This is a genomic window from Natroniella acetigena, from assembly GCF_023227745.1.
GTDB classification, from domain to species: domain Bacteria; phylum Bacillota; class Halanaerobiia; order Halobacteroidales; family Halobacteroidaceae; genus Natroniella; species Natroniella acetigena.
The window spans coordinates 1-57,671 of sequence record NZ_JALKBX010000005.1; the positions used below are offsets into that span (position 1 = coordinate 1).

Below are 57,671 nucleotides of genomic sequence, written 5' to 3' on the forward strand. Positions count from 1 at the left end.
GAGTTCTAGCAGAATTCAAATGCTCCTGAATTATTTTGAATTTTAAGCTAATAATTAAGTAGGATAAGCCTAATTTTTAAATTTACATTATTATCAATTATAGATAACTATAGTCTATAAGACATTTATCAAGTTTCACTAGGAAAACAATCAATGTTTTATTATTAATTATTATCCATAATTTTCATATAGGTTGATATTAGGTATGTCAGCTAATTTATTTTTCACAAAAATCGAGGAAGAACCTTAATTTTTAAAATTAGATATAGAAAAACTCCAGCAAAAATGTTACCCTATCTATGGAAACACCCAGAATCCAAGATAGGAGGAATAACATATGCTGGAGTCTAGAGACTATTTTACCACAAAAATTGAAGATTTAAAAGACCTTATTACAGTATCTTTTGTGATAATTGATGATACTTACAAAGAAGTAACCCCAACATATATTAAAAATCGTCGTAATGTTGATAAAGCAATAAATACTGATAGTGAAATAATTACTATTAGCATCGTAGGTGAATTATTAACTATCAATTCAGAAAAATCTTGGCTAGAATTTGTTAAAAAGAACCTGAAAGACTTATTTCCTGATATTTGTCACAGAACAAGATTTAATAGAACTCGTAGAAATCTCCATGATGTAATTGAACAAATACGTGAGAAATTATTTAAAATCTTAGGTTATCATTTAGATGAATATAGAATTATTGACAGTATGCCTATTCCTGTCTGCAATTTTGGCAGAGCACATTTTCATAAGGTTTTTCATAGGGCTGATTATGGATATTGTGCTTCTAAAAAAGAAACTTACTTTGGTTTTAAATTACATACACTTATTACTCTTAATGGCTATATTACTGACTTTGTTATAACCCCAGCAAATATAGATGATAGAGCTGCTATTTGGGATTTAATTTCACCCTATAATTCAATAAAAATTTTGGGTGATAAAGGATATGTCGATAAAGACATAAAATCTGATTTAAAACAGGAAAAGAATATCGATTTATTTCCTCTTAAACGTAGTAATAGTAAAGATCCATACCCTAAATCATTTAGAAATTTAATTTCTAAAGTAAGGAGAAGAATTGAAACTTCCTTTTCGCAACTTACTGAACAATTAAACATATCAAAAGCAAATGCAAAATCATTTTGGGGATTAATAACTAGAATTAAAACTAAATTATTAGCCCATAATTTATGTTACTTTATCAATAAACATTTGGGTAAAACTGTAAATATTGGGCATATAAAAGAACTAGTATTCTAACTAAGCTATAGAAAAAATCATACGATTAAATCAGAAGGTATCTTTGATTTATCTATGATAAATTTCAACTTATTTGTTAATTTGTTTCTATTAGCACAATGCGTTATACACAGATTTTACTCTTTACGACAACTATCCTAACACATAGGGGTATTAATATTATGAAAAGAAAAATTTCAAAAACTGTTGATATTTCAGGATTAATTATTTTCATTATTTTAGGTTAATATTAATAATTCTTCACATTTTTCCCACCACGCTTATCTATTTTTATGGATTCTAATACAGGAACATATAGGATAGAATAGAGAATTGAGAATTATAGAGCTAAGAGGGGGTTTGGATAAGATAAAAAGATGGCAGAGTTTGAAGAGTTATTACAATCCCTTACAGTAGTGTGTTAGTTGTTTTCAAATTTAAAAAAATTACGGTTGTGGATAATATTACAGCAATGAGGTATTTTTGGAGGGGAAAATATCTTATGTGGAAATAGAAAAGTTGAAAAATGGAATCTGTAGGATTCTTAGCTCTTGTGACGTTTGTTTTTGCTTTAGCGGCTATCTTGTAAGTATATTCCCTCAAAAAAGGGATAGAGCAGTTAAAGGAAGAAGTAAATGAATTAAAGGAGTAGAAGTTTTGTAAACAGGTAAAAAACAGACAATGAATATTACTAAAGTTTAAAAGATTGCTTCCTAAATAAAAAGGAGGAGATGATACTGATAGAAGCAATTCGCCTAATGCGAGAGGAAGAAGAAGCTAAGATAAAAAGCCTTGCTAAAAGCTCTTTTGGTTTTTTACATGGTAGCTTAGCTAAAACGACTGAACATACCTATGTGTATGAACTTTCAGAAGAGATTATAGGAGTTGTTGTGCTTGAAACTTTTACTTTCAAGAGAAATCGGCTTGGTGGTGTCGTAAAGTGGCTATTTACCGAGCAGAAAGCACGTGGTCGTGGCGTAGCTAGTGCATTAATTGAACATTCGGTTAGAAAATTACAAGAACTCGGTTGTGACGAGATGTTTACAACAGTTGAGGGTTATAATACTGATTCGAGTAATCGTTTTGCTGATCAAGGTTTTATGCCGCTTAGTGTTATGCAGCAGATACGCCGATATGGTCTTAGTTTACTAAAAATAGGGCCAAAAACATTTCATACAATAGATATTGGCCATTTTCTTTGGGCTAGATCTGGGGGTATGTCCCAGAGTCCAAAAGAGTCTGTAAGTTTAGAAGATACTCGGCAGGTTGTAGGTGGAGGTGTATTAGCTTGGTGGGCTAATGTGTTGATTATGTCAGTTATTCTAATGCTTCAACATTTTCGTGTCGGAGCATCAACTGAACTTATGTGGCAGCTACCGATTGCAGTTGCCTTGGTATTTGGAATACGTTCGTTGGCAATGAAGTTAGTTGCGAAACGGCTTGGGTGTGAACTTCAGTATAGAATCTGGGAAACTGGACTTACGCTCTCAGTAATTATTACTATTTTATTTGGGGGAATTTTTCCGTCTCCGGGGTCATATTATCCTAAGCTGGTTCGGTGGAGCTATCGCAAAAAATTATCACAGCTTGCAATTGTATCGTTTTTTGGTGCACTTTCGGTGCTTATTCTTGCTTGGCTTCTTTTGGTCTATAAAGCGTTAGCAATTGCTAGTATTGCACCTGCAGTGATAAGTGACCTATTTCGCATTTCATTCTTTCTGGCGTATTCGTTGCTGATATATGAGGTGCTTCTTCCTTTTTTTCCTTTCGAGTCTTACAACGGAAGGCGAATATGGGATCAACACCGCACTCTGTGGGGTATTTTGGCAGCTGGAACTATTGCTCTTTTGTTAATTTCTTAGAATTAACAATAGCTATGCAAAAGTAATGAGTAAAATTATAGATTATATATAAGGTGTTATATGTAGGATAGACCACTGTCGCATAAATCAAGTTATACGCCCATTCTTAGTATAATGGTATTAGGTTAATTAAGTAGATTAGTTTTGGGGTGAATTTATTCCCTATAGTGAAAATTATTTAAAGGGAGATGGATATAAGGTTCCTCTGCTTTAGTTGAATAGATTTTTTGGTTTTAATATAAATGAATATCGAGATTTTATAGATGACTTTTTTGAGCAAAACTATGAGCAGGATTATTTAATTATTGACTTACGACAAAATGGTGGTGGTAATGCTGAATTGGGACATTATGTACTTATGTACTGAGTTATCTTACTGATGAGCCATATACAACTTATTATCAATTTCAATATAAGATTAGTAATACCTTGTTAAATAAATATCGTAGCGAAAATTTGACTGATAAAAAATATTAATTACTTTATTAGCTCTTAGTTATCCAATCATAATCGGTGATGCTATGCATTTGATGTATAATTTAGCTGACACCTTTTGGGTAGGAAGGTTAGGAGCAGAGTATTTAGCAGCAATTTCTTTATCTTTTCTACTAATATTTTTAATTTTTGGTTGGTTTTTGTTTCCGAAGTTAGGTATTAAGGGTGCTGCTATAGCAACGATATTTTCTCGTTTTATCGAAGCAATTATAGGAATGTATCTATTCTTTACTGGAAGAAAGGGATTAAGCTCAAGTTAGATTATCTTAAACCTGATAAAGAGATGGTTAAGCAAATAATTAAGGTTGGTTTTCCAGCTGCGATTGGGATGTCAGCTTTGTCTTTAGCAATAGCAGTTATGACTTCAATTGTAACTGCTTTTAGTACATATACTCTTGCTGCTTGGGGAATAGCTAATAGAATTACTTCAGTAATTAGAATGCCTGCTCAAGGTATGGGGGGTAATAGGTCAATTTTTGGGTACTGACAAGCCTGATGAGGCTGGAAATACAGTAGAGCAGATGTTATTTCGGATATTAACTCTGTCCTTTATTTTTATCTTATTATATCCGAATATAAGGATATATATATTATCAAGTTAGTAAAGTAAAAGGTCAAAAGAAGGTTAGTCAATTAAAGTATTTTTGAAAATTAAATTAAAATTAAGCAGGGAAAATTTGATTTATGCTGAATAATTTATGTAGAATTAAGGATTTTTAAAATCGAATATGCTTGTGATTCGGTGTCTTTAGTTATATCTAAAGGAGAATAGGGAATCAGGTGAGAATCCTGAACGGGCCCGCCACTGTGACTAGCAGAAGAGCAATTAATAGTGAATAATGAATAGTTGAAGTTCACAAAAGCAAAACTATTACTTATTGATTGCAAAAGGACTTTAGTACCACTTGGATTAATTGGTAACTAGTAGCTAGTGATTGGTAATTGGTAACTAATTACTAATCACAAATTATTAATTACTAGCCTCCAGGGAAGGTAAAGTTCTTATAGCTGGAAGTCAGGAGACCTGCCTAATCATTGAGCCTACAGATCTTCGCTGGCAAGAAGAAGTAGGTAATTAGTATAACGGCTGATTATCCTCAATCTTTGTTACGAAGGTTGAGGAGTTTTAAATTAAGAGAGTGAAAAGGAGTACTCTCAGCTAAAAGGAAATATTGGAAGAGTGAACATCTAGTCTCAGGATGTTTTACAGATATTGAGGGTTTTAGTGTTTTGATTGTGTGAATTTGAATTCTAATTGTCAATTGTACATTGTAAATTGTAAATTGTACACTAAGACGGGGGGCAGAGAAATTTAGTTGTCTGCGAAGTATTGTAATGGCAGGCTTTAATTTAGCTGAGAGCTTTAAGTTATTAAGGGGGGATGGGGTAATGAAAAACATAAGAAGATTAATAGTATTAACATTTTTATTTGTTTTAATAACATCTTATTTTGTTGGGGGAAATATAGTTGTGGCAAGAAACTACCCTGTAAATATCATTGATGATTTAGGAAAAGAGGTTGTAGTTGAAGAGGAGCCAGCTAGGATTATCTCATTAGCTCCTAGCCATACTGAGATAGTATTTGCCTTAGGAGGAGAAGAGAAGCTAGTAGGGGTTACAGAGTATGGTGATTATCCTAAAGCTGCCCAAGAGATAACTAACATAGGTACAATCACAGAACCAAGTATGGAGAGGATAATTGGTTTACAGCCTGATTTAGTATTGGCTTCCGAACTTACTCCTAAGGAGACGATTCAAAGATTGGAGCAACTAGAAATTAATGTAGTGGCATTAGCACCGGAGAGTGTCGATGGAGTTATCGAGACGATTAGCTCAGTAGGAGAGTTAATAGGTCAACAGGAGGAAGCAGTCAGTCTAATAGCTGAGATGAATGATAAAATTACTGAAGTAAGAGAGATTGTTGAGAAGAATATGGCAGATGATGAAAGACCAAAGGTGTTTTATGAGGTCTGGAAGGAGCCCTTATATACGGCAAGTGCAGGTACCTTTATTGATGATTTGATTCATTTAGCTGGTGGGGTCAATATAGCTCATGATACTCAAGGGAAGTGGCCACAGTATAACTTTGAGGTTTTATTAGCACAGAATCCTGATATCTATTTGGTTTCTCATGAAAGTGAAGCTAGTAAAGAATCAGTTCAAGCTAGGGAGAAATTTCAATCTATTAAGGCTATTAAAGAAGGAAGGGTCTATCCTTTAGATGCTGATTTGTTGAATCGTGCCGGGCCAAAGTTGATACTTGCCTTAGAGGAGCTAGCTGAAGTAATTCATCCAGAATTATTTAATTAAAGGAAGAGGCTGTATGGAAGAGGTGTGTGATGATAGATAAAAAGCTAAAGTGGTATGGGATAATTATGGGATTAGTTATCTGTTTGACTGTAGTAGCAATTTTAGGGGTTAGTTTGGGTGCAACTGAAATTTCATTTTCAGAAGTAAGTAAGATACTAATTAATGAGATTCCTGTGTTAAGTGAGTTGATTGAGTTAGAGGATAATGAAATCAATCAAATGATTGTCTTTCAGCTTAGATTGCCTAGAGTATTATTGGCAGGTTTGGTAGGAGTGGCGCTGGCAACTTCTGGTACTGCTTTTCAGGCATTATTAAAAAATCCAATGGCCGATCCTTATATTATTGGAATTTCGTCTGGGGCTTCTTTAGGAGCTGCCTTAGGAATGGTCTTTAATCTGGATGTCAATATTTTAAGATTTAATACAATTCCTTTACTTGCCTTTATAGGTGCTTTGGGGACTACTTTTATAGTTTATAATTTAGCAAAGAGTGGTCGGAAGGTGGCTGTGGCTACATTATTATTAGCTGGGATTGCTGTTGGTTCATTTCTATCGGCTGTTGTTTCTTTATTAATGGTCTTTAATGATGATAGTATTCAACGAATTATATTTTGGACGATGGGAAGTTTAGCTGACAGTAGTTGGCAACGAGTAGGGATGATCTGGATTTATATTTTAATTGGCTATGTTATAATTCATTTATTGGCTAAGGATTTGAATATTATGTTATTAGGAGAGGAATCGGCACAAAGCTTAGGGATTGAAGTTGAAAAAATAAAGAAGGTGCTTTTGTTAGCTGGTGCTTTATTAGCAGGAGCTGCAGTAGCAGGAAGTGGAGTGATTGGGTTTGTTGGGTTGATTATTCCTCATATTGTGCGGTTAGTGGTTGGCCCAGATCATAGAATTTTAATTCCAAGTTCAGCTTTAGTTGGAGCAGCCTTTTTGATCCTGACCGATCTATTAGCAAGAACCTTGATTGCTCCTACTGAGATTCCAGTAGGAATTATAACTTCTTTATTTGGAGCACCTTTCTTTATTTATCTATTACATAAGAAGAAAAGAACAGGGTTTTAGGAGATGGTTGATAATGGCTGTTAAGCTTAAGGTTGATAAGTTAAGTTATAAATATAATGAGTTGACTAAGATTTTAAAGGGAGTCAGTTTTGCAATTGAGCAAGGGGAGTTTATAGCTTTGATTGGCCCTAATGGTTCTGGAAAGTCAACCTTGCTTAAGAATATAAACTCTATTCTTAAGCCGGATCAGGGAAAGGTCTATTTAGACGAGCTTGATCTGCAAAAGTTGGCTAAAAAAGAGATGGCTAAGAGGTTGGCTGTAGTTCCGCAAAATACGACGATAAACTTTGATTTTACAGTTGAAGAGATAGTATTGATGGGGAGAGCCCCTTATCTTTCTAGATTCAAAGGTGAGAGCAGTCAAGATTATCAGATTGTTAGAGAAGCGATGGAGCTGACCAATACTACTCAATTTGCTGATAGAAGGATTAATCAATTAAGTGGAGGGGAGAGGCAGAGGGTAATTTTGGCTAGGGCGTTGGCCCAACAGCCGGAAGTCCTATTATTAGATGAGCCTACCTCTAATCTTGATATTAATTACCAATTAGAGATGATGGAGTTATTAAGGAAACTCAATCGGGAGCAGGAGTTAACCATCTTGATTGTAATCCATGATCTAAACCTTGCTAGTCAGTATTGTGATAAGTTACTACTGCTTAATCAAGGTCAAATTTATGGCTTTGGAACTCCAGAGGAGATTATTACTGCCGAAAATATAGAAGAGGTTTATGGCTCGAAGGTGATTATTAGGAGAAATTATCCTAGCAATCGCCCCTATGTAACCTTAGTTGATAATTGCTATTTACCCAATCAACAATTAGACCACAAAGTGCATCTGATCTGTGGTGGTGGAAGTGGTCGGAAGTTGATGGAGAATTTAGTTGAGATGGGTTATCAGGTTAGTTGTGGGGTAGTCAATAAACAGGATTCTGATTGGGAAGTTGCCAAATCATATGGAGTTGAAATAATCAGTGAAGCTCCTTTTAGGTCAATCAGTAAAGAACAGCATCAAGCTAATTTGGCTAAGATTAAAGGGGTAGATACTGTAGTTTTAGCTGATATTCCTTTTGGCCCGGGGAATTTATTGAATTTGGAAGCTGCATTGTGGGCCATCAAGGAAGGTAAAGAGGTAATTATAATTGATCAAGTTGGGATAGAGGATAAAGATTATACTGCTGGGAAGGGTAGTAGTTTATTTAGAAAGTTATTGGATGAAGATCCATTGGTGGTTAAGGAAAAGTATGAAGTACTAGAGATGTTAAATCAGAAGATTAAGATGTAAGATATTAAGAAATTTATAGAAAAAAATGAAATTTATTTATTTTGGGGCAGGGGAAATTAGGTTTGTGGTGAATATTTTAAGTAAGAAGTATTAAAATTGAATAGTAAATAATTAGGTGCCTTTAGTTACGGCTAAAGGAGAATAGGGAATCAGGTGAGAATCCTGAACGGACCCGCCACTGTAACTGGTAGAAAAAAAGCAGTTAATAGTTAATAATGAATAGTGAATAGTTGAAGTTCAAAGGTAAAATCAAAAATTATTAATTATTGACTGTTAAAAGGACTTAATAAGACCACTTGGAGCAACTGGTAACTAGTAGCTAGTGATTGGTAATTGGTAACTAATCACTAATCACTAATTACTAGTTACTAGCCTCCAGGGAAGGTAAAGTCCTTACAGCCAGAAGTCAGGAGACCTACCTAATTATTTAACCTACTGATCTTCGATGGTAAAGGGGAGTAGGTGATTAGTATAATGCCTAATCATCCTCAATCTTTATTATGAAGATTGAGGATTTTTTAATATATTTTAAAATAATACTATAAAGAAAGGGGAAATTAGAAAATGAAGAAGAGTGGATTGATTTTATTTATGGTTTTGATGTTAAGTTTATTGATAGTACCAGTTGCATTAGCTGAAGAAGTTGAGGAGGAAATAAGTTTTGAAGGGTTTACCTTGGATGAGTTTGTGGTTATTGCTTCTAGACATCCGGAGTTGTTGTCTGAAACGCCAGTCAGTGTGGATGTAATTACTGAAGAGGATATTGAACAGAGTAATGCTCAGAATGTGGCTGATGTGTTGAGGGATGTAGGGGGAGTTAATATTACAGATTATGGTGGCTCGGCAGGAATGAAAGAAATTAATATTCGTGGTTCCTCTGCTGATGATGTTTTAGTGTTAATTGATGGCCAGCGAATGAATGATCCACAGAGTGGAGGTATTGATTTAGGACAATTGTCGATAGGACAGATTGAGAGTATTGAAGTATTGCGTGGGCCAGCTTCTGCTATCTATGGGGCAGATGCAGCAGCTGGTGTGGTCAGTATTACTACTAAAAGTGGAACTATTGAACCTGAAACTAGCTTGAATACTGTTTTTGGTTCTTTTGGGACTAAGAATTATAATTTAAGCCATAGGGGAAGTACAGGTGACTTGGGTTATAATGTAAATGCAACCTGGAAAGAGTCAGATGGTCATCGGGAGCAGAATAGTGATTTAGAACAGCAAATAGTCTTTACAAAATTTGATTATCGACTAAGTGATTACTCTGATCTGGCTCTATCACTGCAATATAATAATTCAGAGAAAGGAGCTCCTGGATCTGTTTATTGGCCAGATTATAATGCAAGAAATGATGATGAAGATAAAAATGTTAATCTACAGTGGAATCGGGAAAAAGATGGTGTAACTAGTAATGCAGTGGTTTATTATAACGATAGCCAGACGGATTACTATGATGATGGGTATTATACTGATCCTGATGATGATTGGGGAACTAAGTATTATTATGATGAAGAAGAGGAAGTTTATTATTATTCTGAAGGTGAAAAGATTAAAGAAGGAGATCCATTTTTTTCGGCAGATCCAAATGACTTGGAAGAAGATGAAAGAAGTAATACTCATGAAATAAATAGAATTGGTTTAGACTTCGATCAGGTCAGACGCTTCGATGACCATACCTTAACTTATGGTTTAGAGATTAGGCAATATGAAATTGATAGTGATATGGAGATATTGACGGTTGATTTAGAAAGGAAAGAAATAGGAAAAGAAAGTGCATTGAATTATGCTTTATTTGCTCAAAATGATTGGCAGGTGAGTGGTTCTCTTAAATTAACAATTGGTAGTCGCTATGATGAACATGAAGAATATGGGAGTGAGTTTAGTCCTCGAATAGGAAGTGTCTATAATTTGAATGATCATTTAAATTTATATACGTCAGCGGGAAGAGCTTATCAGGCTCCAACAGTCAATGATCTTACTGCTAATCCAGAGTTAGAGCCAGAGACAAGTAAAGCCTATGAGACAGGGATTAGGTATTTAGGTGAGAATACAAGGGGTGAATTTGGTTTATTCAGAAGAGATGTGGATGATATGATTAAATGGGAGCCAATTGATCATGAAAATGCTGATCCTTTTCTTGATTGGGCACCAGATAATCTTGATTCTGCTAAGATTACAGGTGGAGAATTAATTTTAAATAGGCATCTAAGTGATAGTTTGTCTGTTGATTTTAATTATACTTATTATGAAGAATTTGTAGAAAGCGAGGATGAAGATATATATGTTGAAGATGTATTTGGATATGTAGAAATGGATACTGAAGAGCTTGAACAGAGTCATATAGTTAATTTAGGACTTAATTATAATAAAAAAGATTTTAATGTAAATATAACTGGAAGATTTTTTGATAGTAAAACAGAAAAAGAGCATGAAAAGCATGAGGAGTATGATTTGGATTATACAGAAACAAATAGTTACTTTGTAACCGACTTAAGAGTAGCTCATGAACTTCCCAGAGATACAGAAGTAGCATTGGAAGTTAATAATCTCTTTGATAAAGAGTATGAAGTTAGAGATGGCTATCCGATGCCAGAACGTAACTACATGTTAAACTTAAGCAAGAAATTTTAACCTAAAGTAATAACGAAGATGGAGGATGGTAATGATGAAGTTAAAGAAAAAGCTTAATAGATTAATCACTCCCTTGCGGGTGGCTTTTATCTTAGCAGTTGCAGTTCATCTATTAGCTTTCAGTTTATTGTCTGATCATGTGTTAGGAGATGATGTAGGGCAAGCTGATTCTGACTTAGTACAACAGTTGAGGTTTCAGATGGCTGCTCAAGCTGAAGGGCCTCCATCTTCTCCAATTGAAACTGAAGAAGAAGTAACGGATAAGGAGGAAACGGAAGAACAAGACCAGAATAAAGAAAGTGAAGAAGAGGAGCCAGAACAAGAAGAAGTAGAGACTGAGGAAGAAGTGACAGAAGAGCCCGACAAGCAAGAAGAGGTAGAGGTTGAGGAAGAAGATATAGAAGAAAAAGAAGCAGAGACTGAAGAAAAAGCTGCAGAAGAAGTAGAAGAGGAAGCAGAGTTTGAAGAAGAGATTGAGGATGAAGAAATAGAAGCAGAAGAAGAGAAAGAAGTCGAGGAGGAAGTTGAACAAGAAGAAGTAGAAACTGAGCCAGAAACTAAAAAAGAGGAACCAAAAAAGGAAGTAATAGAGGCTGAAGAGGAAGAGACAGAGCAGGAGGAACTAGAAGAAGAAAAAAAGGAATTTGAAGATAAAGAAGAAGTGGATGAGGAGATTGAAGAGGAGCCAGAGATAGAGAATGATGGGTTTAAAATGGATGATGAAGATGACTTAATTAAGGAAGTAAAAGGAGATAAAGAAAGCCCTGCTGACTCTAGAGTGGATTTAACCCAGGGAAATCCTAGTTCAGGTATTCTACCTCCTTCTATAGCAGATTATAGAGAACCGGATTATCCGCAAGCAATGAGGCGAAGGGGTATTGAAGGAAAAGTGGTTTTAAAGGTTTTAATCAATTCGCAAGGGTCAGTTAAAGAAGTTGAAATTAAGAGATCTTCTGGATATGAACGCTTGGATCTAGCAGCAAAGGAGAGTGTTCAACAGTGGAGGTTTAATCCAACGAAGAAAGATGATGAAGTAGTTGAATCTTGGATATTAGTACCAGTAAAATTTGAATTAAGAAGGTAAAGAGGTGGTATTATGAATTATCTATTAGAGAGTGGCGGAATGGTCATCTATCCTTTATTAATCTGTTCGATAATTGCTTTAACAATTATTATTGAAAGGTTATATCACTTTTCTAGAACTCCTAAGGAGATTAATGATGAGGTAATGGCTGAGATTAAAGCGCAAATAAAAGCAGGAGAGGCTGAGGAAGCAATTAAGCTTTGTGAAGAGATTGAAGGGCCAATTGCTAAGATTTTAAAAAAAGGTATCTTTAACTTAGATAAAGAGGTTGAAGAGATTGAAAAACAGATGGAAGAGATTGAACTGAGTGAATTTCCCAAATTAGAAAAATACTTAGGTTTATTGAATTTTATTGGCAAGGTCAGCCCTTCCTTAGGTCTATTAGGGACTGTCACAGGAATGATAAGAACTTTTCAAATGTTTTAGCTATGAGTGGAGAACCTCAGCAGTTAGCAGGTGGTATTTCGGAAGCCTTACTGACTACTGCTACAGGATTAGTAATCTCTATTCCAGCACTCGGGGCTTATCAATATTTTATTAGCAAACTAGAACGTATAGTTAGAAACTCACAAAAGAGGCAGACCGAGTTGGTCAATTATATCAAAGAAGTAGGGATTAATGATGGGGTATGAGATTAATAAGCCTGATTTTGATCTTGACTTAGCTCCAATGATAGATGTTGTATTTTTGCTCTTAATCTTTTTTATAGTAGCTTCTACATTGAACTTAGAGGAGGTAAAGTCAGAGATTCAACTGCCGGATACTGAAGTTGTTGAAAGCACTCAAGAAACGAAGATAAATGTTGCAATTACCAAGGATGGAAGAGTATATCTAGGGGAGAGAAATGTCCAATTAGAAGAGTTAGGTTATCTATTAGAGGATGAATTGAGGGATACCCCACAAAATAGCCTTGCTATCTTTGCCGATCAAGAGGTGGAGTTTCAAAATGTGATTGAAGTAATGGATATAGCTAAGAAAGTAGGAATTAAAAACTTGAATTTTGCTTTACAGAATAGATAAAAAGGGGCTAACTGGGATTTTATTTCTTGAGGACTTAAAGAATTTAATTCATTAAATTCTTCTACCCAAAAGGGAAGAATCTTTACAAAAGTATAGACTAATCCCAAAAGATTAATATAGGTTTCTATACCTTGCTTTGTACGAACCATATAATTACCAAAAGACCAAAATGTTTTTAATTCATAAAAGATAACTTCTATACTCCAGCTTATTTCATAATCACTAAAAGAACCAATAGTAAAATTATTATCTTTTTTGTTAGTCTTTCTTTTTGGCTTTGAGAACTCTTCTAACTTGCATTCATCAGGATTAGTATTAATGAACATTCTAGGATTTTTAAATTCATCAACATCATTAACAGTAACCATAATTTCTACAGTCTTTTCCCTGAATAATTTGGTTCTAACTAATTTGGTAGTTTGATAGTAATCACCCACTTTTTTATAATCTAGATCTTCAATGCTTAATTTATCACCATAAATAGGAGCTCTTCCTTTTTTTCCATTTGGGGGGGGAGGCAGTTCATAAATAGAGGTATCACAACGAACAGCACTAATAAGTTCTAAATTATCATCTTCTTTAACACAATCAATTGTATCACCTTTTGTATACCATGCATCACAGAGAAAAGTAATATCTTTATCACTCAATAATTCTATAACGCTATCTATTAGCTCTTGAGCAATAGTCAGTTTACTTTTATCTTTTTATATAATCTAAATCCAATTGGGATTGTTTTATATTCAATACCATTCTCCGATTGAGAAACAGGTATAGATATAGCTAAACAAACGAAAGTATTACCTTTCAAGTAATTGCTATTATTACGCCTAACATGATCAAAAAAGCTATTATGACCAGCGAATTTATTACCAAATTTCTCTTGAAGAGTGTCATCAATAATTAGAAGTACTTTTTTATCTTTTAGTTCTTCTGGGATAATATCTAAAAGTAAACTTACTGTTCTTTTCATCATCTTCTCTAAGCTCCATTTGCTATATGAAAAGAAGTAGTATAAGGAATTTAGGCTACTATTCATATGCTTAGAGATAAAATTATTCCAGATGAATCTGAGAGAATGAATTTTATCAAAGCTTATAATGGAAATTATAACCCAAAAGAACATTTTAAAAGTCTTCTTTGTGAAAAGATCACGATAATAATTAGCAAATTTTTTGATTATAGAGTAGATACTATTTTGATTATTTGATATAATATTCATGCGACTGATTCTCCTTTCTTGATTCTTCTTGGTCGAAGATATTATATCAAAAAAGGAGATTGGTCGCATTTTTTATTTAGATTTCTTGTAAAGTGGTGTATTATAATGTAGGAGCATAATAATTTCCTCCAATAATAGTTTTTTGAGAATTAAATTTAAAAGAGTAATTCATCAATAGTCTTAAATTTATATCCTTCTTTTCGTAATAATTCGATTATTCCAGGCAATGCTTCAACAGTTTGTTTATGCATAACACCATTATGCAGTAGTATAATTCCTCCTGGGTGGTAATGTCTTTCTACTTGTCCTATGATTTCTTCATGGGTATCTTCAGCATAATGCCAGTCAAAACTATCAACTGACCAGTTAACTATCTTCCAACCTTGATATCCTAAGAATTCGATAGTTTCATCATTCATAGCACCAAATGGTGGTCTAATGATTGTAGGGTAAACCCCTGTAACTTTCTCAATCACTTCTGATGTTGGTATTATTTGCTCATGTAATACATCTTCATTGCTTAATTCTTTAAAATTATCATGATCCCAAGAGTGATTAGCAACTTGGTGTCCTTCTTCTACCATGCGCTGTGCAATTTCAGGGAATTGTTTTACATTGTCCCCTAAAAGAAAGAAGGTAGCTTTAATATCTTCTTCTCTAAAGAGGTCTAAAAGTTCCGGTGTATTTATATGTTCTGGGCCATCATCAAAGGTAAGGGCAATTACTTTCTCCTCTGTTGGTTTATTAAGAAAGAAAGTATCTGGATATTTTTCTGCTTGTCTCTCCATTATCTCTTGTAAATCATCTAATTCCTCATCTAATCCTTTCTCTGAGCTACTTTGATTTTCTGTAATATCACTCTTATCTTCTACATTGTTATTAGGAATTGTTATAACCCCTAACTGTTTCAAAGTAAAGCCAAAAAGAAGAACTACTAATAATAAAGTTATTCCTATAAAGTAATTTGATTTCATGTTTTCTCCTTTCAATAGAAAAAATTTTTAATACTTATTGTTTATTTTATCAGAAGGAAGCTATATTTATAGATGAAATTTATAGATAATAATTTTTAATTGATTTACCATTATCATTGATTTTATGGATTTTTTAAATATTGGACACTAACTTTACCATTGCTCTAAATTATAACTTATGTTAGCATAATGACCAGTGAAAAAAGAAAGGAGAAATTATAGTGAAAAAATTTCTATTTATTACTTTATTGGCTGCAATGATCACTGTACCAGTAGTCCAAGCAGAAGCTCAAGATGTCTATACTGTTCAAAATGGAGATACGTTATATGAAATTTCTGAAAAGGTAGATCTACCTGTTGAGATCATAATTGATCAAAATGATATCTCTAGTCCTACTAATATCTATATAGGACAAAGATTAGTAGTTACTATTGATTTCAATTATGGGGATAGTAGTGGTAGTTATATTTATCATACTATCATAACAGGGGAAAGCTTATGGAGTATTGCTCAACAATATGATGTAACTGTAGAAGAATTAATTGAGTTGAATGAGATTGAAAGTTCTTATGATTTATATGTTTGTCAGAAATTAATTCTTCCTAGTGAAGAGCAAGAAGATGAATCAACAGAGATTGCTCCTCAATATTTTGTTTATACAGTACAGGAAGATGAAGAGATCAATGATATTGCAAATACATTTGGGGTAAGCGTTTCTGAGATTTTAGATACAAATGATATTTCTGATTCTGAAGGAATTGAAGAAGGAATTGAATTAGTTATTCTTTTGGATAATTCAAATAAGTTTGCTTATTTAAGAAGAATGAATCAAAAACTTGATAATTATTATCAAGTTACTCAAAATGAAACTTTAACAGAGATTGCAGAAAAATTCGAGATTGCAGAAGATATCTTAAGAAGGATTAATCAATTAGAGGAAGATGAAGAGGTAATTGCAGTTCAAAAGATTTTGATGCCTGTTAATCCAGCTTTCTTTGCTGAGCATCAGATCTATGAAGTTGCAGAGGGTGGAGAGTATATCTTTGATCTTTCTTATGAAAATAGTATAACAAATCGCTCTATTCTTGAGGCAAATTATTTAGAAGATGCTAATGAAAAATTAGCGGAGGGAACTACTATTATAATTCCTTTAGATGAAGATAGTAAAACAAGATGGGTTACAACTGATTATAATTAATAGATTATTGAGATTATTGACCTCCTAATTTTAATTACCCCCTAGTATCAATACTAGGGGGATTTTTTATGAAAAGTTAATTGATTCTTGATATACCAACTTAAGCAGAAATTAACCTTATTATTAATGATTTAATTTATCTTTTAGTAAATTATTTTTTTGTAATGTGATAAAATAATGTATGTGTTGCTATAAATTTTCTTAGGAGGGAAGGAAAATTAATAAAAAAATATTAATCTTACTATTAATCGTTTTGACAATAGCATTAATAATAGGTGGATGTGCTCCTGGTGAAGGAGAACAAGAATCTCCTCCTCAGCAAGGGGAGCAAGAAGAGCAGGAAGAAGTAGAAGAGGTTAATTTAAAAGCTTATTTACCTATGCAAGAAGGAATGATCTATGATTTTAGTGGTGAGGGGCCAATTCATCCTTCTTTAGAACGAGAAATTATGTTCACTGAAGAGCCTTATGTTCAAATCTTAGATAAAGGTACTGGTACAAATATAGTTTTGGTTTATACAGTTCAAGAAGAGCAAATAGGAAAAATAATTGAAGAAGCTGAGTTCTATGAAGAAGATAATTTAATTGAAGAATTAGAGGAAGAGCCTGAGGTTCAAGAATTAATCTTACAACAACCACTTGAAGAAGGAGCTACTTGGGAAACAAATGATCAACAACGAGAAATTGTTGCTACTGATGAAATTATAACAGTTCCCGCTGGAACATTTTATGATGTAATTCAAGTAAGGGTTACTTCTCTTAATGAGGAAGATAATAATGAGACTTATCATTATTATGCTAAGAATGTAGGTTTGATTAAGCAAGAGACTATCGGGGAAGATTTTGAAAGAATACTTGAATTAGAAACCTATGGTAATAGAGAAATTGAGGAATGATAAATATTTTGATATGCCGGGCCAACCCAAACGCCCAGTTAGATCTTAAACAGATCTGGCTTTTTTATTTCGGGCCAACTTTGTACTAACCTTGGGAGTTGGCTGCTTTAAATATTGTTGCAGATGTTGGCCCGTGGAAAGAGTTTGGAACTACCTCAATGATCTTTTTAAAATATTTATTAATTGGTTTAGCTAGTGATCTATTTCCTAATGTTTTATTAAATAGTGAGGGGGTCAATAGAAAATAATAAGGGGGAGCTCTTTTAAAAATTGTAATAGGTTATAGATTTTGCACGTAAAACCCGATGGGCTTAGGATTCAGTTTGTAGAACAGAATTAAAGGTTTTAAATTCAGTACTATTAAAAAATTGAAGTAGTAGAAGAGAAGGACTCTAAGAAAGTTAAAATAACTAGCTTGTTTGTAGTGAAGTAGAATATACTATAAACAAAAGGTTATTGGGAGGATTATTATGTTAGTTACAAATACAGAAGAAATTGCAGGTGAAAAAATTAAGCAAATTTTAGGTTTAGTAAAAGGAAATACTATTAAAGCTAAACATATTGGAAATGATATTGGAGCTTCATTAAAGAATTTGATTGGTGGAGAAGTCAAAGGGTATACTGAAATGATTTCTGAAGCTAGAGAAGAAGCTATTGGCAGGATGATTAAAGAAGCTGAAAGGTTGGGAGCGGATGCGGTTGTTAATGTTCGTTTTTCTACTTCTCAGGTTATGCAAGGAGCTGCAGAGATTTTAGCTTATGGAACTGCTGTAAAATTAAATTAATTATTTGAACAGTGGATATTAACAAAATATATAATTATCAGCAGACCTCTTTTCATATTCAAAAGAAGTTGAAGTAAATATATTTACTTCAACTTCTTCTCTTTACTCTTTCTAACTTTATCGCATTAGAAAATATGGCAAAAAGGATGAAGTCTTTAAAATACGTTGGGCACTTCTTAAAAATATAGAAGATCTCACAGAAAAACAAATATCAAACTTAGTATTAGCCTGTGATAAGTATCCTCAATTAGCTAAACTACATTATTTAAAAGAAGAGTTCAGAAAATTTTTTGAGATTAAAACAAAAGAATATGCCCTTAGTTTTATTGACTATTTTAAAGATTTAGTAGCACAATATGATATCCCAGAATTAAATTCTTTCTGTGGAACTATTGATAATTGGCTACCATATATTTTGAATTATTATGATTATCCTATTTCTAATGGGCTAGTTGAAGGTAATAATCATAAAATCAAAAATATTAAACGTAGAGGATATAATTATCGTAATCAGGAAAATTTTAACCTACGAGTTCTAGCAGAATTCAAATGCTCCTGAATTATTTTGAATTTTAAGCTAATAATTAAGTAGGATAAGCCTAATTTTTAAATTCACATTATTATCAATTATAGATAACTATAGTCTATAAGACATTTATCAGGTTTTACTAGGAAAACAATCAATGTTTTATTATTAATTATTATCCATAATTTTCATATAGGTTGATATTAGGTATGTCAGCTAATTTATTTTTCACAAAAATCGAGGAAGAACCTTTAATTTTCTCTTCTTTCTTCATCGACCCTAGCCTCAAATTTTCTTAAATGTTCCTTATCCTCTTTTATCAGTTCCTGCACAATTTCTTGATTTATGGGATCTAAGTCGTCTATCCTTTTTTCATAAGCTTCAACATCCATGGATTCTCCTTATATAAGTATATATATTAGCTGTAGATCCCATTCTGGACACATCCTTTCTCTAATTTTACATTGTTTAACTAAATGTGTCCATACTTTTATACTAACACTATGTGTTAGTCCGGCTAAGTCATTTTTGAAGCAAAAACTATATTTTTAATACTTCTTCAAATGAGATATAATAGTAATAAAAAGAATTTAGATTTTAAATTTTCTATTAAGGAGAGATCATTAATGTTAATTTTTAATTGTACTAAGAAGCTAAGAGATGAGATAAATTTTCCTATTGAAGTAGTAGCAGAAGAAGATAGAGATGATTTTTATAATTGGCATGCTCACTTATTTAGAATTAATAGGAGGAAGTGCATTATGTTAATGAATGTAGCTACAAGGTATTCTATCTTTTTGTATGGGTTAAAGAAGAAAGACTTTGAAAATTTTACCGCTTTATGTCGAGCTGCGATTAAGAAAAATTTTAAGGCTGATAGAATAAATAAAGAGTATATAACAGAATATTTTGCTAAAGCAGGAGAAGTTAAATATACTAAGACCTATAATCGGAGTGTAATATCAACACTAAATAATATGAAGCGGGATACAGAATTTAGGATTGATGATTTTTTGCCTACAGAACGAATGAATTTAATTAGGCTCAATAAAGCCAACAATGATACTCCAATTTTAACTTTAGAAGATACCTTTCCTAGTGAAAGCCTCCAAAAGACCTTTCGAGAAAGAATGGGCCAACGCCGACAAGAGAATATCTATCGTTTTAAGCTAAGCTTAAAGGGGATTGAATCACTGATCTGGAGACGAATTGAGGTGCCAGAAAATTATACCTTTTGGGACTTGCATGTAGCAATTCAAGATGCTATGGGCTGGTTGGATTATCATTTGCATGAATTTAGAATAGCTGAGCCAGTAACAGGGGAAGAAATAGAGATAGGTTTTCCTAATCTAGAATTTGCTGATAATTTAAAGGTAAGTTGGGAAGAAAGAATAGAGGATTATTTTAATAATGAGAATAATAGTGCAACTTATATTTATGATTTTGGAGATTACTGGGGGCATGAATTAGAATTAGAAGAGATTGCTCCTGCTGAAAGGGATCAAGAATATCCATTTTGTTTAGCTGGGGAGAGGGCTTGTCCTCCAGAAGATTGTGGTGGAGTTGGTGGATATTATAGGTTGCTGGAGATATTGAAGGATCCTGAAGATAAGGAGTATGAAGCTATCTTAGATTGGGTAGGAAAGAAGTATAATCCAGAGGATTTTGATTCGGCGCAAGTAGAATTTGATGATCCAGATGAGAGATTGAGGAAGGGTTAATAGGTTTTTATTTTAAAGGTTATCAAATTATGGTATCATAAAGATAAGAGGTGATTTAGGTGATTGAGATTGAAGAAAAATTAGAGCATTTAAAAGGTTACTTCAAAGAAGAAGAGGATATAATAGCTGTCTATCTTTTTGGTTCTTATGGAACAGATCGTCAGACGGAGTTGAGCGATATAGATTTTGCAATTTTATTTAAAAAGGATAAAGAGATTAATTTAATGAGAGAGATGGAGATAATGGCTCAGATCTCTTTAATACTGAAAGTAGAAGATATAGATTTAGTTAACTTAAATAAAGTTCCAATCCATCTGCAGCATGAGATAATTAGAACAGGAGATCTAATCTATGAAAGGAATAAAGACAAGGTAAGTGATTTTATTCAATATGTATTGACTTATTATTACGATGAGCGAATTAGATTGAATAAATACTATGATGAGTATAAAAGAGCCTTAAAGGAGGAATATCTAAGTGACTGATAGGATAATTGATAAGATTAAGCTGTTAGAAGATAATTTAGATAAACTTAAGACTTTAAAAGAGATATCTAAGGATGAGTTTTTAAAGGATTTTAGAAATATAGAAGCAACTAAACATTTATTACAGACGTCAGTTGAGATAATGATTGATATAGCTAATAAAATTATTGCTAATGAAAGGTTAGCAAAGCCTGAAACAAGTGCAGATGGATTTAGAATTCTTGCTCAAAATGGAATGATTTCTGATGAAAGTAAGGAGAAATATATTGTAATGACTAAATTTAGGAATCGAGTAGTTCATATGTATAGCAAAGTTGACGAGACAGAAATTTATAGTATTTTACAAAATAATTTGATTGATTATAGACTATTTATCAAGGAAATTTGTAAGTTATATTAAATAAAGGAGACAATAGATGATTTTAGTTTAAGAAGAGGACATAATAGCTGTTTATCTTTTTGGTTCTTATGGGATAGATCATTAGAATTTTTACTTATAATGAAATAGGTATAGTTGGAGGGTGGGATATGAAGAAAAAATTACCGATAGGTATTAATGACTTTAAGGAGACCAGAGAAGATAATTACTATTATGTAGATAAAAGCCTTCTTATTAAAGAAGTAATTGATGAAGATGCAAAAGTAATTTTATTACCTCGTCCTAGAAGATTTGGTAAGAGCCTTAATATTTCAATGTTACATTACTTTTTTGAAAAAAGACAGAATAATTCTAATTTGTTTAAAGGATTAAAGATAGAGAAATTAAATAATAATTACTTAAAAAAGATGGGTAATCATCCTGTTATTAAGATTGACTTTAAAGGCTCAAAATCTAAAGATTGGAATCTAGCTTTAGAGAGAATAAAAAGGGCTATAGCAGGTGAATATCAACTGAACTTCCCCCTGTTTGCTAGACAGTAAGTTAAGATATATAATATAATTACTTCAAGGGGGATTTCAAATGGACGATGACAGAAGAACTTATAGTGAACAATTTAAGCGTGAAACTGTTGAATTAAGTTTCAATTCAGAAAAAACCTGCAAAGAAATTGCTGAAGATTTAGGGCTTAGCTACCATAACTTAATTAGATGGCGTAAAGAGTATAGAGATAACAAGGATCAAGCTTTTCCCGGTCAAGGTAAGCAAAAACTTTCACCTGAACAGGAAGAAATTAAACAATTAAAAGAGGAACTGCGTATTGCTAAACAAGAACGTGATATATTAAAAAAAGCAGTAGGCATATTCCCAAAGAAACCAAGATGAAATATGGTTTCATTCGGGAGCACCGCAATGAATTTCCTATAACGAGAATGTGTCAGGTACTAGGTGTCTCCCGATCTGGATATTACAGTTGGTTAAATCGTAAACCAAGTAAAAGAAAACAAGAAAACTATAAATTAAAATTAAGAATAGCTCAAATATACTCCGAAAGTAGAGGAAGCTATGGTAGTCCACGTATTTATAAACAACTCAAGAAAGAAGGATTCAAGTGCAATAAAAAGCGAATAGAACGATTAATGAGAGTACTGGGATTAAAAGCAATACAGAAGCGAAAATTCAGAGTTACTACTGATTCTAATCATAATTTGCCAATTAAAGAAAACCTTTTAGAGCGTAAGTTTGATGTAACTGAAAAAAATAAAGTCTGGGTTTCAGACATTACATATATATCAACCAAAGAAGGTTGGTTGTATTTAGCAGTCATGATAGACCTTTATTCTCGTAAAATAGTTGGCTGGTCAATGCAAAAGAGAATGACTAAGAATTTAGTCATATATGCTCTTAATATGGCCATAAAAAGGCGTAACCCTGAGAAAGGTCTTATAGTACATTCAGATCAGGGTAGCCAGTATGCAAGTCATGCTTTTCAAAAATTACTTTGGCAGAACAAGTTCAAATCATCAATGAGTCGTAAAGGTAATTGTTGGGATAATGCAGTAGCAGAAAGCTTTTTTGGTACACTAAAGACAGAACTAGTTTATCATAATAAATACCAAACTAGAAGTCAGGCGAAACAGGATATATTTAAATATATTGAGATTTTCTATAATAGAAATCGCTTACATTCAACCTTAGATTATAAAAGTCCAGAAGAGTACGAAAACGAGAGAAAAATGTCTAAACTATGTGTCTAATCTAATGGGGGAACCTCATTTTGATGTTGGAGGAGATACCCTCCTCCGAGTCTTAAAAAGCGAAGACTCTTCGTGGGATTGTAATTTTAGATGTCCTGAGAAGGTATATCATGCTTTTGTACTAGGTTTATTACTAAATTTACGTGATGATTATGAAGTAAATTCAAACCGTGAAAGTGGCTATGGTCGTTATGATGTAATGATTATTCCTAAAGATACTAATAAATTAGAGGTAGTAATAGAGTTTAAGAAAGTAAATAAACATAGAAATGAGGATTTAGAGGAAGCTGTTGAAGATGCTTTAGAGCAGATTGAAGATAGGCGGTATAGACAAGACCTTATAAGGAAAGGAATTAACAATGTTTTAGAGATAGGGATAGCTTTTTCAGGTAAAAGGGTAATGATTAAATCTATGTAATAATCTAAGCTAAATATCTGATTATAAATAAAATTTATCATATGAAATTATTGAAATGATCAAGTAAGCACCTGAGAGGGTGTTTTCTTTTTTTTGAAATATTAATCGTATACTTCTAGTTGATATAATCCATAATAAATAGTAATATCAAATTCTTCGAAAGCTATCTATTTGGATAGTCAATAAGTAAACAAGGTGTGGGAACCTTTATCCCTAGGGGAATTGATTGATAAATATTACATTTAGAATCCATTAGTAAGTTAATTTAATAGTTGGTTTAGATAGTTATCAGGTGATCTTACAGAGTAGCTTAATAGTTACTCTTTTTAATTTGCAAATTGGTAATTTATTTATATTTGTTTTTTTGAGGTTTAAAATAAAATATAGTATGATATAATATGTAATATAGTGGTTAAGCCTCTAGAAAGGGGTGAGCAGTATGGAAGCAATAAAAGAAGAGAAGATTACCCAAAAAGAGATAGACAAAGTGGTTAAAAGATTGGCCAAAACATATCAACCAGAGACTGAAATGATATATTTATTTGGTTCTTATGCCTGGGGTGAACCTAATGAAGATAGCGATCTAGATTTATTGATTATAGTTAATAGATCAGATAAAAAGAAATATAAAAGATCTATTAAGGGATATAGTTCTTTATGGGATATAGATATAGCAGTAGACATTATAGTTTACACTAAAAAAGAGTATGAGAAACTTTTAGATGATGAATATAGTTTTTGTAGCTATATCGTAAAAAATGGGAGGAAAGTTTATGAATCCTAGTATAGAAGCTTGGATTAAAAAAGCTGAAAATGATTTAAAAGCTGCTGAAGTATTGATGGAAGGTGATATATTAGATGCAGCAATTTATCATACCCAGCAGTGTGCTGAAAAATCCCTAAAAGCATTTATAATTTATAAAACTAAAAGTTTTAGTAAAACTCACAATTTAACTAAGCTAGTTAAGATTTGTAATAATATAGACAAGGAATTTAAGCAATTTAAAAATCAAGCTGAAAAACTAACTCCTTATGCAGTAGAATTTAGATATCCAGGGGATGAATTGACACCTGCTAAAAAGGAAGTAGAGGAAGCTATTAAAATGGCTGGAAAGATATTTAAGTTTGTTAGGTCTAAATTAAAATAAGTAGATATTATAAAATGACTAATCTCCTAGTGAGGTTGGTCTTTTTTATATGATTTTTTATATAATAATGTAATTGGTGCTACTTCACCACTATTTTCCAACTCCAAAAGATTATCTTCTTTGTAATAAGTAATTACTTAAATGGTTTAGGAAAATTTATAGTGGCTTGATTTTATATTAATAAGTGATAGATTTTCAAATTAAATACAATGTTTATTGAGCTTGTTTGTATTCTCGCTTACTTCGTGCTATTATAGTTAATCAATTTAGAATAAATGGTAGGAAATTTGGTGTGTTATGATGAATAATATGATTAATAGGTTGGGATTAAGTTAATTATTGCTGAAATGGTATTTTTTACAAATAACTGGGAATATTACATAGACAAAGGAAGGAGAAATTATGAAGTTAAATAATACTAAAATTATTACTTCCTTTAAAAGAATTAAACTTTTTGAAAATTGTGAACGACATTATGCTTTATACAGTTATTGGTGGCAAAATAAAGCTTTAGGAATTTCCGAAAAATTAAAGTGGGAATTATATAAAGCTAGAAAACTAAATACCCTATATACCTTAGCTGGTATAGTAGTACATAAAGATATACCTTAGCTGGTATAGTAGTACATAAAGTAATTACTGAGCGTATAAGAGTAGTTCGGAGGCAAAAGCAGTTACAAATGTTTTGGGATGTTGAAGGCTCTATTTTTAGTAAATATAATCAGTTAAAAAATACCGCAATAAAAAAGAGTAAAGAAGTGTTAAAAGGTAATGTGCTAAGAAAAGAGGATAAAATTTTGGAAGAAATCATTCTAAATGGTTGGAAGGAATCTTCCAGAGAATTTGTAAATAGAAATGAGGAAGTAAAATATAGACTTGCTGCTATAGCTAATAAATTAGAAAATAATACCATTTTCAAAGAAGCATTAAAAGTATCTTCAGAAATAATTTTGCTAGATAAGGATGAACCAATCAGTGTCGATTTATTTAATACCAAATTTTATGCTAATATTGATTTATTATTAAAACTTAAAGAAAGTGGAAAGTATATTTTAGTTGATTGGAAAACAGGCTCATCTAATATAAAAAGGGATAAAAAACAGCTCTTGTTATATGCTTTGTTTATATTAAATAAATTTCCAGAGGTAAAAATTGATGATATTTGTAATAGTGTATTTATAGCAGCTTATTTACAAAACCAAAAGAGGTTTAGTTATAATATTAAGAAAAAGGAGCTTAAGAAGTTTGAGCAAGAGATAAAAGAACAATTTAATCTTTTTCATAATAAGTTACAGAAGCTTGAAGAAAATATTCCTTTACCCATTGGAAAATTTAAAAGAAGAAGTAAGGATTCTTATTGTAACTACTGTAATATGAGAAAAGTTTGTTTTAAATTAGATAAGGAGATTTAAACTATGAATAATTCATTACTAGATTTGTTAGAAGAGTATTCAAATGCTTTAGTAAGGCTATTAGACGAAGAAGAAAGTATTAATTATTTTCAGATCAAAAATTACTGGTATTCAGTAACTAATAAACTTTATGTTTATACTATTAAAAATAAGTGTGATAATATTTTTCCACTAACTTTGGACAAGCAGCTTGAACTTATAACTACTCCTATTAATGATTGGGGAATAGAGTTAGTTGATGATTATTTAAATAAGCCTTTACTTGAAAAGAAGAATAATAATTATGAATTAACAGAGTTAGCAATTGATCTTTCTAAGAATTATAATTGTGAGGCAACTGAACCATTATCTGAATTACAGAGATTTATTTTAGAAAATAATTTAAACTCTAAGTTGTATACTGAAGTAAGAAAAAAATTGATTAAGTATCCAGTTATAAAAGATAATAGTAAACTTATTTGGGATATTAGAGAAGAGTTGTCTGCTTTGGTTGACGATAATATTGAAATGTTTTTAGAACTGAAATTTAATTCTCCTGAAATTATGTCTTTTTTTACAAGTTTTTATCAAGATGCTCCATTAGGATATAATGATTTTATGGATCAGAAAATATATAGATGTCCTTATTGTAATTATCCATTGAGAGTAATAAAACAAGATAGTAAAAGAGATTTTAAATGTTTACATAGAAAGTGTTTGAAAAGAGGTGGAGGAAGGGATGAAATTAGAGCAGAAAAAGTAAATAAGAAAGATTTATTTTATGTGCTTCAAGAAGAAGTAGCTTATTATGTAACAATTCCTGGAATCCCTGAATTGAAATTATACGATAAATTAAAGGGAATAAAAGATAATTATAAACTTGAAGTTGAGCTTTATCCTGAAGCTGATAAAGCTGATTTATTAATTGAATTTGAAGATCAAAACTGGGCCATCGATGTTAAAGATTGGGCTTATCCGTATAAATTGAGTGAAACTTTAAATAAAGAAGATGATTTTTTGAAGGGACTAGATTATGATCTAGGTTTTTTAGTAGTACCTAATGATGTTGAAGAGAAAGACTTAAACATCATTGAAGCCCAATGGAATCAATCTGCAGAATATGAAGTCTTAAGAGTAGAGGACGTAATAGAGTTGGTAAAAGCTGAAAGAGGTGGCGAGATAAATGAAGGCTAATTTCAATAGTCAATATAAAACAATAGTAGAGGAGTTAAAACAATATGTAAAAAAGGGTGATAGATCTAAAGGCAATAAAGTTCAAATTAAAGATGAAAACTGGTCAATAAATAGGGCTGTTGTTATGATTGCTAAAGTTGAAATGGCTAGTAGTTTTTTATTGGGTAGTTTAGAAGTTCCAAAGATAAAGGATGTCTGGGAAATTTTTAGCTATCCAACTAATGCAGATGTTCCTATTTTTAAAAAGTATGCTAAAGAAAAGGTGGCTAAATTGCAAGAAACATTCAATTGGCATTACAAAAATTCAATAAAAGATGCCTTTGATAACTATAAAAAACTTCCTCAGGAATGGAAAATACTAAAATTTGCAGAGGAAAAGATTATTTTGAAGCCAAATGCTCGTTCTAAAAAGATGTATCAACGTTATCTAGATGAATTAGAGAGAAAATTGGAGTATTCCCAATGGAAAAAGAGGACCTTCAAAGAGAATAAAACTTTAAAATACTTAGATAATGTTAAGAAAGTTTATTATAAAAGCAGCAAGGATATTGAGAAGGAAATACCATTAGATAAAGAAATTCGAGAATACTTACAAGAAAATTACCAGCCTATAACTATGGATATGTCACCTGTGGAGCAAGAAAAGGTTAAGATTATTATAGGTGAATTAAAAATTTGGGCTAAAGAAATGGATCAGCTAGAAAAAGAAAATTTAGAGAGTAAAGATTGGAATTACTGGAATGAGAGGGTTAAAGAATTAGTTTTTTCTATTCCTGAAGATGATAAGTTAGTTAACAAACCAGTTATCATAGATGGAATGTTAAATGCATTGGGGGCATTATCGGTTGGTAAATCTACTATAATTCAAGTAGTTTCTTATGGATTAGCGGTAAAACGGAACAAGCGTTGTAGTATCATGTTGAATTCTACCAATGAAGTATTTGAAATGGTAAATAAATTTAATAAATTAGGGATGAACGCTGTTCCTTTGATGAGTAATAATCGTATCTCTGATCATTTAAAAAGCTATCTTTCTATGTTAGAGAATAATAAAGAAGTGGTTAAGGATGCTAATAATTCCTTTAGGTATGTTAATTCAAATTGTTTACTAAAAAATATAAACATACATAAAGGATTGGAAATAGAAGATGATACTAACCCTTGTAATAGACTGTACATTAAGAATAAGGAAGGTAAAGAAGGCATAATTTGTCCTTTTGTTACTGACTGTCCTCGTTTTAATCGAATGAAAGATTTAAATCAGGCTCAGATAGTTATTACTACTGTTAATAGTGCAGTTCAATCTAAATTGCCAGCACCTTTTTTTACTGAAAAAATAACAATATTAGAATATTTATATCAAACTTGCAACATAACTTTTGTAGATGAAGCAGATAGAGCACAAAATACTCTAGATTCTACTTTTTGTAGTAAAGTCAATGTCTTAGGTGGGAAAGATTCACTTTATCATATACAGTCTAATGAACAGATTGAAGATGAATTTCAACGTAAGATAAACTTAATAAAAAATGATTCTATTGAAATTAAGGGAGCTTTAGAATCTGCTATTGATGAAAGAAAGTTGTTTGAACATAATATATATGGAGAGTTAATCCGAGGAAAGATTCTCTGGAAGGATTTATTTGATCAAATTATTGGTTACAGCAAATATGATAAGTATGCTCTAGATGAAAATGACAAATTAAATAAAGTATATAAAAAGTTAAGGAAGAGTTTTGTTCAAACGTTTAATAATTTCGCTACTAAGATGTATAATAAGAGAGGGTTTAATGATAGGCTTTATCAACTGTGGAGAAGTGTTTCAGGAGAGCATAAGCATGATGAAGATTTTAATAAATTTGTTGAGCAGGAAGTTAAAAATTTCTTTGAAACTGAAAATGTTAGTATATCACCAGAAGAAATCAGAGAATTTCCTAACTTGCATAAAAATTGGAATAAGCCATTAAAAAAGACCATAGAACAAATCAAGCCTAAAATAACCTTGATTACAAGGTTATTTATGATTAAGTTTCGTCTTAAATTCATCTTAAAAAATTGGCTAAGGATTAAATCTTTTATTAAGAAACCAATAAATAATCAACTTTGGCTATTGAACTCTTTAAAGAGAGAGTATGCAGCAGTAATGCCTAAAACTCATGGTTTGAACTATGGTTTTCAATTAAAAGAAAGAAAAGAAAATGAACCTTTTAAAATTGAGTATAGAAATTATGAGGGGGTAGGACGCTGGTTATTATTAAACCTCCATAAACTATATAGGGATATTAATGGAGTTCAAACTAATGTAGTGCTTTTGTCAGGAACATCTAAATTTGAAAAATCGACTAGGTACCATATTCAATTGCCAACTGATATGTTAATAACTTCTAAGGAAGAACAGGAAAGTGAATTATTGATGGAACTTCCTAAAAATATTCCAATTAAGGTTTCTGGTACTCCAAGAAAGAAAAGGGATAATAATTTTGCTCAATTAGTTAGCTTAATTCATGAGCAAACTCCTATCTATGATGGAGATAATTATATCCAAGCCCAATTAAACAATTCAAAATGCTTAGAAAGAAGAAGAGCAATTTTTGTGGTTGGTTCATATAAAGATAGTGATATTCTAGCTAAACATTTACTTGATTATCAAGAAGATACTAAAGCATTGGTGTGTCCAGAGGAAAAAGAAAAAGATTATCATCTTCCTCGAAATAAGATTGAAAAGGCAGCAAAGTTAGGAGTTAAGTACTTATCTATGCCTCTTGGAGTTGGCAGAGGTTATAATATTATGATAGAAACTGACGATGGATTTGTAGCAGGTTTTAATACTATTTTTTTTGCAAAACGTCCTTATTATATTCCTTATGATATCACTACAATGGTTTCTTGGGTTAATTATTCTTATATAAAAACTATAAACAAATATAAATCAGGTGAAATTTCAGATATTAACTCTTTAAAAAAAGAATTAATTAAGCAGACCAATAAATCTCAAAGAGATTTTGAAAATATGTATGGTTATGCCTCATTATCTGATGGGCAACGAGAAAAGTTATTAGCTGATACTTTAGTTGAAATTTATCAGTTTGCTTGCCGTGCAATTAGAGGAAATAGTAAAGCTAGAATAATTTTTACAGATAGTAGTTTTGCTCCCAAAACCATGAAGGGTGAATGTGATGATGAAAGAACAAGTATGATAATTGGTTGGCGAGAATTGCTGAAGGAATTAATTAATCAATCAAAACCAACTGAAAAGAAGATTTATTGTGAATTATATCAAATTTTGCTGAATGGGTTGAAAATGATTCGTTTAAATGAAAAATAAAGTGGGGGGAATAGCTATGAGTTATTGGGGTAACAGATTTTATTCTATTCCATTAAAAAGTACTGATGAAAAAATTAAGCTGCAAGGAGTATCGATTGTTAAGGTATCGGCAAGTTTATGTACTAAATTGAGTCTTCTTATGGATAATCAAAGAAAGAATTATCAAAAGCAAAGAGGTAATTTTTCTATTAAAAGGTTCAGTCGACTCTTACAAGGTTTAAACTATCCAGTTATTTATGCAAAAAATGATTTCTATAAAGGAAAGTATAAAGAGAATGGTTGGAGTGAATGGCTGTATTTAGATGGGGGATATGAGAAAGAAGATTTTGATATTTTTAAAAAGAAATTTAAGTATTGGCTTGAAAATAACTTATCAAAAAGAGAGTTTAGATTAATTTCGAATGTAGTTGATGAAATTGAACTTGAAAGCTTAGCAACTATTACTTTTTCTAGTAATCCGTTTAAACTGAGCCAAAATAAAAGTCATTACTTATATAGAGTTTATCCTAAGTATTTAGCCCATAAGTTAAGTGGAGAGATAAATCTAGAATTGAAATCTTATAAAAAGGATCAAACTGGAATTTCTAAATTAAAGTTTTATAAGTTAATGAATGGGTATGATCAAGCTGAAATGATCAATTTACCATTTAAGTTTATTGGAGAAGAGAGGAAACTTTGGAGTTATAGTTTAGATTTTTCAATAAGAACCATTCCTGATATCAAATATCCATTTTTATTTTTAAACTTGAGGAGTACATTGTTGTTAAAGGAAATTCCTAATTATGTAAGGGGGAGTAAGAACATAAATGCTATTATATATAATAAAAATAGTAGAAAGTATAATGCTGCCAAGGTTCCTCTGCAAGTAATTAATAATTGGGAAAAGTGGGCTTGGAAATATGATTTTCAGTCAGGGTTTATTAATAAGAGTAATTGGATTAACAACCTTAGTTTAGAAGGTGAATATCAAAAGGAAGATATCATTTTATCTCCTGAGAAAACAAAAGGTGTAGGGATTATCTATGGAAGTCATATAAGTATGAAACATCTAATTGATCAGGGAAGTAGTGAATTTGATGAAGAAGAAGTCTATAGTGAAGTTCTTAGATCATTGAAAAATCAAGAACATAATACTAATATTATTTATGATGATTTTTTAGAATTAAAGAATATTAAAGAAAAAGTTAAAATTAGAGGACGTAGAAGTAATAAGTTTAGGATAAAAGAATTACTTGATTCTACTGATTTGGTTATTAATGCTTATTATATTAACGAAGAGTGGCGAAAGATTATAAAAGAGCAATTTTTAGAATTGATCGATTCTTCTACTAAGAATACAAATAGGAAAGTGGTTAAAATTAATATATCGAAAGAAGAAAGAACTGAATTTATGAAAAACGAGAGGTTAATATTAGATTCAAATAAGAAAATTAAGTTTAATTTTATAAAATTTAGTGAAGACAGAGAAAAATTTATGATTGAAGAGTCGCAAAGAAGCTTAGAAAAGTTTGAGGAGCTTTTTAATAACAAGATTAATGGAGTTAAAGAGTGTGAGTTTGCTTTATTTGAACTACAATCTAAAGATGAATTTAATAATTATGTTGATCCTAAGTTCTTGATTCGTCATTTATTAACTAAAAATAATTACTTATCTCAATTTATAACTACATTTAATCCAGAAGGTGAGAATAATCTCTTTAAATATAAAAGCGGGCTTCGTGATTTATTAAGGCAGACTGGTTTTATGGGAAGGTCAGTTAATAGAATTGTAAGTCAAAAGCTCAACATATCTGGCAAAGAGGGTTGTCAATTAATTGGCTTATGGTATTATTCTAAAAATAAAAGTGGTTTTGAATATGGAAAGAGCGATAAGGAATTATCCTCTAGAATTAGTTTCCCGATTCTTGTTGCTATTGTAGATGATGAAATTAAAATTCCTGTATTTAATGATGATATTTTAAAGGAGTATAGATGGAAAAATAGACTACCAAGGATAAGTTGGGTTTCCTATTCAGAAGGATTATTAAAGATTCATGAGATGGTTGAGCAGTTGGATAAGGTATTTGTCGATAAAAATGATAATATTAAATCTGAAATAAAAAAGGCATATATTACTCAAGCTTTAGATATTTTACGCGAGCGAAATGAGAAGCAAATAATATTTACTAATGCTCAAAATTCTCGTCAGTATATACATGCTTTTCAAAATTCAAATCTTTCCAAGATTCAAGGAATAGAAATGGACTTTAAATTACCTAAAAATTCAGTACTTATCAGAGTAGTCACTAATGAAAGAGGAGAAACGCCAAATTGGAATCATTTAATTGAAACTGAATTATCAGAAAAAAGAAAGGTTAAGTTTGGTTCCTTAAAAGAAGGGGTCTTTAAAGTTAGTGATAGGATTTATTATTTAATTAATCCTAAAACTGATGCACAAAGTTGTAGTAGTGACTTAAAAGAGTTTGTAAGCAGAGATAAAAGAGGAAAAATTGGGAGGAGAATGTCTGTTTTGGAGGTAGATGTATTTAATACAGCTAAGGAAGAGGTAAAAGAATATATTGCGTTGACTAAGGTATTAAGGCATCGTTCATTTCCAGTGAGTTTTGGACAACCAATCAGATTACCTTTTCCCCTTCATTTAGCTAAAGCAGCTGAAGAGTATCTAGATGCTTATTATGAACAATATTTTTTAAAGAAGTACTTAAAAAAATAATCTTGGAGTGAATAAGCAAGAAAAGGTGCCTGTGATCTATAATGAAAGACTACCATAAATTTGGGCCAATCTAATGGAAAATTTTAGATAATAATCGCAATTTAGATTACTGGAATTTAGCTCAAAGAAGAAGATTAGGTGATTTATTTTAAAGGGAAACCTGGTGCTCCTTTATCTACAAAAGCGAGTAGTGACCCTTTAGAAGAGCTATTTTTTATTCCAATTTTTTATATCATGATGTTCCCGGAGCTACTGCACCTACCATAAAGAGCGGATCGGCAGTGTTAGCAAAAGAGACTAATCGCTCTCCTTCAACCTGAGTACATAGCTTTTCTCGCCTTAACCGCCCAGTGATTTTGGCCCCGATCGGATAGCCGGAGGCTAGGCCCATAGCTACTGCAAAAGCTCCAATCCCTGGAACCTTAAAAATTGGTCTCATTAGTGGTTCTAGTAAGGCACCCATAAAGTGAACTACACCTAAACCCATCAAGATCTCAGCAATAATGAAAAAAGGTAATAGGGCAGGGAAGACGATCTCCCACCAAGTATGTAAGCCATTAACTGCTGCTTCAAATGCTTGCTCGGAGTAAATGATCAATGCGATAGTGATAAAGATTGCAATTAAGGCTTTAAGATTTATGATTTTTTTATTGAGCTTCGTTTCCAAAAGATTCCCTCCCTTGTAATAAGTACTTACCTAATAATATTTTATCGTTGTTAATAATATTACTCAAATAGTTTGATTGAATCTGAGTAAAGTCTTTTGGATGAAATTAGTTCAACTTATTATTGGAATTTAGGGTTTTTTATGTTTATGAAATTGTGTGATTATGGATAACTCTTTAGCTTTAAAGTTTTTAATTGGACAGCTTAATCTTAAATTTAACCTTAAACTATTTGGTTTAACAACGACTTTTGTGATTTAATAAAAATAACATAAATTAACAGTAAAAAAGATACAAAAAAACCGATATATCCTCTATCATTAAATATGCCAGATCAAATGAAAGGAGAATATATCGGATGCAAATCAACAATAATTTTATAAAAAAACTACTTGATTTACAAGGGCTAGATATTGACCTTGCCCCTAATATTTTGGACAAGAAAAGACTATGCTTTTCTAACAGAAAATTGCTCTAATTTACTCATTGATTCTTATGCTATTACTTTAACACCATCGATTAAGTCATTAACCAATTGCTTTTGATAATAAGCTGGTGGAACACTTGCTATACTTGAATGTGGACGATTATGGTTGTATTCATTAATAAATTCTTTTATAGAACCTTTACAATGTAAAATATTATGATAGTGCTTTTGATAGACTTCTTCTCGTTTTAAGGTGTCATGAAAGCTTTCAATATGAGAGTTTTCTTCAGGAGTATTAACAACAATTCTTTCATGATCAATACCTAACTCTGCAATGTATTTTTGAAACTCTCTACTCCTAAACTGTGTACCATTATCAGTTTTTAAAATTAAGTTATCAATATCGAGTGAATTTACTGTTTCTTTTAAAGCTTTAAGTGCTTCCTTAATACGACATCTAAGACTTACATGATGACCTACTATTTCTCTAGTATAAACATCGATAATATCAAACATATAAACCCAGTGTCCACTCTCATCTATATACATCTGAACCATATCCATCTCCCATAATTGATATGGTTTTTATGGTTTTCACGGACAGTCTTTCTTTTAAGACTGGTAGGGGTCTGGTCCAGTTAATTCATGCTTTTGCTTTAATTTATAATTATTTGGTTTAGGAGTAATTCTATCTTGCAACAAATCAAGAACATCCATCATGCGATAAATACGCTTATAGTTAACCTTTAGACCCTCGCTAAACCTTAAATGATCTGTTATCATTCTGTAGCCTGCAAAAGAATATTTATCACAGTATTCTTTTACAAGCTCAACAATTTCTTTTTCAGGTACTTTATTGCCCTTTCTATCATAAGCTGGATAGCCTGAATAAAGCGATTTATTTTGAGACCTTTTATCTTCAATTTTATTATTTTGTCTGTAATAATAAGTGCTCCTAGATAAATTAAAAGTCTTACAGAGTTCTGTAATTTTATATTCACTCTTTAAGTGATTAACGAGCTTTATTTTATCTGTAATATTTAATCCTGCCAAGGCTTTTTTGGGCTTGCCATAACCAGTTTTTTCAAAGCTGGGTAGTGAGGATTTCTAGTTGAACTTTTTGTTCACCAATAATCTTTTTCATCTCATCAATTTGTTGCTCTTTTTCTCGAAGCTTAACATCTTTTTGAGATTCAATTTGCTTTTTATTACCAAGGTTTTTAAGTCCACCATCAAGAAATTGGTTTTTCCAAGCATAAATTGAATTACGACTTACACCATATTTCTCAGCAACATCAGAAGGCTTATTACCTTTTAGCACTTCAAGTACTACTTCCATTTTGAATTCATTATCATAAATAGAACCTTTAGGCATAATTATCTCCCCCTATTAATTATTATAAGTGTTAAATAACTTCTTGTCCAAAAGCAATAGGGGGCGTAACATTGATTATTATGAGAGTCTTGCTTAGAACCCCAATCTGGAGTATTAGGACTATCTTTATTGACTTTTTTTCTAGGTTTAGCTCGTTCGTAAGTCTTTAAAGCACTAGCATCAATAGCTATTTTTGTTGTGTCTATTAGCCCTATTTCAATAGCTTTGATTACTAGTTTATAATAGAATTTTTTCTAAAGAATTTGCTTCATGAATTTTAGAAAATAACGACTAAAAGTAGCTTCACTTGGAATTGAACCAAAGATATTAAAACCACAAATATACCTAAATTTCAAGTCAGTTTTTAGTCTTTTTATTAATTTAACTCTTGATGGAATTTGTTCGATCTGTTGTGCTAAGAAAGCATGAAATATAGCTTCAATTTGATTTCTATATCCTTTTGGACTTATTATTAAACTGACTTTTAACATCATTAATTATATCTTTAAAATCAAAATACTCAAAAATTTCTTCTATCTTAGCTTTTGGTGATAAGTTTATTACTTCTTTGAAGGAAAGCTCTTCTATTTGTCGAATAGTATTCATAGTGACTTCACCCTGTTATTTTAATTAGTTTGGTCACTAATTATATTCGATAAAAAAGGGTGAAGTCATTTTTATATTCTTAAACTTTGGCTATTTTTTAAGAATATCTAAAAGTGACCATTTCGTATATTTATTAGTTATGAAATTTGCTTAATTTAAAGAATTACTTCAAAGAAGATGATGATATAATAGCTGTTTATCTTTTTGGCTCTTATGGAACAGATCGTTAGAATGATAATGATATTAATCAATTTATTAATTCTTAAAATAGAGGTGAAGCTGATGAGTCAAATGTCTTTAGAAAAGCGATTAGAAAATCTTAATGAAGAAGAATTATTTGATTTAATTTTGAGTTTAAGGGAGAAAAATTTTGACTTGGATGAATTAATCTTAGAATGGTTGAAGAAAAATAAGGAAGAAGAAATGCTTGATGATGATTTATTATTGGAATATTGGAATAAAGCTCAAGGAATAATATCAGAGTTTAATTTCTATGGTGGCGGTTCAAGAGATAAGGAAGATGAAGCATATGGATATCTTTATAAGATTTTTGACTTGATTGAAGAAGAGAATATAATTACTGAGATGAAAATTAAGGTGATAGATGGGGCTATTAAAGAGTATAAGATAGGAAATTCTGGTTTTGTTGATATATTAATAGAGCTTTGTTTTGGACTCTGTGAATCCGAAAAAGAGAGGAGGCTAAAGAGAAGAATCTTAAAGAGTATTTAAGAATTTCTATGGCAGAAGATAATAAAAAGCTTGTGATTGATGAACTTTTGAATCTAACTCCAAAGATTAGCTTTCGATTTTTTGCTACTAATGAATTTGATGAATTAGCTGCTAAGTTAAGAAAAGATTTTCCTGAACAAGTAATTGAATATTATTGGAAGCAGTCTAGAGCATATGGGGTGATTTTAAAAATTAAAGCTTTGGCTGTTGAGTTTAAAATTAGAGAATTAGAGTTTAAGATTGATCAAAATTGGCCAAGTTTCCAACACCTAAGTGCTCCCGAGACAGTTCATTGGGCAATTACATACGATTGTAGCAAAGATTGTCTAGATTGTTATGCTAAAGAACATAAGGCTGAATTTGAAAATTTAGAAACTGAGGATGCTTTAAAAGTAGTGGATAAGCTTGCAGATTGGGGCGTTTTTCAGTTGGCAATTGGTGGTGGAGAAGCATTAGAGCGTGATGATTTAACAGAGATAACTCAATATGCTCATAAAAAGGGGCTGGTAGTTCACATTACTATTGGAGTTGATGAGATTGATGCTGATTTATTAAAAGAGCTTACAAAGAGTATAACTTCATTACAATTAGGACTTAATCATCATAAGTTACTTGTAGAAGGAAAAGAAGAGTTTGCTAGATTAAATAGCCTTGTAGCTAAGATTAAAAGTTTTGACTTAGAAACAGGAGTTAATTTAATTATATCTAAAAGTGTAATTAAAAATTTCAAAAGAATAATTCGTTATTTGAGCAAACTTGATATCACTAGGGTAGTTTTACTCCGTTATAAACCACCAATGGATATTAAGCAATGGCTTAAAGAAAAGCCAAGTGATTATGATTTAATTGAGTTTGAAAAGATGTTAGTTGAAGTTAGCAGGGAGTATGATTTGGATTTAAGGCTTGATTGTGGATTAAGCTTTTTACAACGAAGGCTTAAACCTAGTCAAGCTAAAACCAAAGGTCTTCGAGGTTGTGTCGCAGGAGAGAGAATTTTAGCTTTAGCTCCAGATAGTTCTATTTTTCCTTGCTCTCAATTAATTAGCTCAGATTTTAAAGCAGGCAATATCTTAAATGATGATTTGGATAGAGTTTGGAAAGAGGAAAGAATAATTAAGCATTATCGCTTTTTTAAGCATAAAGGGTTTTTCAAAAAGAGTATTTGTAATTCTTGTGATGCTGTAGAATTTTGTGGGGGCTGTCCTGTTTTTAGTGAAAGCGGGAGAAAAGCTGACCTTGCTTGTCCTCAGCCTATAGTATCGCATTTAAAACAACTGAATAAAAATGAGAGAAAAGCTGAGTTTAAAAGATATTTTGAAAATCAATATTCTGTTAGCGTTAAAGAGTATATGGAGCGTTATGGAGTTGGTCAAAAGTGTGCAGTTAAAGAGCTAAGAAACATTCCTTATTTAACAAAGGTTGATAAGAGTGCTACAGGTAAGAAACAAAAAGATAGATATCATTCAATAGAAGAAGATGAGATAGAAGTTGTACAGAATGTTATTGGCTATACAAGTGGAGGTGTTCCTTTCGCAAGACAAGATGAGATAAGAGGTTGGATCAGTGAAGATGATGATCATTCTTATCCTTTATGGAAAAGATAACAAAAAATAAATAATAAGGGGAGATAATAATGCAAATAATTAGTATTAGAAAAGGATTTACTGCTGATCATAGTTCTACTTCTTATGAGTTTTTGGCTGTTGATACGCCATTAGAGCAAGAGGCAAGAGATGCGGTGTCATCGCTATCAAGTCGAGCCCATCCTAGTAGAAGAAGAGTAGATTTTACTTATAATGTTGATGGTTATGATATCCCTGGTGGTTGGGAGCCATTGTTAAAAGATTATTTTGATGTGATGTATTCTGAAAGTTATGATTGGTGGACTTTAGGAATTGCTTTTGATATTTCTTCAAAAGAACAAGAAGAGGAGTTAGTAGAATATAATTTTAGAGGAACAGAGGATTTAGGAGTTGATATTGAGATTGAAGATGGACGAGCAATTATAAGTATTTATGCTTGTTTAGATTATTCTTATCTAGCAGAGCCAAATCAGGATTGGAGTGTTTTTGGTAATCAGGATCTAGATTATGAAAGTGAAGATTATTTATTGACTTTATTAACTGCTGCTAGAAAGCAGATTATGAATGGAAATTATGATCTTTTCTATGCTATTTGGAAGGTATATGGTATTGAAGATTATCCTTTAGATAAGCCAGATGATTATGATAAGTCTGATTTTGTGATTAAGGCTTTTGCTAGTATCTTAGATTGTCCTTTTTAGGAATCGAGTAGTTCATAAATAATTCTAAGCTTAAAAGGAAATGATTAAAGAAGGGTTGCCAGGTGAGCTTAGGAAGGAGTAGGGTAGTGAAGATAAATTACATAGATTATTTGTCGGATTGGGTGATTGTATGAATGAAGCGAGTAGTGGCTTAGCTGATAGATTAAAAAAGACTGCGGCTGTTTCTCATCTGGGCCAAGGGATGGATGTAGGTGCTTTAAATGATTATGCCCATCAGGTGGCTCTTTATTTATTATTAAAGGTTTTTTACCGGGAGATAAATGACAATTATCAACGCAGGAAGGTAGATTTAATTGAGATGGTCGGACAAATTGTTAAGGAAATGAATTTGACTGCTTCTCAAGAAGAGATCAGACGGTTGGTCGATGGAGTCTTATATTCTGGAGATCCTAGACAACAGGCAAATTTTTCGGTGATGCTTTATGATGAAATAGAGCGTGATTTTAAAGAGTATAAGTTCAGGTATTTAATTCCTGATCGGGAAGCTTCAAACTGGGATCAGGGTGGTACTACGGTTTATATGCTGACAGAAGTAGCCCAGGAGATTATTTTTATTACTAGAGAGATCTTGCAGGAATTTGGCTTTGATTTAGAGCAGTTTTATACTCTACAGTTGATTAAGAATGGTAATTTTTCTAATGCCCAAGAGAGTGTCAGTAATTTAATTGCTCGAGTCAAGAATTTAATTAAACAGGAAAAGGACTGGCGGGAGGATATTTTGCGTAATCCGACCTTGATTTTTTCTGCTCGCAAAGAAGGAAAGAAGATGACGAAGGGAGAATTAAAGGAACAATTTGCTGAAGAGAAAAGGGTCTTTGCTGATATGTTCAGTTGGCGAAGACGGTTAGATAGTTTTCCAACCCAAAAGAAGAAAGAAGGAGAGCTACTTTTTGAAGAGTTGGAGAGAGCTCGAGGCTTGCATAATCGACTGGCGGAGCTGGCTATTTCAAATTTATCACTAGAGCTGGAGATACGAAAAAATAACCCTGATGTTTTCTGGAAGATAGCTCAAGTTACTTTTAAAAAAGATTTTTGGCAAGATACAATTGTTAATTCGGGCTTACCAAAGATGGAGCTGTTGAGTGAATTGCTTAATCCACTCTTTTCTCCGACAGAGGATTTTATTTTTCCTCTGGATTGGGCTTGGGCCAAACAGCAATCTTATAATTATACAGTTACTGAAAAAGATGAGCAAGAGGAGCTAGAGGAAGAAGAGCCCCCTCCTAAAGAGATTGACTGGGAGCAGATTTTAGATTTATGGAAAGCTGTATTTGTTGAACTACTGGAGAAGGGAGAGTATTCATTAAGTAGTTTAAATCAGATTTCTCCGTTAGAAGAGCAGAGATGGTTGGCCCAAGAGAAAAATTTAGAATTATTTATGATGTTTATTATTACAGAGATTAAGTTAATAGCTGTAGAGGAGGAGTATCCGGGGCTGGATGAACGGCTTTTATTATTTAAACGGCTAGTTGAGAAGAATGAAAAGTTTAAAGAATTAATTGGCAAGAAAATAAGTGCAACCCTTGATTTAGCTAAGTCTAGGGTTAAGTTAGGAACTGAATTTGAAATAGCTCCCTATATTTTATATCTAAAGGAGGAATAAAGTGGCTTTTAATAGAGAACAATTAGAAGAAGGGGCTGCTCTATTTTTTAGATTATTGAAGGAGCAGATTATTCCCGTTTCTGAAGAATTAGCGGAGAAGTATTGTCGAGATGGGGAATTACGCAGTATTGTTAATAATATTGCTGCTCAAGGGGGACTTAGGGTCTTTCATACTCCGCAGAATATACATCTGGTTAGCAAGGCCCGAGGTTCTGATTTTGCTAACTCTTATACACAGATGAAGGAAAAATATAGTGGATTACAGCGGAAGCGTTACTTTTATTTGGCTAATATAATTATTACTATCTTTCTGGCAGAAATAGATAAGGAAAGCTATGTTCGAGTGCGCTGGGAGGAAGAAGGGATCAGTTACTATCGACTGGCTGATTTAGTAACTGCCACTCTTAAAGCTTGGCAGGAGAGAAGCCAAAAGGAAGATTCCTTTACCCAACAGTGGTCACTGGCTGTAGATGAGATGGCTGAATTATGGTTGACTGAGTTTAGTGAATATAAACTGAGTCAAGTTGATGATAGTATCGATGTGGTTAGAACTAAGAATAATCGACTCAGTTTTATTAATACAGCTTTAAGACCATTGGTTGAGCAGGAGTTGATTATAGATAATAGTGATGAATTAAAGGTTATTCCTCGACCTGTCTTATATGAAAGGCTGGATGAAATTTATAAAGATCAGGAGCGTTATCAGCAGTTTAAAAAATTAATTGAAGAAAGTAAAGAGAAGATGGAGGAGCAAGATGCCTAAATTAAGTAGAATCAGAATTAGTGGAAATAAATATGATGGTTTTCAAAAAAGACATAAAGATTCAATCTTTGAGCTAGGAGCTAAAGCTAAAGGGGATCATACTCTGTTTACCTTACAAAATGGAAGTGGTAAGGGAGTTATGTTGCAGTTGATTTCGCAGATTATGTTGCCTGGTACATCTTGGGGTAGAAATAACGGCAATAAAGTGGAAGGAATGTTTTATGATCGTCATAATAATTTTAAACCTTATACCTTCCATGTAGCTTTGGAATGGAATTTAGATTATAGTTCAGATAAAAGGCTGCTAATTGCTATCTGTGTTTCAGCCCATATGTTAAATGAAAGTGAAGGGAAAGTGGGGCTTAAATACTTTCTTTATACCCATGAGTATAGTAGGGATAGTAAATTCAGTCTGATAAATATGCCTTTGCATCTTAAATCAGATGATAGAGTACTTTCTTATGATGAATTGGAGTCTTTGATTGATGATAAGCAACATATCTTTACTAAGTATTCTAAAACTGCTGTCAGCAATCTTAATTCTGATTATTATCAATATCTGGCCAGCCATGGAATTTATCGTTCTGAATGGGAGATTATGAAGACTATAAATCGTTCTGAAGGTGGGTTGGAAAGGTATTTTTCGCAGGCTAAGGATAATCAGGCCCTTTTTGATAAATTGATTATTCCTGCTGTCAGTGAAAGTATTAATTCTGATAGTGGTACTTCTTTGCTCAATATGTTTGTTGAAAATATTAAGATAGCTGAAAGTTTACCTGAGCTTATTTCTCGGAGTGCAGATATTAATCAGCTGTTAAAGATGGTTGAGCCTCTGTTGTCTGATAGTAAGCGGGGAGTTAAATTGGATAAAATAACAGATATGATCAGAGAGCGGGGGAATAATTGTCTGCGAGCTTTAGAAAGTAGAAAGACTTATCTTCAGAATGAACTGCAGGATACCCAGCAGAATAAAGAAGAGGTAGCAGCTAAGATTGAGGAGCTGGAATTTGAGCAGTGGAATTTGAAATATGCAGTTAAGTTGAGGAAGTTAAAAGAATTAGAAAAGAAGCAGACAGAATTTGAAGAGAAGATAGCTACTTTGGAGACTGAGCTGGCTCAATTACAGGGAGAAAAGAAGAAACTAAGGTTAAATAGGCATTATCTTTCTTGGCAACGACAAAAAAGAGAGTATCAGCGGTTGAAAAAAAGGATTGAGAGATTGGAATCTGCAACCGATCTAACTAATTTGCAAGAACAGATTGCTCTGCAAAAGGATAGAATTAAGGATGAATGGCCAAAGTTGAAAAGGAAGTTGGAGGAGAGTAGCCAAACTGCTTGTAGTTATTTGAATCATTTAGATTTTGAGCAACAGAGGCTGTATAGAGAAGAAGAAGAGCTTAAAGTTGAGCTTAAAAAGAATGAACGGATAATTGATAGCTATCAAGCAGAGAAGAAGAAATTGGATAGCTGGAGAGAAAATCTAAAGGAGAGATTTAATCCTTTACAATTAATGACTCCTGATTATTTACTAGAGCAACTTAGTGAGCAGTTGGAGAAGAAAGAGGATAAGCTTGAAGATATGACTTCTAAAAGAGAAGCTTTGAATCTGAAAATAGAGGAAGAAAGAGAAGAGCAGGAGCAACTAAAGATTGAGTTGGCCCGGCAGGAAAAGGATTATCAGAGTTTAGAAGAAGATTATCAACAGCAGAAGGCTCAAGAAGAAGTCTTATTTACTGAGTTAGTAAAGTTGCTGGAGCTTGATAAATTCAAGGAAGTTTATAGCCAGGAATGGTTAAGAAGTAATAGGAGTAAAGTAGAGAGGTTATTAACTGAAAAGGAAGATAAATTAGAGGAGTTAACTAAGGAAGTTCATAAACTTGAATTGGCTCTAGTATTAAATGAAGAGGACTACTGGATTGCTAATCATGATCAGAAAAAGCTATATCAAAAAATTTCCCAGTTGGATATTAAAGTCTATTATGGTAGTGATTTTTTAATTAATTTCTGTGATGATCAAGCAGAGTTATGGGATGATTATCCATTATTGTCTTATGGTTTGATATTAATGTATGAAGCAGACTGGAAGAAAGTAAAAAGAAATTTAACACAAGAGGATCTCTTTCGAGCACCGGTGCCTATTTTTATTAATCATCAGTTGGAAGAAAATAAGGGAGCAGCTTCTTTTAAATTGCTTCATGGTCAGGAAGAAGAGTTAATTAAAACCCCTCAAAAATATCAGGAATGGTATAGCCAACTGGATATTCGCAAAAGAGAAATTGAGAAGACTCTTCTTACTTTGCAGCAGAAGATAAAGAATATTAGGCGAGTGATTTATAATGCAGAACAGCTCTTGCAGCAGGAGTCTGCAGCTGCAATCAAGGAGAAGCTTACTGCTGTAGTTGAAGAGATTGAAAATTTAGAGCAGCAGATTAAAAATAGAGAGCAAAAGATTAAGGAGTTAAAAGGAGAAGATGCCAGTCTGGAAGAGGAGTTGGCCCGAAAAGAGAGCAGGATAAAGAGATTAAAAGAGGATCATCGGGAAATAAAGAATTTTGCTGAAAAGATTGAGCAGTTAAAGAGTCAAGAAACTAAAATAGCAGAAACTGAAGAAAGAATAGTTGGGTTAGAAGAGAAAATGACAACAACTACTTCTAAACTACGGCAGAATAATCAAATTAAGCCGCGAGTGGAAAATAAATATCAAAATTGGTTAGATAACCTAGAGCTATTTATAGTTGAGTTACAGGAATTAGTGCCAAAGCTTGAATTTAATGAGCAGAGGACGACTAAGCAGCAGTCTAATTCTCCTCAACTATATGATTATTGTGATTCAGCTTTATATGCTAATTATCGAGAATTACTCGATCTAGAAAAGAGAGAAGAAGAGAAAAATGTAGAGATTAAATTTTTGCGAAAAGATAGGAAGAAAGCCAAAGAGCAGATTCTAAAATTAGAAAAGAAGATGGAGGAACTTGCTGCTGATTGGAGAGATTATTCCTTTGCAATAATTAATCGAGAAGAGTTAGAGATTAAGTTGGAAGAATTGAAAGAACAACTTGAAGAACTAGGGGGAAAGATAAAGAAATTTACTAAGAAAAATGATGTTTTGAAAGGTAAAATTGATAGTAAAAAAGAGCAGTTAAATGAGCTACGGGCTGAAATAAAGCAGCTTTTTCAAAGATCAGTCCGACCTTGGTTGGAATTAAATCTTAAGGAGAAGGATCAAGAAATCAATGCTGCCTTAGAAGAAGATAAAAAATACTTAGAAAAAATTTCAGAAATGATTAATGACTATCATGAGCGGATTAGTAATTTAAATGCTTTGATTAGCAAGCTTGATTTCTATCAATTAGATTCGCAAAAAGGGAAAATAAGAGGGCAGATTAAAGAAGAAGTAAGGGCCAACCCAGAAGAACTAGTGGCAGACTGGATTAAGGATTATCAAGAGAATCAGCAGCAATTAAAAACATTAAAGGAAGAAACTGAGGATAACTTTTATCAATTTAAGGGTGATGTAAATCGATTGATAGAGAATGATATTTTAAGAACCAAGATTCAAGAAGGTATTATTGATAATTTCAGAAGTGAGAATTATAATTTTAATCATGAGATATTGCTTACCTTTCAGGATTTTCTTCATAATGAGTTGAATACTCTTGATGAAAATAAGAATGAAGCTGAAGAAGCTAGAGAGCAATGGGCGGAAAGATCGGCTATGCACATTATGAGAATTATCAATTCCTTACAGGAAATGATTAATAATATGGTTTATCATAATCAACAGGATTATGCTTTTCCTTTGGTTAGATTACGTAGAACTGATTTGTTACCTAAAGAGAAAGAGGAGATTATGATTGAATTGAAGGAGTATTTTATAGAGTTGATTGAGAAGTTTAAGCGTAAAAATATAAATGTAGAAAGGTTGAGTCTTGCTCAATTGAAGAAATATATCGGAGATGCTGCTCTTTTTTCTCGAATTTTGAGAGGGCGTTATCCTGTTTTGCAGGTCTATAAGATGACAGAAAGGAATGAATTTCTTTATGCCAGCCCTAAAGATCATTATTATGCTGATTGGGAAGCAGTGATTCAAGGCAAAGGTGACATTGCTGAAGGCAGCGGAGGTCAATCACTGTCTATTAATGCTTTTATGATGATGATGTTGCTTAATTATAAGAAGCAGAGACTGCACCGAGATAATCCTTGGACGGTGCTTTTGCTGGATAACCCTTTTGGTAAGGCTTCTGCGGCTCATGTCTTAGATCCTGTCTTTGAAATTGCCAACAAATTAAATTTTCAGATTATTGCCTTTGCAGCACCAGAGATTATTAAGACGGAGATTAGCGAAAGGTTCCCGACATTTTGGGCACTTGAGATCAGTAAGCGAGAAGAGAATCGAGGAACTGTAACTGGGCAGGTGATTTATGGTGAAAGGGTACGACAGACTGAAACAACTCTTTAAGCTATTTAGAGAGCGGGAGATGAAAGGAAGAAAGAGATTTGACCTTGCTGCTTTGAAAGATTTTTTGGTGGCTGAACTGGGTGGAATGAGTGCTTATCAAGAACATGGTGGATATCGAGGACTTTATCGTTTATTAATGAAGCAGAAAGAAGAGGGGAAGATTGTTGCTATTAAGAGTGCTCCTTTGAATGGGCGTAACCCAGCTTTAAAGACCCGGTGGCAGCTTGTAAAAGAAGTGGAAAAAGGTTGGTCTGATCAATTGATATTTAAATTATCTCGAAGATTACAGTTGGGTTATTATCTAAAACGTCCTCAATTACAGACAGAAGAGCTGGCTGCAAAACTTAATAGGTTGGATAAATTTTTAGCTAAAAAAGATGAACGGGAATGGGCCAGTCGAGAAGAGAGGTCTTTGGAGCTTTTTTATGATGAAAAGTTTTTGAGTGAAAAGGAAGGTAAGAGGTTATTGAGTAGATTAAAATTATCTCTGGCTGATATCAAGGCTGAGAAGTATAGTCAGATGTTTGTTTACTGGCAGAAAGGAAGTTCTCCTATTAGAAAGATTTTAATTCTGGAAAATCATTCAGCCTTTATTGCTTGTAAGCGGGCTTTGGAGGCTGATTTTTCCATTTTTTCTTTTGCACCTGATACTTTGATCTTTGGTAATGGAAAACAGATTAGTGCTAGCCTTAAATTTCTTAATGAGATAGCTGATTTGGAGCAGATAAGAATTAAGTACGCTGGGGATTTAGACCCAGAGGGGCTGGGTATTTATATTGGTCTTAAGGAGAAATACCCTAATTTATCTTTGGAATTACAGATTGATTATTATAAACAGATGTTGTTACCTGCACAAAAATATGCTCTCAAAAGCAAACAAGATAGAGATGAGACTGTTTTGAATAAGTTCATTGATCAATTTAAAAATAAAGGGGCAGAGAACGTTAGTAATATGATTAAAGTACTCTGGGAGAATGAGGTAAGGATTCCTCAAGAAGTTATTACTTTTGAAAAACTGATTGATTGGAGCAGTTAAAGAAAGAGATAGATAATACAAATCAAATTATAAGGATGAGATATTAAAGCTGATTGATAAATTCTATCAAAGTTTATTGGATTGTCAACACTTTTTAAGACACTTTTTTCTCGGACATTAACATCCTATATTCTACAGGGGTAAGATAATCTAATGACCCATGTATTCTGTGATTATTATACCAGTTTACATAATCAAATAATTGATACTCTAACTCCTCAAAGCTATTAAAGATTTTATTAAAAGCAAATTCTGTTTTAACTACTTTAAAAGCAGCTTCTGCAACAGCATTATCATAAGGGCAACCTTTTTTACTCAAAGAACGCTCAATACTAAATCCACTTAATAGCTGATCTATAGCTTTATTCTTAAATTCATTGCCTCTGTCAGTATGTAAAATATTAATTTCATTAAGTGGTCTTTAATACTTGAGAAAGCCTTAGTAACAAGTTCTGCAGTCTTATTTTTTCCAGCAGCATAACCAATGATCTCACGATTAAATAAGTCTAATATTAGGCAGATATAATTCCATTTACCTTTAACATTTACATAGGTTAAATCACTGATTACAACATCTAAACTTTGATCCCTATTAAATTCTCTATTAACAATGTTAGAAACTTTTTCTTCATTACATTTTGAAGAATGAACTTTATATTGCTTGACTGTATAGCTGGAGACCAAACTATATTTTTTCATGATTAACCCTATTTTTCTTCTAGAAACTTGATATCCTTTTTTTAGATAATTCTCGTTTGATTTTTCTAGTTCCATAATTATTCCTGCTTTTTTTAAAGATAGTTATGATTTCATTTTCTAGCTTGCTATTAGATGATTTTTTCTTTGGCTTATAAATAAATATAAATAAGGCTTCTTGATACATTTAATAGTCTGCATATGGCACTGATACTGTATTTATCACTATTTGCCTTAATAATGGCTACTCTCGTCCTAGTATCAGTGCCGCTTGCTTTAAAATATCATTCTCCATTTTTAAGCGTTGGTTTTCTTTACGTAATTTAATTAATTCTTTTTCTTTCTCAGTTCTATTATCTTTAGCTTTAAATGAACCTGATTTATTGTAGTTTTTTACCCATTTATGAACACTAGACCTAGCAATATTATATTCTTTTATTATTTCACTTGGTTTTTTGCCATTATTAACTAATGCAACTATTTGTTTTTTGAATTCATCATTATATCTTTTTGCCATGATATAACCTCCAGTTTAGTTTGATTTTATTATATCATGTCCGAGAAATAACTGTACAATTTATTATAACCTATCCAGAAATTGAAAAAGAGGAGTTTGAAAAGGAAAGAAAGTGGGTGTTAAGCTTGTTAGAGGATTGGGTAAGAATTTTATAATTCTGTTAAATTAAAAAAAGGAAGATAATTTAAAACTTCTGCTTTATAGTTCAGAAGTATTTAAAGGTCAGATTTTAGTAGAATCTGGCTTTTTTATATTTTGAGGACAGGAAAAATATATCAAAATGCAGAAGTTAGATATATAATTACAGTTATAAAGGAGGATTTAGATGGAACAGGGGATAGTGTTGGCCCATAGTTTTTTTGATAGTTTTGACCGGTTAAGTCGGCAGGCTAGAAAGCGGATTCGAAAGAAGTTAAATCAATTTGCAGAAGAGGAGAAGACCAATTCATTTAAGATCCATAAATTGAAGAGACAAAAGTGTGATGAGAGCTTTTGTAGTGCTCGAATCAGTGATGATTTGCGGATGATTTTATCCCAACAAGGGGATAAATATATTTTGCTTTATGTTGATTGGCATGATGATGCTTACGATTGGGCTGAAAATAAATATCTAGAGACTACTAACTTTGGGGCTGTTTATATGTATGATGAAGATGTAGACTTTAGGGCCAACGATTATGAGCAGAAAAAGGATCCTAATCAATTGTATGATAACCGAGCTTCTTTACTTGAGAAGCAGGAAGTAAAAGCTAAACAGTTGAGCAAATTGGGGATCCCAGAGGTTCATGCAGATTCGTTGGTAAAGATTAAGGAAGAGGATAGATTTTTGAGCTTTATTTCTGTCTTTAATGAAGAGGTTCAAGAGGGCTTGTTGGATATTGTAGCAGGGGATAAGAGTATTACCCAAGTTTATAATGAATTGCAGGCTAGAGAAGAGAGCTATGATTCGATCGAGGAGGCATTGGAACATCAAGATTCTAAACGGAGATTTTATGCGGTTGAAGATCTGGATGAATTGGATCTGATTTTAGAGGAGGATATGGAGGCTTGGCGGTTATTTTTACATCCACAGCAGGAAGAATTGATTACTAAGAACTATAATGGACCAGCATTGATTGAAGGTGGCCCTGGTACGGGTAAGACGGTAGTCGGTATTCATCGGGCAGTCTATTTAGCTGATAAGATCTATCCTGCGTGGGCAGGAAATAAGATTTTACTAGCTACTTTTAGTAAGAAGCTGGCCTGTTATTTAGAAGAGAAGGTTGAGAAGTTGGCTCGGCAGAAGGGAATTGAGAATAATATTGAGGTCTATGGAGTCGATAGCTTGATTTATAAGTTGCTTGCTGAGAATGATTTGCGGCAAGGGCGAATTGGGCTTGAAGAGATCGAAGAGTTGATGGAGGATATTTATCTAGAACTTGAGTTGGACAAGCCATTTCAATTTTATAAGACTGAGTATAAAGAGGTTATTCAACGCTATCAGGTTAGAAGTTTGGAGCAGTATTTGGAAGTGGATAGAATTGGACGTGGTTCTCCTTTACAGCCTGCTACTAGATGTAAGGTGTGGCAGTTTTTTGAGCGAGTTTTAGAGCAGAAAGAAGAGAGGAATCTAGTTGATTTTGATGATCAGGCTTTCAGGTTACTTGATGCTTTAGAGAGTAATGAATTAGAGCCAAGTTATGATTCGATCATCATTGATGAAGCACAAGATTTGTCACCGGTTAAGCTGAAGATATTAAAGAATCTGGTTAAAAGAGAGGAGAATAATTTATTACTCTTATCTGATAAGAATCAGCGGATCTATCAGTTAGGTAGCTGGAAGGGTGATGCTGGAGTTAATATAGTCGGACGGACTAATTATTTAACCTTGAATTATCGTACTACCCAACAGATTAAGAGGTATGCAGAGCAGCAGTTTTCTTATTCTCAGCTAAATACTGACTATCTTGTCGGGTATAAGAGCCTCTTTCACGGGCCAGAGCCTGAATTGAAGGAGTTTGATGCCGAGAATGAGCAGTATCGTTATATTGTGGAGCGGATTAAGGAGCTGTTGGCCCGGGGGATTGGCCCGTATGAGATCTGTGTGATGACGCCGAGTTCTGATGACTTTACAAGATTGGTTGATATCTTGAATTATGAAGGTATTGAAGCGACTATCTTGCAGAAGGCTATCTATCCTCAAGAGGGCAATGGTATAGGTATTAGTACTTTGCATGGTAGTAAGGGCTTAGAGTTTAGAACGGTGATTGTGGTTAATTATTCACAGATTAAGGATAAGGTGGTTGGTAAGTTGCCTGATGAAAAGTATGTTAAGAATAAGTTGAAGCAGGTAGATTGTCTTAAGTATGTGGCTTGTACGAGGGCTCGAGAAGAGCTAGTGATTACTAAAGTGAATTGAATAATCAAATTACTTTAAACAAATGGACAGTTCTTGTCCATTTGTTTTCATATGATAGGAAACAAGCTTCAGCTAGCTCTTAAACTGATCTGACTTTTTCTTTCGGATAATGTTACGCTATCAAGTTAATGATTGTTGATAGAAAGATAAGTATTAAAAAAGGAAAGTTGCAAATGTAAATCTGATTAATTTGATATTTTTTTGTCGAAAGAAGTAATGAAACTATAAAATAGAATTATTTTTAACTAAATAGTAGGAGAATTAATCATTGATAATGAATAATGTGGTTAATAAGCAGTTATTGAGAAAGATTAAACAGATAAAAACAATAGATGGATAGTTAATGTCTTATCAAGAATGTTATGATATTAATAATTTATATGGGTTGAATTAAGATAATTTTTGGAATTATAGGATGAAACAAATTTCAACTAACTTGAGTTGGAAATAGTAAAGCAAAGGAGAATAAGGATGTTTAATAAAAAAAGTGAAGATAAAAAGTTCATTGCCAATTTATTGGTAGCTTTAGAAGAGGAAGAGGTTATTACAAAAATTAAAGAGATCATTGGAAAAGATGAACTTATAGCAGGTGATTCTGAGATAGAGGTTAGGGAGTATAAGACTGCTTTAGAAGAAAAAGAAAGCCAGATATTAGATTTAAGAAGTGAACTTAAAAATTATAAAGCTAGTTTGAATAATAAAGGGAAAGAGATTGAGAGCTTAAAAAGTAATCTAGCAAGTAAAGCAAGCAGGGTGGATGAGCTGGAGTTTGAAATAAGTAGTAAGCAAAGAGAGTTAGAAACTAAGAATAGAAAGATAGAAGAATTAAAGAATGAAAATAGTAGCTTGAAAGCTCAAGGTGAAGAATTAAGGCTTGAAAAATCTAGACTACATAATGAAGTTAGAAACCAACAAGAGGAAATAAGAAGGTTGAAGGATAGATTTAAAGGGGTAGGGGATATATATAAGGTTTATTTAAACCTTTCCTCTGGAAACAAGAGTTCACTGCAAGGAATCTTTAAAGGCGATAGTATCGAGGAGTTTATCTACTGTGGGGTTCAATATGATAATCTAGAGTCATTATGGGAGTACATAAAACGAGAAGTTATTGAAGATAAAAATAGTGAGATCAATAAGCTAGATCAGATCTTTACTTATTTCTTTGCGGCTCATAACAGAATTTATGACAGTCCTCTGTATAAACGACAAGAGGTAAAAGTTGGCGAAAGTATTGATGAGGACAAGCATATTAGAGGAAGAGATAGTAAGGTGATTGGAGAGATCAAAGAAGTCTTATTTAGAGGTTATATCAATTTAAAGACAGATAGAGTGATCAAGAAGTCTGTAGTTAGAGCTTAAACTTTAACTAAAGTTGGCAACTAGTAAAGGGGGATAAAACGGTGGATACAAAAACGGTTAATACATACCAGGTAAGTTTAGCAGAATTTGGAGAAATGTTAAAGAATAAAGAAGGTATTTTTGAAGAGTTGTCTAAAGCAGTAGCAGAGTTATTGAAGGATAGATGGGTCTTTATGGAGAATAAAGAGGTCTTTTATGATAACGAAGTAGTAGCTTTATATCCAGATTTAAATCATTATAAGTGTACTTTTATAGATGAAAATAACTGTCCAATTAGCAAAGTAGATAAAAGTGTTTTAAATTTTGCAGGATTTAAAGGTGACTTTATGACTATTAATGAACGAAAGAAGAGCTTTAATAAAAGGATTAATTTTCCTTTTAAATATGGTTCAGATAAGATCAAATATAATGGAAGTGATGCTAATTATAGAATGGCATATAGAAAAAAATCTGATACTTTAGCTGGTTATGATATGGATGATGATTCATATAGAGACCAACCTGGAATTGTTATGCCAATTTATCGGTTATATAGAAAAGATAGCGATAAATTAGGTTCTAACCAAGTACTATTATTATGGCTACAACATGAGTTAATCCCTCAAGGGTTGAGTAAAGAGCATCAGGAAAACTATAAACAACTAATTGATTTACAAATAATTGATTTGGTTAAAACAGGTGCTATCAAGATAGCAAATAATAAGATAACCTTTGTTCAAGATAAATTGGAGGCATATGCTAAGGAGAATAAGCTTCAAGATGAGATCAAGAGTGATACTCTTATAGACAAGCTATTGAATGGTGATAAATACCGGGCCAACATTGAAAGCTATGATGAGAAGATCTTGACTGACCCCAATCGAGGACATTGGGAACTCTGGCAGCATGAGCAATACCAGAATCCAGTCGAGCTTGAGCTAGAGCAAGAGTTTGTTGCTAGAGATCCTAGAGCAGATATCAAAGATGGTGGTGTAGTGGGGATAGACTTTGGAACGAAGAGTACGGTCGTTGTCCACCAAGAAGATAGTGTACATACCTTACCGATGCGGGTTGGGGTTGGTGAATTCAGTAAAGAGGTTGGTGCTAGTCACTATGAAAATCCAACGGTGATGGAATTTAAGGATTTAGAAAGTTTCTTAAGTGACTATCAGGCTAAAAAGAGCAGACCGGCTACATCATGGGAGGATTTGACCGTCTCTCATACAGCATTTAAGAGTTTGATGAATAGCAGTAGTGACTATTATTATTCTATCTTAACAGGCTTAAAGCAATGGGCAGGAAATAAGGAGAGGAGATTGAGGCTGAAGGATCAAGATGGTAAGGATCTTACTTTACCTGCTTTTTTAGAATTGGAAGAAGATGATTTGAATCCGATTGAACTGTATGCCTATTATTTAGGTTTATATATCAATAATCAGCATAATGGGGTCTATTTAGACTATATTCTATCCTTCCCAGTCAGTTATGAAAAAGAGGTTAGAAGCAAGATATTAACCAGCTTTAAAAGAGGTTTAAAGAAGTCATTACCGTTAGCTTTGTATGATGATCAAGAGGTTATGAATAGATTCAGAGTTTCTAGTGGGGCCAGTGAGCCAGCAGCTTATGCTATCTGTGCTTTACAGGAGTATGGCTTTGAACCTTTTGAAGATGAAGCTGTCTTTTATGGTATCTTCGATTTTGGAGGAGGAACGACCGATTTTGACTTTGGTATCTGGCGCGGGGCCAACATGAAAGAAAGGCGTTATGATTTTGTAATCGAACACTTTGGAGCTGAGGGTTATGAATATCTTGGTGGTGAGAATTTATTGGAACTGCTTGCTTTTGAAGTCTTTAAGTCTAATCAGGAAAAATTACGCCAGACAGAGATCTCATTTACTCTACCTCCTAAATGCAAGAAGTTTCCTGGGAGTGAAACCTTACTGAATAATTCTCAAGAAGCAAAGTTGAACATGAAACAGTTGATGGAGAAGTTGAGACCGCTTTGGGAGAGGCACGAAGATTATGAAAATTTATATAGCAAAGGGATTGTTAAGATTAATCTATTTGATAAGACAGGCAAAGAGCATACTAATGTTGAGTTGGCTATCGATCAAAAAGAGTTAGAAGGGAAGTTGCGGGCGAGGATTGAAGAGGGGGTAGTTAACTTCTTTGATGCTTTACGCCGTTCCTTTGAAGAACCATTGACTAAGAGTGTAGAAAAGGTCAATATCTTTTTAGCAGGAAATTCAAGTAAGTCTGAGATAGTCCAAGAGTTATTTGAAGAGTATATAGCACAAGAAGTAGAGGGCATCTTAGGTAAGAAAGATAGTGATAAAGAGCTTTATGAAGTTTTCCCTCCTTTAGGAACAGAAGAGGCTTATGCTAAGCAAGAAGAGCGAGATTTAGAGGTAGCCAAAGATGATATCAAGCGACCGACTGGTAAGACCGGTGTTGCTTTTGGTTTAGTAGATGGTAGAAAAGGCGGTAGAATCAAGGTTATAAATAATAATATAAAAGAGGACGAAGCTAAGTTCAAATACTTTATCGGGATGAATAGACGCAGAAGGTTCTTTGTAATAGTTGATCGGGATACAGAGTATCAGAAGTGGTATAATTTTATCGATGCTGGTGAGGAAGATTTTGAGCTATATTATACCAGCGTACCAGAAGCAAGTAGAAATCAGCTAGATATCTCTGAAGCCCAGCGGAAGAAATGCAGAATAGATACGATTAATGACCAAGCCTTCGTTTATATTCGAGCAGTAAAGCCGACTGTAATCGAATATGTTGTGGCTAGCGAGGAAGGGATTAAATCAGGGGAATATTTGAGTGAAGTTAAAGAGTTGGAATTAAATTAAAGGAGCGGATAATATGGAGCAAGAAAAGTATGTCTTAGACTTTATTTCTAATGAAGATAATTATTATTTAGTCGATAATCAAAAGTTAGAATTGTCAGAATCAAAAGAGTTGACCTTACAAGACTTTGCTATCTATCATATAGAGGAGTTGACCTTTGAGGATGACGAAGGGAAGTCGCCTCGGAAAGAAGCTTTTGAGAATGTGATTAGTGCTCTTAGATTGGAAGGGGTTAGCTTCTTATATTTGATCCTAGGTGATAAAGAGGGGGTTCATTTTTACTTTGGTGTTGTTAGGGATTTGAATGATAGAAAGGATTTAGATTTAAATATCAGAGATATAGGGGAAGAGATATTAAAGCCGAGTATTAGGGGGAATTTTAGAGGTAGTAAGATTAGTGAGGTTGAGCCAGAGCCTAAATTAAAGATCAAAGAACAGGTTGAAGAGATGAATTATTATGGCTTCCTAGAAGGTGTACCGGGGATTAATGAGGATAGTGAAGATTTCCAAGGGGTAGATCGATTGATTGATGTAATGTTAGGGGATGAATTTGGACTGGCTATTATCGCTAATCCTTTGAATAGAGAAGAGATTACAGAGATAGAGAAGAAGCTGTATGATACTTATTCACAGATAGTACCACTAGCTAACAAGAGTGTTCAAGAAGGTGAGAGTGAGGGCAAGAGTGAAGGGAAGACGATTACTAAGAACAGCTCCAAGACTAAAGGAGAGAGTTATTCTAAAGGAAGTACAGAGAGTGAAACTAGTAATGAAAATAATACTGAGGGTACAAGTACATCGACAGCAAAAGGAACGAGCAAGACAACAGAGACTAGTTCAGGTTCTAAAGGTGAAACAAATAATGCTTCCGAAGGAACTACTGAATCTAAAACGTGGGGTAAAAGTGAAACTCAAGGAACTTCTACAACAGAAGGGACTTCGAGATCGGAGACTACAGGAGAATCGGTTGCCGAATCGAATACTGTCTCAAAAAGTAAGAATAATACGGTGACGCTAGAGTTTCTCAACAAGGAAGCCCAAGATTGGATGGATTATTTAGATGAAGCAATCTTACCTAGACTTGATTATGGTAAGAGTAAGGGGGTCTTTGTCTCAACAGCTTTCTTATTTGCTAATAATAAAGGAAGTTTAATCAAGTTGGCCAATACGATGAAGTCATTATATTCGGGCAAGAGTGGGAATAAGGTTTCATTGAAATTCAATTGTTTAGAAGAAGGGAAGAAGTTAGATTATCTTAAAAACTTCCAATTACCTTCGGCTGAGCTTAAGAACTTGAGTAAGAATGAATCGAATGCAAGAACTGCAATGTCCCAGTATTTAACTAAGAAGAAAGGTTATGTAGGTAACTGGCTTTCAACAAATGAACTGAGTCTGATTGCAGGATTACCTCAAAAAGAGGTAGTAGGTCTGAGCTTGAAAGAGGAGGTTGAATTTGGTCTAAACTTCAAATCAGATATAGCAGATGAGAATAAGATCTATTTGGGTAATTTAGTGCAGAGTGGTAGAGTTTTAGAGAATATAGATGTCTTTTTAGATCAAAAGAATTTAAATAAACATACCTTTATCACTGGAGTGACTGGTAGTGGAAAGACGACGACCTGTCAGAAGTTATTACTTGATAGTGAACTGCCTTTTTTGGTCATTGAGCCTGCTAAAACTGAGTATAGAATATTGACAGAAGAGGTCGATGACTTGAAGATCTTTACTTTAGGTAAAGATACGGTAGCACCTTTTAGGCTAAATCCTTTTGAATTCTTCCCTCATGAGAGTATAACTTCAAGGGTTGATATGATCAAGGCCAGTTTAGAAGCTGCCTTCGATATGGAAGCTGCTATTCCTCAGATTCTAGAGACGGCGATTTATGAATGTTATCAGGATTTGGGTTGGAATATAGCTACTAACAAGAATGAAAGGTATGATGATCCATTTGCAGATGGAGTCTATGCCTTTCCTACTTTAGAAAACTTGGTTGATAAGATAGAAGAAGTAGTTAATCAGCAGGGTTTTGACGAACGTTTAAAAAATGATTATATTGGTTCAATCAAAGCAAGGTTACAGGGGTTATTGGTCGGTTCTAAAGGTTTAATGTTGAATACTAAGCGTTCAATCGACTTTGAGCGTTTGCTTGATAATAAGGTTGTACTTGAATTAGAAGAGATTAAGAGTGGTAGTGAAAAATCGTTGATTATGGGCTTTATCTTGAGTGATCTAGTAGAGGCGATCAAGGCTAAGTATCTTAGACTTAAGGGGACCAAATTTAAACATATTACCTTGCTTGAAGAGGCACATCGATTATTGAGTAAATATACCCCCGGTGATAGTTTGAATAAGAAGAAGGGGGTTGAGGTCTTTAGTGATATGCTAGCTGAGGTTCGTAAGTATGGTGAATCACTGATCATTGTCGATCAGATTCCAAATAAGCTGACCCCAGAAGTATTAAAGAATACAAGTACCAAAATTGTTCATAAGATCTTTGCTCAAGATGATAAGGAAGCTGTTGGTAATACGATTGCTCTGACCGATGAGCAGAAGAATTTCATGTCTAATTTAGTTCCGGGACGGGCTATTGTAGCTACTCAAGGTTGGAATAAGCCGTTGCAGGTTCAGATAGAGCAGAGGACAGATACGACTAAAGAAGAGATTATTCCAGAAGATGAGCTGAGAGAGAATATATTGAAATTTTATCAGAAGATTTATCAGCGGGGTGTGATTCAGGGAATAGAGAACTTG

General features: G+C 32.8%; 50 protein-coding genes, 2 pseudogenes and 2 riboswitches (1 of these 54 running past the window's edge). Of the genes and pseudogenes, 41 read left to right on the plus strand and 11 right to left on the minus strand.

Features of this window, described 5'->3' with window-relative positions; all coding sequences use genetic code 11:
• Nucleotides 1-337 precede the first annotated feature (337 nt).
• From MWH25_RS02130 to MWH25_RS02180, 12 genes are all read left to right on the plus strand, one after another.
• A complete protein-coding gene (locus MWH25_RS02130; RefSeq protein WP_248625324.1) occupies nucleotides 338-1,273 on the plus strand; it encodes an IS982 family transposase in 936 nt (311 codons plus the stop codon).
• A gap of 710 nt (nucleotides 1,274-1,983) precedes the next feature.
• A complete protein-coding gene (locus tag MWH25_RS02135; protein WP_248625326.1) occupies nucleotides 1,984-3,114 on the plus strand; it encodes a GNAT family N-acetyltransferase in 1,131 nt (376 codons plus the stop codon).
• A gap of 509 nt (nucleotides 3,115-3,623) precedes the next feature.
• The gene (locus MWH25_RS02140; protein ID WP_345947215.1) at nucleotides 3,624-3,869 is read left to right on the plus strand and encodes a hypothetical protein; all 246 of its coding nucleotides are present in this window, start codon (nucleotides 3,624-3,626) and stop codon (nucleotides 3,867-3,869) included.
• 23 nt (nucleotides 3,870-3,892) lie between these two features.
• A complete protein-coding gene (locus tag MWH25_RS02145; RefSeq protein ID WP_248625330.1) occupies nucleotides 3,893-4,096 on the plus strand; it encodes a hypothetical protein in 204 nt (67 codons plus the stop codon).
• 236 nt (nucleotides 4,097-4,332) lie between these two features.
• A riboswitch (cobalamin riboswitch) is annotated at nucleotides 4,333-4,655 on the plus strand.
• A 289-nt stretch (nucleotides 4,656-4,944) separates the two neighbouring features.
• On the plus strand, nucleotides 4,945-5,919 hold the full coding sequence (locus MWH25_RS02150) for an ABC transporter substrate-binding protein (RefSeq protein ID WP_248625332.1): 975 nt from the start codon (nucleotides 4,945-4,947) through the stop codon (nucleotides 5,917-5,919).
• Between the two features lie 29 nt (nucleotides 5,920-5,948).
• Nucleotides 5,949-6,992, plus strand: coding sequence for a FecCD family ABC transporter permease (locus tag MWH25_RS02155; RefSeq protein ID WP_248625334.1), 1,044 nt, complete (start codon nucleotides 5,949-5,951; stop codon nucleotides 6,990-6,992).
• A 13-nt stretch (nucleotides 6,993-7,005) separates the two neighbouring features.
• A complete protein-coding gene (locus tag MWH25_RS02160; protein WP_248625336.1) occupies nucleotides 7,006-8,274 on the plus strand; it encodes a heme ABC transporter ATP-binding protein in 1,269 nt (422 codons plus the stop codon).
• A gap of 96 nt (nucleotides 8,275-8,370) precedes the next feature.
• Nucleotides 8,371-8,711: riboswitch (cobalamin riboswitch) on the plus strand.
• A gap of 127 nt (nucleotides 8,712-8,838) precedes the next feature.
• Nucleotides 8,839-10,908 (plus strand): TonB-dependent receptor plug domain-containing protein, encoded by a 2,070-nt coding sequence (locus MWH25_RS02165; protein ID WP_248625338.1) that lies wholly within the window; start codon nucleotides 8,839-8,841, stop codon nucleotides 10,906-10,908.
• 31 nt (nucleotides 10,909-10,939) lie between these two features.
• Nucleotides 10,940-11,992 carry an energy transducer TonB gene (locus tag MWH25_RS02170; RefSeq protein ID WP_248625340.1) on the plus strand — a complete coding sequence of 351 codons (1,053 nt, stop codon included), beginning with the start codon at nucleotides 10,940-10,942 and terminating at the stop codon, nucleotides 11,990-11,992.
• A 12-nt stretch (nucleotides 11,993-12,004) separates the two neighbouring features.
• Nucleotides 12,005-12,418, plus strand: coding sequence for a MotA/TolQ/ExbB proton channel family protein (locus MWH25_RS12840; RefSeq protein ID WP_282706853.1), 414 nt, complete (start codon nucleotides 12,005-12,007; stop codon nucleotides 12,416-12,418).
• Between the two features lie 2 nt (nucleotides 12,419-12,420).
• Nucleotides 12,421-12,624, plus strand: coding sequence for a MotA/TolQ/ExbB proton channel family protein (locus tag MWH25_RS12845; RefSeq protein ID WP_282706854.1), 204 nt, complete (start codon nucleotides 12,421-12,423; stop codon nucleotides 12,622-12,624).
• Complete coding sequence (locus tag MWH25_RS02180) at nucleotides 12,614-13,012, plus strand: ExbD/TolR family protein (protein ID WP_248625342.1); 399 nt, start codon at nucleotides 12,614-12,616, stop codon at nucleotides 13,010-13,012. The genes MWH25_RS12845 and MWH25_RS02180 overlap by 11 nt, the downstream gene beginning before the upstream one ends.
• Here the strand turns inward: MWH25_RS02180 and MWH25_RS02185 are convergent.
• The 3 genes from MWH25_RS02185 to MWH25_RS02190 form a co-directional block, all read right to left on the minus strand.
• The gene (locus MWH25_RS02185; protein WP_282706855.1) at nucleotides 12,934-13,662 is read right to left on the minus strand and encodes a hypothetical protein; all 729 of its coding nucleotides are present in this window, start codon (nucleotides 13,660-13,662) and stop codon (nucleotides 12,934-12,936) included. The genes MWH25_RS02180 and MWH25_RS02185 overlap by 79 nt on opposite strands.
• 38 nt (nucleotides 13,663-13,700) lie before the next feature.
• The gene (locus tag MWH25_RS13005; RefSeq protein WP_345947214.1) at nucleotides 13,701-14,303 is read right to left on the minus strand and encodes a transposase; all 603 of its coding nucleotides are present in this window, start codon (nucleotides 14,301-14,303) and stop codon (nucleotides 13,701-13,703) included.
• 86 nt (nucleotides 14,304-14,389) lie between these two features.
• Entirely contained in the window at nucleotides 14,390-15,208 is an 819-nt protein-coding gene (locus tag MWH25_RS02190) for a polysaccharide deacetylase family protein (protein WP_248625344.1), read from the minus strand.
• Between the two features lie 221 nt (nucleotides 15,209-15,429).
• On the opposite strand from MWH25_RS02190, the gene MWH25_RS02195 reads away from it, so the two are divergent.
• The 5 genes from MWH25_RS02195 to MWH25_RS13110 all read left to right on the plus strand — a co-directional run bounded on the left by MWH25_RS02195 (nucleotide 15,430) and on the right by MWH25_RS13110 (nucleotide 18,646).
• On the plus strand, nucleotides 15,430-16,407 hold the full coding sequence (locus tag MWH25_RS02195; protein WP_248625346.1) for a muramidase family protein: 978 nt from the start codon (nucleotides 15,430-15,432) through the stop codon (nucleotides 16,405-16,407).
• A gap of 253 nt (nucleotides 16,408-16,660) precedes the next feature.
• Nucleotides 16,661-17,302 carry a TapB family protein gene (locus MWH25_RS02200; RefSeq protein WP_248625348.1) on the plus strand — a complete coding sequence of 214 codons (642 nt, stop codon included), beginning with the start codon at nucleotides 16,661-16,663 and terminating at the stop codon, nucleotides 17,300-17,302.
• A gap of 98 nt (nucleotides 17,303-17,400) precedes the next feature.
• Nucleotides 17,401-17,550, plus strand: coding sequence for a hypothetical protein (locus MWH25_RS02205; RefSeq protein WP_248625350.1), 150 nt, complete (start codon nucleotides 17,401-17,403; stop codon nucleotides 17,548-17,550).
• Between the two features lie 222 nt (nucleotides 17,551-17,772).
• Nucleotides 17,773-18,087: a YbjQ family protein gene (locus tag MWH25_RS02210; protein ID WP_248625352.1), complete on the plus strand. Its 315-nt coding sequence runs from the start codon at nucleotides 17,773-17,775 to the stop codon at nucleotides 18,085-18,087.
• Between the two features lie 124 nt (nucleotides 18,088-18,211).
• A complete protein-coding gene (locus MWH25_RS13110; RefSeq protein ID WP_428832788.1) occupies nucleotides 18,212-18,646 on the plus strand; it encodes a transposase in 435 nt (144 codons plus the stop codon).
• A gap of 218 nt (nucleotides 18,647-18,864) precedes the next feature.
• On the opposite strand, the gene MWH25_RS02215 is transcribed toward MWH25_RS13110, so the two are convergent.
• The gene (locus tag MWH25_RS02215; protein WP_248625354.1) at nucleotides 18,865-19,005 is read right to left on the minus strand and encodes a hypothetical protein; all 141 of its coding nucleotides are present in this window, start codon (nucleotides 19,003-19,005) and stop codon (nucleotides 18,865-18,867) included.
• A 234-nt stretch (nucleotides 19,006-19,239) separates the two neighbouring features.
• Here MWH25_RS02215 and MWH25_RS02220 point away from each other — a divergent pair, with 234 nt between their 5' ends.
• The 13 genes from MWH25_RS02220 (at nucleotide 19,240) to MWH25_RS02280 (ending at nucleotide 33,144) form a co-directional block, all read left to right on the plus strand.
• Nucleotides 19,240-20,334: a plasmid pRiA4b ORF-3 family protein gene (locus MWH25_RS02220; protein ID WP_248625356.1), complete on the plus strand. Its 1,095-nt coding sequence runs from the start codon at nucleotides 19,240-19,242 to the stop codon at nucleotides 20,332-20,334.
• A gap of 59 nt (nucleotides 20,335-20,393) precedes the next feature.
• On the plus strand, nucleotides 20,394-20,819 hold the full coding sequence (mntA, locus tag MWH25_RS02225; protein ID WP_248625358.1) for a type VII toxin-antitoxin system MntA family adenylyltransferase antitoxin: 426 nt from the start codon (nucleotides 20,394-20,396) through the stop codon (nucleotides 20,817-20,819).
• Nucleotides 20,812-21,219 carry a type VII toxin-antitoxin system HepT family RNase toxin gene (hepT, locus tag MWH25_RS02230; protein ID WP_248625360.1) on the plus strand — a complete coding sequence of 136 codons (408 nt, stop codon included), beginning with the start codon at nucleotides 20,812-20,814 and terminating at the stop codon, nucleotides 21,217-21,219. The genes mntA and hepT overlap by 8 nt, the downstream gene beginning before the upstream one ends.
• Before the next feature lie 128 nt (nucleotides 21,220-21,347).
• The gene (locus tag MWH25_RS02235) at nucleotides 21,348-21,740 is read left to right on the plus strand and encodes an AAA family ATPase (RefSeq protein ID WP_248625362.1); all 393 of its coding nucleotides are present in this window, start codon (nucleotides 21,348-21,350) and stop codon (nucleotides 21,738-21,740) included.
• A 40-nt stretch (nucleotides 21,741-21,780) separates the two neighbouring features.
• Nucleotides 21,781-22,955 (plus strand): IS3 family transposase gene (locus MWH25_RS02240; RefSeq protein WP_248625364.1). Its coding sequence is split into 2 segments (ribosomal slippage): nucleotides 21,781-22,042 and nucleotides 22,042-22,955, totalling 1,176 coding nucleotides; the frame shifts between segments, so codons are not numbered across the junction.
• Between the two features lie 4 nt (nucleotides 22,956-22,959).
• Nucleotides 22,960-23,373, plus strand: a complete 414-nt coding sequence (locus MWH25_RS02245; protein WP_248625366.1) for a PD-(D/E)XK nuclease domain-containing protein — start codon at nucleotides 22,960-22,962, stop codon at nucleotides 23,371-23,373.
• 439 nt (nucleotides 23,374-23,812) lie between these two features.
• Nucleotides 23,813-24,157, plus strand: coding sequence for a nucleotidyltransferase domain-containing protein (locus tag MWH25_RS02250; RefSeq protein ID WP_248625368.1), 345 nt, complete (start codon nucleotides 23,813-23,815; stop codon nucleotides 24,155-24,157).
• Nucleotides 24,147-24,521 (plus strand): HEPN domain-containing protein, encoded by a 375-nt coding sequence (locus MWH25_RS02255; protein WP_248625370.1) that lies wholly within the window; start codon nucleotides 24,147-24,149, stop codon nucleotides 24,519-24,521. The genes MWH25_RS02250 and MWH25_RS02255 overlap by 11 nt, the downstream gene beginning before the upstream one ends.
• A gap of 402 nt (nucleotides 24,522-24,923) precedes the next feature.
• Nucleotides 24,924-25,133, plus strand: a complete 210-nt coding sequence (locus tag MWH25_RS02260) for a hypothetical protein (RefSeq protein ID WP_248625372.1) — start codon at nucleotides 24,924-24,926, stop codon at nucleotides 25,131-25,133.
• A gap of 68 nt (nucleotides 25,134-25,201) precedes the next feature.
• Complete coding sequence (locus tag MWH25_RS02265; RefSeq protein WP_248625374.1) at nucleotides 25,202-25,933, plus strand: PD-(D/E)XK nuclease family protein; 732 nt, start codon at nucleotides 25,202-25,204, stop codon at nucleotides 25,931-25,933.
• A gap of 3 nt (nucleotides 25,934-25,936) precedes the next feature.
• The gene (locus MWH25_RS02270) at nucleotides 25,937-27,106 is read left to right on the plus strand and encodes a restriction endonuclease-related protein (protein ID WP_248625376.1); all 1,170 of its coding nucleotides are present in this window, start codon (nucleotides 25,937-25,939) and stop codon (nucleotides 27,104-27,106) included.
• The gene (locus tag MWH25_RS02275; protein ID WP_248625378.1) at nucleotides 27,096-30,431 is read left to right on the plus strand and encodes a hypothetical protein; all 3,336 of its coding nucleotides are present in this window, start codon (nucleotides 27,096-27,098) and stop codon (nucleotides 30,429-30,431) included. The genes MWH25_RS02270 and MWH25_RS02275 overlap by 11 nt, the downstream gene beginning before the upstream one ends.
• Nucleotides 30,432-30,447: 16 nt before the next feature.
• Nucleotides 30,448-33,144 carry an RNaseH domain-containing protein gene (locus MWH25_RS02280; RefSeq protein WP_248625380.1) on the plus strand — a complete coding sequence of 899 codons (2,697 nt, stop codon included), beginning with the start codon at nucleotides 30,448-30,450 and terminating at the stop codon, nucleotides 33,142-33,144.
• 241 nt (nucleotides 33,145-33,385) lie between these two features.
• On the opposite strand, the pseudogene MWH25_RS02285 reads toward MWH25_RS02280, so the two are convergent.
• The 6 genes and pseudogenes from MWH25_RS02285 to MWH25_RS02305 form a co-directional block, all read right to left on the minus strand.
• Nucleotides 33,386-33,811: pseudogene (locus MWH25_RS02285) on the minus strand (nucleoside recognition domain-containing protein); the annotation flags it as partial.
• A gap of 491 nt (nucleotides 33,812-34,302) precedes the next feature.
• On the minus strand, nucleotides 34,303-34,794 hold the full coding sequence (locus tag MWH25_RS02290) for an integrase core domain-containing protein (RefSeq protein WP_248625384.1): 492 nt from the start codon (nucleotides 34,792-34,794) through the stop codon (nucleotides 34,303-34,305).
• Nucleotides 34,795-34,848: 54 nt separating this feature from the next.
• Nucleotides 34,849-35,289, minus strand: coding sequence for an IS3 family transposase (locus MWH25_RS02295; RefSeq protein WP_248625386.1), 441 nt, complete (start codon nucleotides 35,287-35,289; stop codon nucleotides 34,849-34,851).
• Nucleotides 35,290-35,320: 31 nt separating this feature from the next.
• A complete protein-coding gene (locus MWH25_RS02300) occupies nucleotides 35,321-35,611 on the minus strand; it encodes a transposase (RefSeq protein ID WP_248625388.1) in 291 nt (96 codons plus the stop codon).
• Nucleotides 35,612-35,865: 254 nt separating this feature from the next.
• Nucleotides 35,866-36,105 (minus strand): transposase, encoded by a 240-nt coding sequence (locus MWH25_RS13115; RefSeq protein WP_428832787.1) that lies wholly within the window; start codon nucleotides 36,103-36,105, stop codon nucleotides 35,866-35,868.
• The gene (locus MWH25_RS02305) at nucleotides 36,062-36,217 is read right to left on the minus strand and encodes a hypothetical protein (protein WP_248625390.1); all 156 of its coding nucleotides are present in this window, start codon (nucleotides 36,215-36,217) and stop codon (nucleotides 36,062-36,064) included. Before MWH25_RS02305 ends, MWH25_RS13115 begins: the two co-directional genes overlap by 44 nt.
• Before the next feature lie 282 nt (nucleotides 36,218-36,499).
• On the opposite strand from MWH25_RS02305, the gene MWH25_RS02310 reads away from it, so the two are divergent.
• From MWH25_RS02310 to MWH25_RS02340, 7 genes are all read left to right on the plus strand, one after another.
• A complete protein-coding gene (locus MWH25_RS02310; RefSeq protein WP_248625392.1) occupies nucleotides 36,500-36,949 on the plus strand; it encodes a hypothetical protein in 450 nt (149 codons plus the stop codon).
• Between the two features lie 8 nt (nucleotides 36,950-36,957).
• On the plus strand, nucleotides 36,958-38,553 hold the full coding sequence (locus MWH25_RS02315) for a radical SAM/SPASM domain-containing protein (protein WP_248625394.1): 1,596 nt from the start codon (nucleotides 36,958-36,960) through the stop codon (nucleotides 38,551-38,553).
• Between the two features lie 29 nt (nucleotides 38,554-38,582).
• Nucleotides 38,583-39,233: a hypothetical protein gene (locus tag MWH25_RS02320; protein WP_248625396.1), complete on the plus strand. Its 651-nt coding sequence runs from the start codon at nucleotides 38,583-38,585 to the stop codon at nucleotides 39,231-39,233.
• A gap of 118 nt (nucleotides 39,234-39,351) precedes the next feature.
• Nucleotides 39,352-40,857, plus strand: a complete 1,506-nt coding sequence (locus MWH25_RS02325) for a hypothetical protein (RefSeq protein WP_248625398.1) — start codon at nucleotides 39,352-39,354, stop codon at nucleotides 40,855-40,857.
• Nucleotide 40,858: 1 nt separating this feature from the next.
• Nucleotides 40,859-41,620: a DUF6063 family protein gene (locus MWH25_RS02330; RefSeq protein ID WP_248625400.1), complete on the plus strand. Its 762-nt coding sequence runs from the start codon at nucleotides 40,859-40,861 to the stop codon at nucleotides 41,618-41,620.
• Nucleotides 41,613-46,079, plus strand: coding sequence for a coiled-coil domain-containing protein (locus tag MWH25_RS02335; RefSeq protein ID WP_248625402.1), 4,467 nt, complete (start codon nucleotides 41,613-41,615; stop codon nucleotides 46,077-46,079). Before MWH25_RS02330 ends, MWH25_RS02335 begins: the two co-directional genes overlap by 8 nt.
• On the plus strand, nucleotides 46,042-47,115 hold the full coding sequence (locus tag MWH25_RS02340) for a Wadjet anti-phage system protein JetD domain-containing protein (RefSeq protein WP_248625404.1): 1,074 nt from the start codon (nucleotides 46,042-46,044) through the stop codon (nucleotides 47,113-47,115). Before MWH25_RS02335 ends, MWH25_RS02340 begins: the two co-directional genes overlap by 38 nt.
• A 94-nt stretch (nucleotides 47,116-47,209) precedes the next feature.
• Here the strand turns inward: MWH25_RS02340 and MWH25_RS02345 are convergent.
• Nucleotides 47,210-48,328: pseudogene (locus MWH25_RS02345) on the minus strand (IS3 family transposase).
• A 325-nt stretch (nucleotides 48,329-48,653) separates the two neighbouring features.
• Here MWH25_RS02345 and MWH25_RS02350 point away from each other — a divergent pair.
• From MWH25_RS02350 to MWH25_RS02365, 4 genes are all read left to right on the plus strand, one after another.
• Nucleotides 48,654-50,726, plus strand: a complete 2,073-nt coding sequence (locus MWH25_RS02350) for a UvrD-helicase domain-containing protein (protein WP_248625406.1) — start codon at nucleotides 48,654-48,656, stop codon at nucleotides 50,724-50,726.
• A 471-nt stretch (nucleotides 50,727-51,197) separates the two neighbouring features.
• Nucleotides 51,198-52,085: a hypothetical protein gene (locus tag MWH25_RS02355; protein WP_248625408.1), complete on the plus strand. Its 888-nt coding sequence runs from the start codon at nucleotides 51,198-51,200 to the stop codon at nucleotides 52,083-52,085.
• Nucleotides 52,086-52,126: 41 nt separating this feature from the next.
• Complete coding sequence (locus MWH25_RS02360; RefSeq protein ID WP_248625410.1) at nucleotides 52,127-54,922, plus strand: acetate and sugar kinases/Hsc70/actin family protein; 2,796 nt, start codon at nucleotides 52,127-52,129, stop codon at nucleotides 54,920-54,922.
• 13 nt (nucleotides 54,923-54,935) lie between these two features.
• On the plus strand, nucleotides 54,936-57,671 hold the 5' portion of the coding sequence (locus MWH25_RS02365) for a helicase HerA domain-containing protein (RefSeq protein WP_248625412.1). The gene runs 318 nt beyond the window's last position; only the first 2,736 of its 3,054 coding nucleotides appear in the window; it begins with the start codon at nucleotides 54,936-54,938; its stop codon lies off the right edge, out of view.

Coding starts and splice junctions, on each gene's coding strand:
- MWH25_RS02145 (WP_248625330.1), top strand. CDS start 3,893: ATGGTTAAGCAAATAATTAAGGTTGGTTTTCCAGCTGCGATTGGGATG.
- MWH25_RS02255 (WP_248625370.1), top strand. CDS start 24,147: ATGAATCCTAGTATAGAAGCTTGGATTAAAAAAGCTGAAAATGATTTA.
- MWH25_RS02315 (WP_248625394.1), top strand. CDS start 36,958: ATGGCAGAAGATAATAAAAAGCTTGTGATTGATGAACTTTTGAATCTA.
- MWH25_RS02190 (WP_248625344.1), bottom strand. CDS start 15,208: ATGAAATCAAATTACTTTATAGGAATAACTTTATTATTAGTAGTTCTT.
- MWH25_RS02170 (WP_248625340.1), top strand. CDS start 10,940: ATGATGAAGTTAAAGAAAAAGCTTAATAGATTAATCACTCCCTTGCGG.
- MWH25_RS02300 (WP_248625388.1), bottom strand. CDS start 35,611: ATGCCTAAAGGTTCTATTTATGATAATGAATTCAAAATGGAAGTAGTA.
- MWH25_RS02160 (WP_248625336.1), top strand. CDS start 7,006: ATGGCTGTTAAGCTTAAGGTTGATAAGTTAAGTTATAAATATAATGAG.
- MWH25_RS02130 (WP_248625324.1), top strand. CDS start 338: ATGCTGGAGTCTAGAGACTATTTTACCACAAAAATTGAAGATTTAAAA.
- MWH25_RS02165 (WP_248625338.1), top strand. CDS start 8,839: ATGAAGAAGAGTGGATTGATTTTATTTATGGTTTTGATGTTAAGTTTA.
- MWH25_RS02305 (WP_248625390.1), bottom strand. CDS start 36,217: ATGAATACTATTCGACAAATAGAAGAGCTTTCCTTCAAAGAAGTAATA.
- MWH25_RS02320 (WP_248625396.1), top strand. CDS start 38,583: ATGCAAATAATTAGTATTAGAAAAGGATTTACTGCTGATCATAGTTCT.
- MWH25_RS02275 (WP_248625378.1), top strand. CDS start 27,096: ATGAAGGCTAATTTCAATAGTCAATATAAAACAATAGTAGAGGAGTTA.
- MWH25_RS13005 (WP_345947214.1), bottom strand. CDS start 14,303: ATGCGACCAATCTCCTTTTTTGATATAATATCTTCGACCAAGAAGAAT.
- MWH25_RS02260 (WP_248625372.1), top strand. CDS start 24,924: ATGAAGTTAAATAATACTAAAATTATTACTTCCTTTAAAAGAATTAAA.
- MWH25_RS02135 (WP_248625326.1), top strand. CDS start 1,984: ATGATACTGATAGAAGCAATTCGCCTAATGCGAGAGGAAGAAGAAGCT.
- MWH25_RS02350 (WP_248625406.1), top strand. CDS start 48,654: ATGGAACAGGGGATAGTGTTGGCCCATAGTTTTTTTGATAGTTTTGAC.
- MWH25_RS02220 (WP_248625356.1), top strand. CDS start 19,240: ATGTTAATTTTTAATTGTACTAAGAAGCTAAGAGATGAGATAAATTTT.
- MWH25_RS12840 (WP_282706853.1), top strand. CDS start 12,005: ATGAATTATCTATTAGAGAGTGGCGGAATGGTCATCTATCCTTTATTA.
- MWH25_RS13115 (WP_428832787.1), bottom strand. CDS start 36,105: ATGATGTTAAAAGTCAGTTTAATAATAAGTCCAAAAGGATATAGAAAT.
- MWH25_RS02355 (WP_248625408.1), top strand. CDS start 51,198: ATGTTTAATAAAAAAAGTGAAGATAAAAAGTTCATTGCCAATTTATTG.
- MWH25_RS02210 (WP_248625352.1), top strand. CDS start 17,773: ATGTTAGTTACAAATACAGAAGAAATTGCAGGTGAAAAAATTAAGCAA.
- MWH25_RS02280 (WP_248625380.1), top strand. CDS start 30,448: ATGAGTTATTGGGGTAACAGATTTTATTCTATTCCATTAAAAAGTACT.
- MWH25_RS12845 (WP_282706854.1), top strand. CDS start 12,421: ATGAGTGGAGAACCTCAGCAGTTAGCAGGTGGTATTTCGGAAGCCTTA.
- MWH25_RS02215 (WP_248625354.1), bottom strand. CDS start 19,005: ATGGATGTTGAAGCTTATGAAAAAAGGATAGACGACTTAGATCCCATA.
- MWH25_RS02290 (WP_248625384.1), bottom strand. CDS start 34,794: ATGGTTCAGATGTATATAGATGAGAGTGGACACTGGGTTTATATGTTT.
- MWH25_RS02155 (WP_248625334.1), top strand. CDS start 5,949: ATGATAGATAAAAAGCTAAAGTGGTATGGGATAATTATGGGATTAGTT.
- MWH25_RS02180 (WP_248625342.1), top strand. CDS start 12,614: ATGGGGTATGAGATTAATAAGCCTGATTTTGATCTTGACTTAGCTCCA.
- MWH25_RS02335 (WP_248625402.1), top strand. CDS start 41,613: ATGCCTAAATTAAGTAGAATCAGAATTAGTGGAAATAAATATGATGGT.
- MWH25_RS02235 (WP_248625362.1), top strand. CDS start 21,348: ATGAAGAAAAAATTACCGATAGGTATTAATGACTTTAAGGAGACCAGA.
- MWH25_RS02150 (WP_248625332.1), top strand. CDS start 4,945: ATGGCAGGCTTTAATTTAGCTGAGAGCTTTAAGTTATTAAGGGGGGAT.
- MWH25_RS02245 (WP_248625366.1), top strand. CDS start 22,960: ATGGGGGAACCTCATTTTGATGTTGGAGGAGATACCCTCCTCCGAGTC.
- MWH25_RS02265 (WP_248625374.1), top strand. CDS start 25,202: ATGTTTTGGGATGTTGAAGGCTCTATTTTTAGTAAATATAATCAGTTA.
- MWH25_RS02310 (WP_248625392.1), top strand. CDS start 36,500: ATGAGTCAAATGTCTTTAGAAAAGCGATTAGAAAATCTTAATGAAGAA.
- MWH25_RS02250 (WP_248625368.1), top strand. CDS start 23,813: ATGGAAGCAATAAAAGAAGAGAAGATTACCCAAAAAGAGATAGACAAA.
- MWH25_RS02270 (WP_248625376.1), top strand. CDS start 25,937: ATGAATAATTCATTACTAGATTTGTTAGAAGAGTATTCAAATGCTTTA.
- MWH25_RS02340 (WP_248625404.1), top strand. CDS start 46,042: ATGGTGAAAGGGTACGACAGACTGAAACAACTCTTTAAGCTATTTAGA.